Annotated in this window: 50 protein-coding genes, 2 pseudogenes and 1 riboswitch (1 of these 53 cut by a window edge); of the genes and pseudogenes, 33 read left to right on the forward strand and 19 right to left on the reverse strand. The window is 37.3% G+C overall.

Going from position 1 to position 57,671, the window contains the following annotated elements:
* Positions 1 to 39 precede the first annotated feature (39 nt).
* A riboswitch (TPP riboswitch) is annotated at positions 40 to 155 on the forward strand.
* 112 nt (positions 156 to 267) lie between these two features.
* On the forward strand, positions 268 to 2,028 hold the full coding sequence (gene thiC, locus ACUN28_RS02980; RefSeq protein ID WP_016085544.1) for a phosphomethylpyrimidine synthase ThiC: 1,761 nt from the start codon (positions 268 to 270) through the stop codon (positions 2,026 to 2,028).
* Between the two features lie 252 nt (positions 2,029 to 2,280).
* Here thiC and ACUN28_RS02985 read toward each other — a convergent pair whose 3' ends face one another.
* The 3 genes from ACUN28_RS02985 to cydA form a co-directional block, all read right to left on the reverse strand.
* Positions 2,281 to 3,639, reverse strand: coding sequence for an arsenic transporter (locus ACUN28_RS02985; protein ID WP_016085545.1), 1,359 nt, complete (start codon positions 3,637 to 3,639; stop codon positions 2,281 to 2,283).
* A 328-nt stretch (positions 3,640 to 3,967) separates the two neighbouring features.
* The gene (locus ACUN28_RS02990; RefSeq protein WP_098405291.1) at positions 3,968 to 4,993 is read right to left on the reverse strand and encodes a cytochrome d ubiquinol oxidase subunit II; all 1,026 of its coding nucleotides are present in this window, start codon (positions 4,991 to 4,993) and stop codon (positions 3,968 to 3,970) included.
* Positions 4,986 to 6,341 (reverse strand): cytochrome ubiquinol oxidase subunit I, encoded by a 1,356-nt coding sequence (gene cydA, locus ACUN28_RS02995; protein WP_016136041.1) that lies wholly within the window; start codon positions 6,339 to 6,341, stop codon positions 4,986 to 4,988. Before cydA ends, ACUN28_RS02990 begins: the two co-directional genes overlap by 8 nt.
* 254 nt (positions 6,342 to 6,595) lie before the next feature.
* On the opposite strand from cydA, the gene ACUN28_RS03000 reads away from it, so the two are divergent.
* Positions 6,596 to 6,745, forward strand: a complete 150-nt coding sequence (locus ACUN28_RS03000) for a hypothetical protein (protein WP_000283175.1) — start codon at positions 6,596 to 6,598, stop codon at positions 6,743 to 6,745.
* Positions 6,746 to 6,835: 90 nt separating this feature from the next.
* Positions 6,836 to 7,918 (forward strand): hypothetical protein, encoded by a 1,083-nt coding sequence (locus tag ACUN28_RS03005; protein ID WP_016085548.1) that lies wholly within the window; start codon positions 6,836 to 6,838, stop codon positions 7,916 to 7,918.
* 50 nt (positions 7,919 to 7,968) lie between these two features.
* Here the strand turns inward: ACUN28_RS03005 and ACUN28_RS03010 are convergent, their stop codons facing one another.
* Complete coding sequence (locus ACUN28_RS03010; protein ID WP_016085549.1) at positions 7,969 to 8,853, reverse strand: LysR family transcriptional regulator; 885 nt, start codon at positions 8,851 to 8,853, stop codon at positions 7,969 to 7,971.
* A gap of 135 nt (positions 8,854 to 8,988) precedes the next feature.
* Here ACUN28_RS03010 and ACUN28_RS03015 point away from each other — a divergent pair, with 135 nt between their 5' ends.
* Positions 8,989 to 10,989 (forward strand): YhgE/Pip family protein, encoded by a 2,001-nt coding sequence (locus ACUN28_RS03015; RefSeq protein WP_098405292.1) that lies wholly within the window; start codon positions 8,989 to 8,991, stop codon positions 10,987 to 10,989.
* Positions 10,990 to 11,029: 40 nt separating this feature from the next.
* Here ACUN28_RS03015 and ACUN28_RS03020 read toward each other — a convergent pair whose 3' ends face one another.
* The 3 genes from ACUN28_RS03020 to ACUN28_RS03030 all read right to left on the reverse strand — a co-directional run bounded on the left by ACUN28_RS03020 (position 11,030) and on the right by ACUN28_RS03030 (position 13,975).
* Positions 11,030 to 11,410 carry a VOC family protein gene (locus tag ACUN28_RS03020; RefSeq protein WP_016085551.1) on the reverse strand — a complete coding sequence of 127 codons (381 nt, stop codon included), beginning with the start codon at positions 11,408 to 11,410 and terminating at the stop codon, positions 11,030 to 11,032.
* 42 nt (positions 11,411 to 11,452) lie between these two features.
* Positions 11,453 to 12,610 carry an acyltransferase gene (locus ACUN28_RS03025; RefSeq protein ID WP_098405293.1) on the reverse strand — a complete coding sequence of 386 codons (1,158 nt, stop codon included), beginning with the start codon at positions 12,608 to 12,610 and terminating at the stop codon, positions 11,453 to 11,455.
* 147 nt (positions 12,611 to 12,757) lie between these two features.
* Positions 12,758 to 13,975, reverse strand: coding sequence for a dicarboxylate/amino acid:cation symporter (locus ACUN28_RS03030; protein ID WP_016085553.1), 1,218 nt, complete (start codon positions 13,973 to 13,975; stop codon positions 12,758 to 12,760).
* 223 nt (positions 13,976 to 14,198) lie between these two features.
* On the opposite strand from ACUN28_RS03030, the gene ACUN28_RS03035 reads away from it, so the two are divergent.
* From ACUN28_RS03035 to ACUN28_RS03045, 3 genes are read left to right on the forward strand one after another with little or no spacing between them, the layout of a single operon-like run.
* Positions 14,199 to 14,501, forward strand: a complete 303-nt coding sequence (locus ACUN28_RS03035; RefSeq protein ID WP_016079717.1) for a PTS sugar transporter subunit IIB — start codon at positions 14,199 to 14,201, stop codon at positions 14,499 to 14,501.
* 14 nt (positions 14,502 to 14,515) lie between these two features.
* Positions 14,516 to 15,817: a PTS cellobiose transporter subunit IIC gene (celB, locus tag ACUN28_RS03040; RefSeq protein ID WP_098485653.1), complete on the forward strand. Its 1,302-nt coding sequence runs from the start codon at positions 14,516 to 14,518 to the stop codon at positions 15,815 to 15,817.
* Positions 15,818 to 15,826: 9 nt separating this feature from the next.
* Positions 15,827 to 16,144 carry a PTS lactose/cellobiose transporter subunit IIA gene (locus ACUN28_RS03045; RefSeq protein ID WP_016085555.1) on the forward strand — a complete coding sequence of 106 codons (318 nt, stop codon included), beginning with the start codon at positions 15,827 to 15,829 and terminating at the stop codon, positions 16,142 to 16,144.
* Between the two features lie 110 nt (positions 16,145 to 16,254).
* Here ACUN28_RS03045 and speD read toward each other — a convergent pair whose 3' ends face one another.
* Entirely contained in the window at positions 16,255 to 16,626 is a 372-nt protein-coding gene (gene speD / locus ACUN28_RS03050; RefSeq protein ID WP_016085556.1) for an adenosylmethionine decarboxylase, read from the reverse strand.
* Between the two features lie 27 nt (positions 16,627 to 16,653).
* Positions 16,654 to 17,613, reverse strand: a pseudogene (locus ACUN28_RS03055) (polyamine aminopropyltransferase); the annotation flags it as partial.
* Here ACUN28_RS03055 and ACUN28_RS03060 point away from each other — a divergent pair.
* The gene (locus ACUN28_RS03060; protein ID WP_445423349.1) at positions 17,571 to 18,374 is read left to right on the forward strand and encodes a hypothetical protein; all 804 of its coding nucleotides are present in this window, start codon (positions 17,571 to 17,573) and stop codon (positions 18,372 to 18,374) included. The pseudogene ACUN28_RS03055 and the gene ACUN28_RS03060 sit on opposite strands and share 43 nt — an antisense overlap.
* A 35-nt stretch (positions 18,375 to 18,409) precedes the next feature.
* On the opposite strand, the pseudogene ACUN28_RS03065 reads toward ACUN28_RS03060, so the two are convergent.
* A pseudogene (locus ACUN28_RS03065) lies at positions 18,410 to 18,544 on the reverse strand (polyamine aminopropyltransferase); the annotation flags it as partial.
* A gap of 399 nt (positions 18,545 to 18,943) precedes the next feature.
* On the opposite strand from ACUN28_RS03065, the gene ACUN28_RS03070 reads away from it, so the two are divergent.
* The 5 genes from ACUN28_RS03070 to chbG all read left to right on the forward strand — a co-directional run bounded on the left by ACUN28_RS03070 (position 18,944) and on the right by chbG (position 23,162).
* A complete protein-coding gene (locus ACUN28_RS03070; protein ID WP_001023569.1) occupies positions 18,944 to 19,246 on the forward strand; it encodes a PTS sugar transporter subunit IIB in 303 nt (100 codons plus the stop codon).
* Positions 19,247 to 19,262: 16 nt separating this feature from the next.
* A complete protein-coding gene (celB, locus tag ACUN28_RS03075; protein WP_016085558.1) occupies positions 19,263 to 20,570 on the forward strand; it encodes a PTS cellobiose transporter subunit IIC in 1,308 nt (435 codons plus the stop codon).
* 183 nt (positions 20,571 to 20,753) lie between these two features.
* Positions 20,754 to 21,077 carry a PTS lactose/cellobiose transporter subunit IIA gene (locus tag ACUN28_RS03080; protein WP_000989047.1) on the forward strand — a complete coding sequence of 108 codons (324 nt, stop codon included), beginning with the start codon at positions 20,754 to 20,756 and terminating at the stop codon, positions 21,075 to 21,077.
* A gap of 3 nt (positions 21,078 to 21,080) precedes the next feature.
* On the forward strand, positions 21,081 to 22,406 hold the full coding sequence (celF, locus tag ACUN28_RS03085; protein ID WP_000145753.1) for a 6-phospho-beta-glucosidase: 1,326 nt from the start codon (positions 21,081 to 21,083) through the stop codon (positions 22,404 to 22,406).
* Between the two features lie 48 nt (positions 22,407 to 22,454).
* Positions 22,455 to 23,162, forward strand: a complete 708-nt coding sequence (chbG, locus tag ACUN28_RS03090; RefSeq protein ID WP_016085559.1) for a chitin disaccharide deacetylase — start codon at positions 22,455 to 22,457, stop codon at positions 23,160 to 23,162.
* A gap of 35 nt (positions 23,163 to 23,197) precedes the next feature.
* On the opposite strand, the gene ACUN28_RS03095 is transcribed toward chbG, so the two are convergent.
* Complete coding sequence (locus ACUN28_RS03095) at positions 23,198 to 24,379, reverse strand: chromate transporter (protein WP_016085560.1); 1,182 nt, start codon at positions 24,377 to 24,379, stop codon at positions 23,198 to 23,200.
* A 189-nt stretch (positions 24,380 to 24,568) separates the two neighbouring features.
* Between ACUN28_RS03095 and exsM the strand changes: the two genes are divergently transcribed.
* The gene (exsM, locus tag ACUN28_RS03100; RefSeq protein ID WP_016085561.1) at positions 24,569 to 24,982 is read left to right on the forward strand and encodes an exosporium regulatory protein ExsM; all 414 of its coding nucleotides are present in this window, start codon (positions 24,569 to 24,571) and stop codon (positions 24,980 to 24,982) included.
* A 142-nt stretch (positions 24,983 to 25,124) separates the two neighbouring features.
* On the opposite strand, the gene ACUN28_RS03105 is transcribed toward exsM, so the two are convergent.
* The 3 genes from ACUN28_RS03105 to ACUN28_RS03115 all read right to left on the reverse strand — a co-directional run bounded on the left by ACUN28_RS03105 (position 25,125) and on the right by ACUN28_RS03115 (position 29,916).
* Positions 25,125 to 27,800, reverse strand: a complete 2,676-nt coding sequence (locus tag ACUN28_RS03105; protein ID WP_016085562.1) for a PRD domain-containing protein — start codon at positions 27,798 to 27,800, stop codon at positions 25,125 to 25,127.
* Positions 27,801 to 27,904: 104 nt separating this feature from the next.
* Positions 27,905 to 28,642 carry a polysaccharide deacetylase family protein gene (locus ACUN28_RS03110; protein ID WP_016085563.1) on the reverse strand — a complete coding sequence of 246 codons (738 nt, stop codon included), beginning with the start codon at positions 28,640 to 28,642 and terminating at the stop codon, positions 27,905 to 27,907.
* A gap of 200 nt (positions 28,643 to 28,842) precedes the next feature.
* Positions 28,843 to 29,916, reverse strand: a complete 1,074-nt coding sequence (locus ACUN28_RS03115) for a glycosyltransferase family 4 protein (RefSeq protein ID WP_000378314.1) — start codon at positions 29,914 to 29,916, stop codon at positions 28,843 to 28,845.
* A gap of 589 nt (positions 29,917 to 30,505) precedes the next feature.
* Here ACUN28_RS03115 and ACUN28_RS03120 point away from each other — a divergent pair.
* Together ACUN28_RS03120 and wecB are read left to right on the forward strand one after the other, a co-directional pair.
* Positions 30,506 to 31,876 carry a UDP-glucose dehydrogenase family protein gene (locus tag ACUN28_RS03120; protein WP_016085564.1) on the forward strand — a complete coding sequence of 457 codons (1,371 nt, stop codon included), beginning with the start codon at positions 30,506 to 30,508 and terminating at the stop codon, positions 31,874 to 31,876.
* 74 nt (positions 31,877 to 31,950) lie between these two features.
* Positions 31,951 to 33,066, forward strand: a complete 1,116-nt coding sequence (wecB, locus tag ACUN28_RS03125; RefSeq protein WP_016085565.1) for a non-hydrolyzing UDP-N-acetylglucosamine 2-epimerase — start codon at positions 31,951 to 31,953, stop codon at positions 33,064 to 33,066.
* Positions 33,067 to 33,104: 38 nt separating this feature from the next.
* Here wecB and ACUN28_RS03130 read toward each other — a convergent pair whose 3' ends face one another.
* Positions 33,105 to 34,256: an LCP family protein gene (locus tag ACUN28_RS03130; RefSeq protein WP_016136028.1), complete on the reverse strand. Its 1,152-nt coding sequence runs from the start codon at positions 34,254 to 34,256 to the stop codon at positions 33,105 to 33,107.
* A gap of 74 nt (positions 34,257 to 34,330) precedes the next feature.
* The gene (locus ACUN28_RS03135; RefSeq protein ID WP_098405026.1) at positions 34,331 to 34,966 is read right to left on the reverse strand and encodes a YigZ family protein; all 636 of its coding nucleotides are present in this window, start codon (positions 34,964 to 34,966) and stop codon (positions 34,331 to 34,333) included.
* 239 nt (positions 34,967 to 35,205) lie between these two features.
* On the opposite strand from ACUN28_RS03135, the gene ACUN28_RS03140 reads away from it, so the two are divergent.
* From ACUN28_RS03140 to ACUN28_RS03205, 14 genes are all read left to right on the forward strand, one after another.
* Positions 35,206 to 36,048, forward strand: coding sequence for a DegV family protein (locus ACUN28_RS03140; protein WP_016136026.1), 843 nt, complete (start codon positions 35,206 to 35,208; stop codon positions 36,046 to 36,048).
* 173 nt (positions 36,049 to 36,221) lie between these two features.
* On the forward strand, positions 36,222 to 36,536 hold the full coding sequence (locus ACUN28_RS03145) for a winged helix-turn-helix transcriptional regulator (protein WP_016085569.1): 315 nt from the start codon (positions 36,222 to 36,224) through the stop codon (positions 36,534 to 36,536).
* Between the two features lie 146 nt (positions 36,537 to 36,682).
* Positions 36,683 to 38,101, forward strand: coding sequence for a C40 family peptidase (locus ACUN28_RS03150; protein WP_098405027.1), 1,419 nt, complete (start codon positions 36,683 to 36,685; stop codon positions 38,099 to 38,101).
* A 127-nt stretch (positions 38,102 to 38,228) separates the two neighbouring features.
* Complete coding sequence (comFA, locus tag ACUN28_RS03155; protein WP_098405028.1) at positions 38,229 to 39,578, forward strand: ATP-dependent helicase ComFA; 1,350 nt, start codon at positions 38,229 to 38,231, stop codon at positions 39,576 to 39,578.
* On the forward strand, positions 39,578 to 40,282 hold the full coding sequence (locus ACUN28_RS03160) for a ComF family protein (protein ID WP_098405029.1): 705 nt from the start codon (positions 39,578 to 39,580) through the stop codon (positions 40,280 to 40,282). Before comFA ends, ACUN28_RS03160 begins: the two co-directional genes overlap by 1 nt.
* A 126-nt stretch (positions 40,283 to 40,408) precedes the next feature.
* The gene (gene cspC / locus ACUN28_RS03165) at positions 40,409 to 40,606 is read left to right on the forward strand and encodes a cold shock protein CspC (protein ID WP_001990088.1); all 198 of its coding nucleotides are present in this window, start codon (positions 40,409 to 40,411) and stop codon (positions 40,604 to 40,606) included.
* Between the two features lie 322 nt (positions 40,607 to 40,928).
* Positions 40,929 to 41,471 (forward strand): ribosome hibernation-promoting factor, HPF/YfiA family, encoded by a 543-nt coding sequence (hpf, locus tag ACUN28_RS03170; RefSeq protein WP_000671186.1) that lies wholly within the window; start codon positions 40,929 to 40,931, stop codon positions 41,469 to 41,471.
* A 275-nt stretch (positions 41,472 to 41,746) separates the two neighbouring features.
* Positions 41,747 to 44,254 carry a preprotein translocase subunit SecA gene (secA, locus tag ACUN28_RS03175; protein ID WP_098405030.1) on the forward strand — a complete coding sequence of 836 codons (2,508 nt, stop codon included), beginning with the start codon at positions 41,747 to 41,749 and terminating at the stop codon, positions 44,252 to 44,254.
* A gap of 144 nt (positions 44,255 to 44,398) precedes the next feature.
* Positions 44,399 to 45,497, forward strand: a protein-coding gene (gene prfB, locus ACUN28_RS03180; RefSeq protein ID WP_098405031.1) for a peptide chain release factor 2 whose coding sequence is annotated in 2 segments (ribosomal slippage) — positions 44,399 to 44,470 and positions 44,472 to 45,497 — 1,098 coding nt in all. Because the reading frame shifts where the segments join, the coding sequence is not laid out codon by codon here.
* Between the two features lie 562 nt (positions 45,498 to 46,059).
* Positions 46,060 to 46,383: a cytochrome c551 gene (gene cccB, locus ACUN28_RS03185; protein WP_000727965.1), complete on the forward strand. Its 324-nt coding sequence runs from the start codon at positions 46,060 to 46,062 to the stop codon at positions 46,381 to 46,383.
* 318 nt (positions 46,384 to 46,701) lie between these two features.
* Entirely contained in the window at positions 46,702 to 47,388 is a 687-nt protein-coding gene (gene ftsE / locus ACUN28_RS03190; RefSeq protein ID WP_000594325.1) for a cell division ATP-binding protein FtsE, read from the forward strand.
* On the forward strand, positions 47,378 to 48,271 hold the full coding sequence (gene ftsX, locus ACUN28_RS03195) for a permease-like cell division protein FtsX (protein WP_016085575.1): 894 nt from the start codon (positions 47,378 to 47,380) through the stop codon (positions 48,269 to 48,271). The genes ftsE and ftsX overlap by 11 nt, the downstream gene beginning before the upstream one ends.
* A 118-nt stretch (positions 48,272 to 48,389) precedes the next feature.
* Positions 48,390 to 49,826: a S41 family peptidase gene (locus ACUN28_RS03200; protein ID WP_080117803.1), complete on the forward strand. Its 1,437-nt coding sequence runs from the start codon at positions 48,390 to 48,392 to the stop codon at positions 49,824 to 49,826.
* 263 nt (positions 49,827 to 50,089) lie between these two features.
* The gene (locus tag ACUN28_RS03205) at positions 50,090 to 51,274 is read left to right on the forward strand and encodes a PDZ domain-containing protein (RefSeq protein WP_016136021.1); all 1,185 of its coding nucleotides are present in this window, start codon (positions 50,090 to 50,092) and stop codon (positions 51,272 to 51,274) included.
* A gap of 60 nt (positions 51,275 to 51,334) precedes the next feature.
* On the opposite strand, the gene ACUN28_RS03210 is transcribed toward ACUN28_RS03205, so the two are convergent.
* Positions 51,335 to 52,216 carry a LysR family transcriptional regulator gene (locus tag ACUN28_RS03210; protein WP_098405033.1) on the reverse strand — a complete coding sequence of 294 codons (882 nt, stop codon included), beginning with the start codon at positions 52,214 to 52,216 and terminating at the stop codon, positions 51,335 to 51,337.
* 149 nt (positions 52,217 to 52,365) lie between these two features.
* Between ACUN28_RS03210 and ACUN28_RS03215 the strand changes: the two genes are divergently transcribed.
* The 3 genes from ACUN28_RS03215 to ACUN28_RS03225 all read left to right on the forward strand — a co-directional run bounded on the left by ACUN28_RS03215 (position 52,366) and on the right by ACUN28_RS03225 (position 55,583).
* Positions 52,366 to 53,121, forward strand: coding sequence for an arylamine N-acetyltransferase family protein (locus tag ACUN28_RS03215; RefSeq protein WP_016136020.1), 756 nt, complete (start codon positions 52,366 to 52,368; stop codon positions 53,119 to 53,121).
* A 369-nt stretch (positions 53,122 to 53,490) separates the two neighbouring features.
* A complete protein-coding gene (locus ACUN28_RS03220) occupies positions 53,491 to 55,206 on the forward strand; it encodes an ABC transporter ATP-binding protein (protein WP_445423350.1) in 1,716 nt (571 codons plus the stop codon).
* A 65-nt stretch (positions 55,207 to 55,271) separates the two neighbouring features.
* On the forward strand, positions 55,272 to 55,583 hold the full coding sequence (locus ACUN28_RS03225) for a heavy metal-binding domain-containing protein (protein WP_000637523.1): 312 nt from the start codon (positions 55,272 to 55,274) through the stop codon (positions 55,581 to 55,583).
* Between the two features lie 133 nt (positions 55,584 to 55,716).
* Here ACUN28_RS03225 and abc-f read toward each other — a convergent pair whose 3' ends face one another.
* Both abc-f and ACUN28_RS03235 read right to left on the reverse strand, forming a co-directional pair.
* A complete protein-coding gene (gene abc-f, locus ACUN28_RS03230; RefSeq protein ID WP_098405034.1) occupies positions 55,717 to 57,351 on the reverse strand; it encodes a ribosomal protection-like ABC-F family protein in 1,635 nt (544 codons plus the stop codon).
* Positions 57,352 to 57,616: 265 nt separating this feature from the next.
* On the reverse strand, positions 57,617 to 57,671 hold the 3' end of the coding sequence (locus tag ACUN28_RS03235; protein ID WP_088084574.1) for a flavodoxin family protein. Its footprint extends 491 nt past the window's final position; the window shows 55 of its 546 coding nt (coding positions 492-546); the start codon falls outside the window, past its right edge; the stop codon is at positions 57,617 to 57,619.

Raw genomic sequence — 57,671 nt, forward strand, 5'->3', positions numbered from 1 at the left:
ATTATCGTGTATGATGGGAAAGTATTGAAAATTAAATCAGTGATAAACTAGGGGTGCCTAACGTATGCGTAGGCTGAGAGAGAAGCGCGTGAACTTCTTAACCCTTTGGACCTGATCTGGCTCGTACCAGCGTAGGGAAGTTAACGGCTTTACATAATGATGCCTTTATGAGCCAGGTCCTTATTTTTTTATGGACCTGGCTCTTTTTATTTTGGCATACGCTGGCCATATCTCGTCCTTGTCACGTACAGGGGGGCAACAAAGGTTATGAAACAGTCTGTTTCAGCTGAGCAAATTGAATTGAAATCGAGTTTACCAGGAAGTAAGAAAGTGTATGTGGATGGACCACGTGCAGGTATGAAAGTGCCGATGCGCGAGATTGAACAAAGTGAAACGAACGGCATTCCGAATCCGCCAATTCGTGTATATGATACGAGCGGTCCTTATACAGATCCTGCGTATAAAGTGGAGCTAGAAAAAGGAATTCCAACGCCGCGCCACTCTTGGATCCTAGAGCGCGGAGATGTAGAAGCGTACGAAGGGCGCGAAGTGAAACCAGAGGATGACGGTGTGAAGGTGGCTTCGAAACATACACCTGTTTTTCCGCAAATGGATCGCAAACCGCTTAGAGCGAAGCAAGGTGCAAATGTTACGCAAATGCATTATGCGCGTAATGGCATCATTACGTCTGAGATGGAATATGTTGCGATTCGTGAAGGAGTAGAGCCTGAGTTTGTTCGCAAGGAAATTGCGGAAGGCCGTGCGATTTTGCCAGCGAATATTAACCATCCGGAAGCAGAACCGATGATTATCGGACGTAACTTCCACGTGAAGGTCAATGCAAATATCGGAAACTCTGCTGTATCGTCTTCTATTGCAGAAGAAGTGGAGAAGATGACTTGGGCAACTCGCTGGGGTGCAGATACGATTATGGATTTATCTACAGGTAAAAATATTCATACGACACGTGAGTGGATTATTCGTAACGCGCCTGTACCAGTTGGGACTGTACCGATCTATCAAGCGCTGGAAAAAGTAAACGGAATTGCAGAAGATTTAACGTGGGAAGTGTATCGTGATACGTTAATTGAGCAAGCGGAGCAAGGCGTTGATTACTTTACAATTCACGCTGGCGTATTACTTCGTTACATTCCGATTACTGCAAAGCGTACGACAGGTATCGTTTCACGCGGTGGTTCAATTATGGCACAGTGGTGTTTATTCCATCATAAAGAAAACTTCTTATACACTCATTTTGAAGAGATATGTGAAATTATGAAGCAGTATGACGTTTCGTTCTCTCTTGGAGATGGATTACGTCCAGGTTCGATTGCAGATGCAAATGACGAAGCACAATTCTCTGAGCTTGAAACACTTGGTGAATTAACGAAAATTGCTTGGAAACATGATGTGCAAGTGATGATTGAAGGACCTGGGCATGTACCGATGCATTTAATTAAAGAGAATATGGAGAAAGAGCTTGATATTTGTCAGGGCGCGCCGTTCTATACACTGGGACCGTTAACGACAGATATTGCACCAGGTTATGACCATATTACATCAGCGATTGGAGCTGCGATGATTGGCTGGTTTGGAACGGCGATGCTTTGTTATGTGACGCCGAAAGAACATTTAGGTTTACCCAATAAAGATGATGTTCGTACGGGGGTTATTACGTACAAAATCGCTGCGCATGCAGCTGATCTTGCGAAAGGGCACAAAACGGCTCATCAGCGTGATGATGCACTTTCAAAAGCTCGCTTTGAATTCCGTTGGCGCGATCAATTTAATTTATCTTTAGATCCTGAACGTGCGATGGAATATCACGATGAAACATTACCAGCAGAAGGCGCGAAAACGGCTCATTTCTGTTCCATGTGTGGACCGAAGTTTTGTAGTATGAGAATTTCACATGACATTCGTGACTATGCGAAAGAAAATGATTTAGAAACGACAGAAGCAATTGAAAAAGGGATGAAAGAGAAAGCGAAAGAATTTAAAGACACTGGTAGTCATTTATACCAATAACACGTTACACCTCTTTACTTGATTGATCACACTGTAGTACCTAATTTAAATATAGAAGAAGCCCCTTTGCTAAGACGGTAGCAAAAGGGGCTTCTGTCGTTTATCCCGCATTAATGGGCAGTAAGACCCCCACCTCAAAATTCAGTGAAAGCACAGAAGTTAGGTGGGGGATCAACTGCCCATAAAAGCCCGATTGGTTCAACTAATAATCAGTGGGGGATGAAGAAAACCCCCACTGATTAAAGTTTCACTTTATAAGGCGAAGAAGAGGTGTACCCAGTAGTATAAGAGGAATAATGTGACGACTGTTGTGAGAGGAATGACGATAAGAGATACACTTAAATAGTCTTTCCATTTTACTTTAATCTTGTTTTGTTTCAGGATATACATCCAAATGAGGGAAGCTAGCGTACCGATTGGTAATAATAGTGAACCGATGTCACTACCAATAATGTTTGCGAGGTAGATAGTTTTTAATGTGACTGGGTCTAGTCCCATTTCTGTTAATGTGATTGTACCAATCATAAGTGCAGGATGGTTATTGAAGACGTTAGAGAGGAGAGAAACGAGTCCGCCCATTGCAAAGCTAGCGTAGAGTAGATGTTGACTTACAACTGGTTCAAGCCAATTTACAAGCGCCGCTGTTAACCCTGCGTTGTGAAGTCCGTAAATAATGACGTACATAGAGAAGGCGAAAATTAAAATGTGCCACGGTGTCTTTTTCAAAATGTCGACAGGATTTGTTCGTAAGTAGTACCATCTCCAGATGAGAAGAACGAGTGAACCGAGTACTGCAACAATTTCAATTGGGATAGATAAGAAGGATGCGACGAATAGAAGACAGCGCATAAGGAAGACGAAGCCTAATACTTTCAACATAAATCTTGTCCGTTTTTGTTTCGTATTAACAGAATTTTTTCCTTTTAACGGATGGAAGTTTTTTGTGAAGAATATTTCTTCGATATCATATGAAGAAACAGGTAATCTTTCTGGTAGTTTTTTCTTTAAAACTGTGTACATAAGCCATGACATAAACAATAGTCCTAGTGTTGCAGGTACAAACATCATAGCAGTATGCATATAAAGAGTCATATTCACGATATTTAATGCGATTAGGTTTACGATATTACTTACACCAATTGGTGCACTAGATGCAGTAGCGATTAAAGCACCGCTTAATAAATAAGGGATTTGTTGATGTGGTTTTAATTGAAGATTTTTTAGGAGAAGAATTAAAATTGGAGTTGTAATTAAAATACTACCGTCGTTATTAAATAAAAGAGTCATAAGAAAACATAATAATTGAATATACCAGTATAAACGGCGACCGGAGCCTTTTGCTAAATTTGCAAGTTTCGCTGCGGACCAGTGGAAGAAGCCGAAGCTTTCTAATATAACCGCCATAACGATGGTCGCTAATATTGTTATGGAGGCACCGCCAATTTTACTGATAATGTCCATGACGTCTGGCTTTGATACAAGTCCAGTAATCAGGATAATGCCAGCACCAATTGCTGCCGGCCACGCCTCATTTAAGCCACGAGGACGCCAAAAGACAACAATCATTGTTAAGAAGAATACAATAATAGTAATCCATATTTCAATGCTCATATTTTGCCTACCTTTCTATTTCCCTTGAACAAATGTAGCTTGTCTCAAGTTTATATTGATAGTATATTCAGCAAAAAATAAGAAGAACTAGACGTATAATGGAATGAAGTGAATATGTGTTTTTCAAGCTAAAGGACAAGTGTCCCTAATAGTGAAATAACTATCATGAGATGAGTCTATAAATTGTTGGGGCAGTAAGATAGTAAATGAAATTTATATCAACGATTATTGAAATATATCAGCGATTTTTAAAATATATCGATTTACCGCCAAAATATGACAAAAGGAGTCCATCCCAAAATACCTTTTGGAACAGACTCCCACTATATTATTTTTCCTTCAAAAAAGTTCGATCCTTCAAGAATAAATTCCAGAAGAAAATAAATCCTGGTAATAAAATTGCAATTCCAATTGCGTATAGAATAAGCAATGCATAGAATGTTTCTGTCGTTGTAAAGCTTGTAAATACAGTTACATCAGGATAAATAATATATGGTAAATGCGCGACACCATAAGCGTAACTTGCAAATGCATATTGAGCGACAACTGCTAAAACGGCAATGCGAGGGTATCCTAATGAGCCATACTTCTTGTTTGTCCACCAAAGAGAAGAGTACCCGATAACGAATAAAACGATAGAAGCTGTAAACCATGGGAATTGCTTTATTAGTCCTTGCATAAGCCAGTGTGTTTCTGGATCCATTACAACGAGGGCGATAATCGCCGTAACGAGTGTTGCAGGACCAAGGATGATAGCGTTTCTTCTATAAATTCTATACGAATCTTCTGAACCTTGCTCTCTCGCAAAATCAGCAAGAAAGAGAGAGGAAAGAAATAGTTCCGAAGTTAGTCCGAAGAGCATATAACAGTAGATAACCGGGCTAGAAAGAAGTTTTCCGTACAGGAGTACTTCTTTTCCTTCAGTCATTGTAATATAAGCCCCTTCTGTAACGGGTAAAACGGTAATTAATAAGGCTGGAATTAAGAGCCCCGTAATACCTGAAATAACCCGAAGGAGGTACTGATACTTTGGCAAAGAGTAAGCAAATACCATGAATGTACTGCGAATTGCGATGAGTATTAAAATTAACATAACTGGTACGAACATCACTGTCGCAAGGGTGAAAGCAGCTTTCGGAAAGAAACCGAGAAAAGCGACAACGACAAAGACGAGAAATGTATTTGTTACTTCCCAGGTTGGTGATAAGTATCGATTGGCAAGCTTAGCAGCGAGCGTTGGATGCTTTGCGTATACCATGCCCCAAAAACCTGCTCCAAAATCGATGGACCCTAATATACTGTATACGAAAATAAGAGCCCATAAGATGATGATTGCAATACTTTCCTCATGCACGAGAATCGCCTCCTTCTTGATGTAAATCATTCTTTAACGGATGTCTCTTAAAGAATGTCCGTAGTACAAAAACTGTTAAAATGCCGAGTCCAATATATAAAATGATGAATAGAATAAATAAAGGACCGACAAAATCAGCGCGTGTAGAGGCATCGACTGTACGTTGCATACCATAAATGGTCCACGGTTGACGACCACTACAGCTGAAAATCCACCCGAATTCAATACCGAGCATCATAACTGGCCCACATGCGGCAGCTCCCCAAAGAAGCCATTTCGGTAATTCTGCTCCTTTTTTTCGATAAACAAAGTACCAATATAAGAGGGCGATTGCTGCAACTGCAAAAGTAAAGGCAGCAGTGCCGACCATTAAGTTGAATAGTGTATGTGTGTAAAATGGTGGCCATGTTTCTTGTGGGAATTCCTTTAGCCCCTTGACGACAGTGCTAGGGTCTAGTCCCACTAGTAGGCTAAGCATGTTTGGAATTTCTAGTGCATAGTTTAGTTCAAGTGTGTTAGGATCTACAACCCCGCCAATTGATAACGGTGCATGTGACGTCGTTTCGAATAAAGCTTCAGCAGATGCAAGTTTTTCAGGGGAATGTTTATGTAAGGCGATCGCTGATTCGTGTCCCGAAAGCCACATCGTAGCACCTGTAATAAATGTCACGACCAGTCCTAACAGTAGTCCCTTTTTATGATACGCCACTTCACGTTCACTTAAATTCTTCTTTAATAATTTAAATCCAGCGATAGAGGCAATGACAGCTGCTCCAGTTGCATAGGCTGTAATCACAACATGGAATGCGCTTGTGCCAAAACTCGGATTAAAGAAAGCTTTCCACGGATCAACGTTAAAAACTGATCCATCTGGATCCATTGAAAAGCCTGCGGGTGTATTCATCCATGTATTTGCGGATGTAATAAGCACGGCGGATGCCGTGGCACCAATCATGACGAAGAATAACGAAATTAATCTCATGAATGGAGGTAGTTTGTCAGCTGCATATACATAAATGGACATGAACAAAGCCTCTAAAAAGAAGGCGAAAATCTCAATTTGAAAGGGAACAGAAATAACCTGCCCAACAATTTTGGCAAAACCAGGCCAAAGAAGTGAAATTTGCACACCAACAATTGTTCCAGTTGGAATTGCTACACCGAGAAGGATGGCAAACGCCTTTGTCCATCTTTTCGCCATAATGGCGTAGTCGGAATCTTTCTTCCAGTGATAGAGTATTTCACTTATAAAAATCATTAATGAAAGCCCGACACCAAGTGTTGCAAAGATAATGTGGAATGCTAATGAAGAACCAAAAAATGCTCTTGCTAGTGTTACCGTATCCATATGTAAACTCCTCTTCTTTTTTGCCATTATTTTCTGATTGAATTGGAAGATTTATTCAAAAAAACTACCAAAAATATATATGTATTTAAAAAGTGGATATGGTAATATAATGTTTGAATATTCTAAATAGAAAGAAGTTAATATTTGATAATATTTTGTTTGTTTTTTAGTAAGGAATATTTTATAATCTTTTATGCGAACATAAGTTCTGTTTTCGAGTTGAAGAAGTTTATGTGAAATGGAGAGGATGTTTTATGTATCCTGAAGTCATTAAAAAGATGGCATTTTCAAAAGAGCATAGAGATTTATTATTGAAGCTGTATAATAAAGAGATTACGCGTCGTGAATATGATCGCCTCGTGGAATCGCTATATAGACCTTCTAAAGAGGCTTACGAGGGATAAAGTGAGGGAGACAATCTAATAGATTGTCTTTTTTTAATTGACGTATGTTCTGTTAAAATTAAGGTTAGCCTGAATAAGGAGGTGAAAAGATTGCGGAAACGTTTATATATAGGGATTGGGGTTATTCTCTTAATCGCTTTAGGTGGAATTGTATTTTGGTCAGCTTTGCAAGGAAACCGTACAGAACATTTTATTTTAAGACATATGGTGAATGAAAATGGGACGCTTGCTACCTATCGTTTAGGGTATACAAAAGCTGGCACGGGTGAAGCGAAAGGCCGTGAAGCTTTATCAGAATCGGCAGGACTGTGGCTACAATATACATTGGATAAAGACGATCAAGCGTTATTCGATGAACAAGTTAAGGTTATTCAAAATAACTTTGTACATAAGGATCAAATTGTTTTATGGAAAATCTCTGAAAAGGGAGAAATGCAGTCAGCTACAAATGCACTTATAGATGACCTTCGTATTATAGAACAATTATATCGTGCTTATGAAATGTATAAGGAAGAGCGCTATAAAAATCTTGCAGATCAATTGAGTGATGCTGTACTTCGTTACAATAGGAAAGGTAATTATTACGTTGATTATTATGATGCAGATGCAGGCAAACAAAATAATTTTGTAACTACATCATACATAAATCCACACGCATTTTCGTATATGAAAAAGTATGGAAAAGTTTCTGATCAGCAATATCAGGACGTCGTTCAATTTTTAGCGGATTACCCAAGGCATGGCTGGGCGTTCCCAAAAGAGTATAAAGAAGATGGTACATTTACGTACGATAAAGAAGTGAATCTTATTGATCAATCATATGTTGCATATCATCGTAGTTTAGGTGGTCTTTCATCCGATGCTTATATGGAATTTATAAAGAAGAAATTTCAGGAGGATGGAAAGTTATATGGTCGTTACAATTTAGAAACGGGAAAACAAACTGTGAAGTATGAATCGCCAGCCGCTTACGGATTAACGATTTTGTACATACTACAAACAGGCGATACGAAGTTTGCGAAGGAATTGTATGATCATATGTCGACATTCCGAAATGATAACGTATTTAGTAGATATTACGGTGGATACGTAACAGGCGAAAATAATAATACGCATATTTTCGATAACGTACTACCACTGTTAGCTGAAATGGAATTAGAGAAGAGTGAATAATAGAAGGTGCCACCATATGAGGATGGCACCTTTTATTTGTTGATATAATTTTACGTCCTAATATTGGAGAAGTAATGAATCACAAATTTACGAAATTGCTGAGCAGTTTTCGATAAGTAGCGTTTCTTCGACCAACTTAAGCCGATAGTTCGCTCGCAATTTGGTTCAATAATACGTAACTTATTTAGTGCTAAAGTAGAGTTTTTTAATAAAGTTAAACTTGGGACAAAAGCGATGCCGAGGCCTTGCTTAATAAGGTCGCTAATCACGGTTGGTTCATCTACTTCAAAAGCGATATGTGGAGTGAAGCCAGCTTCTTTACAAAATTCATCTGTTAAGTGCCGAAATCCATAACCAGTGTTCATACTAATAAACGGTTCGTCTTTTACTTCATGTAGATAGATACTTTCACGTCCTGATAAACGATGACCTGAAGGGACGACTAAGAAAATTTCTTCTGTAATAAGTGGTTCCCAAATAATCTCCTCGCCTTCGATTGGCACAGAAGAAATGCAAAAGTCGATTTCTATATTATCTAGTTGTCGTTTCATAGAAGGAGTAGATGCGAGAAACTGTTGGAATCGAACGTTAGGATGTTCTAGTAAAAAAGAACCGAGTAGTTCTGGTAATATTCTCGGGATAGAAACTGCCAGTGTAATAGAGCTTTGTTGTAATTCAGCTAAATCTTTAATTTCTCGTTCGCCTTCACTTAATTCATGAAAAATGCGCTCTACTCGTTTTAAAAATACTTTTCCAAAAGAGTTTAATGTAATCTGCCGACCTTGACGATCAAATAATGGGACGCCTAAGTCCTTTTCTAATCTAGCAATTGTTTTGCTGAGCGAAGGTTGCGCGATATGCAATTCTTCCGCGGCTTTTGTCATATGTTCTAATCGTGCGACTGTCTGAAAGTATTTTAATTGAAGAAGTTCCATTTTGACTCTCCTTTCTATAGACCAAAAGGAATGAATTGATAATTAAAGATGTATTATACAGTATGGAAAGTGACGTGTATAGTAAATCTGTTAAACCATTCTAATGGTGTTAAATTAGGAGAAGGAGTATGTTTCATGAAAGGAATTCAACTTATATTTAAAGATTGGAAAGCGATGTGGCACCATAAACATGGGCGTATCGCTTTAATTTTTTTGTTAATCGTTCCTTTAATTTATTCAGGATTCTTTTTAGCTGGATATTGGGATCCATATGGACGGTTAGATAAATTACCGGTTGCGGTTGTGAATTTAGATAAGGGTGCTGCAATGGATGAGAAAACAATTCATGCAGGAGACGATTTTGTTAAAAATTTAAAAGAGAACAAGGAATTAGCTTTTCATTTCGTATCAGCAAAAAATGCTGATGAAGGGTTAAAAGAAGATAAGTATTATATGGTTGTTACGATTCCAGAGGATTTCTCTAAAAAGGTAAGTACGCTTATGGATGAGAAACCAGAGCCGGCACAATTGCAGTACAAAGTAAATCCAGGTAAAAACTTTGTAGCAGCTCAAATTGGAACGACAGCTGTGGAAAATATGAAAACAAAAATCTCAAATAGTATTACGAAATCTTATACAGAAGGTGTCTTTTCAAAGTTTCAAGACTTAGCACAAGGATTGGGTGATGCAAGTAATGGTGCGGAGAAGTTACATGAAGGAACGGTAGATGCAAGAAATGGAGCAAATGAGCTTGCAGGTGGTATTCATCGTTTAAGTGACGGGACATCAAAAGTGAAAGAGGGAAGTGACAAGCTTGCGTCTAGCCAATCAGCCTTAACTGGGGGAGCAAACGAGCTGAGTAAAGGAGCGACATCACTTCATAGTGGTATGGAGTTATTAGCGCAAGGTGAAAAAACATTACAATCAGGAGTTAGTGAATTAAGTGCTGGTACAAATGAATGGGTGAACGGAAGTGAGAAACTTGCTGAAGGGCAAGTGAAAGCGGACAATGCAGCAAATAGTGTAAAACAACAATTAGAAGAGTACGTGAAAAGTCATCCAGAAGTGCAGCAAGATCCTGCTTTTCAAAAAATCGTTGCTACTTCTAATGGATTAGCTAAAGCAACAAACGCTTTAAATGGTGGCCAACAACAATTGACGCAAGGTGCGAAGAAGCTTGCGGATGGTCAGCATAAGATTGAAGAAGGTATGAATACATTCGGAGTTAAGTTAAATGAAGCTACTGCTGGAACGAAAAAGATAGCAGATGGTGCTTCGAATTTAGCAGATGGATTTACGAAGTGGGGAAATGGATTTACATCCCTGCAAGAAGGTGTAAATCATCTTGCAAGTGGCGGAACAGAGCTGAATCACGGGGCTGATCAGTTAACGAACGGACTTGTTAAACTTGACGATGGTGCGAAAGAACTTTCTACGAAATTAGGAGAGGGCGCAGAGAAGATAGCGGATGTTCGCAATGATGATGCACGCAATACGATGTTCTCAGAACCGGTTCAATTAGTAAAGTCAACAGTTTCTGACGTGCCTAACTACGGTTCAGGTATTGCACCATACTTCTTATCACTTGCATTTTATGTTGGCGGAATTATGGCTTCGAATATTTTACCGCTTGGTCGTAGACAGAATATGAAGGTAAGCGGAACGGTACATTTTATTAATAAACTAGGATTAGTATATGTAATTGGACTTATTCAAGCATTACTTGTGGATGTGGTTGTGCTAGGAGTTATGAAATTAGAAGTTGCAAGTGTGTCACTCTTTGTTTTATCAAGTATTGTTATTTCCTTTACGTTCATGACATTTATCCTTATGTTAGTAACGGTATTTGGTCTTGTTGGGAAGTTCGCAGCGGTAACGCTTCTCGTATTACAATTAGCTACGAGCGGGGGGACTTTCCCAGGAGAGTTAAACATAGCTGTTCTTAGCAAAATTGGACAGTTTCTCCCAATGTCTCATTCTCTTAGAGGATTACAAGATGTTATCTCTTTAGGAGATTGGTCGCAATTACAAACGCAAATTTTAATATTGTTATGCTACCTCGTTGTTGCCGGCGGAATTGCTTGGATCACGAGCCATATACAGCATAGGGAAACGAATGCGGAACAAGTTTCTTAAAATGAAAAAAAGCTATCCGATTTTTCCGGATAGCTTTTTCTTATTTCTTTTCCATTACCGCAAAGTAATTGTTTTCATTATCAGCAAAGTTGAATGCTCTACCTGTAGGTAAGTCTACAACTTGTCCAACGGTAACGTTTTTCTCAGAAAGATCTTTATACAATTGATCTAAGTTATTAGAGAAGAACATAAGTGAAGGTGTATTTAAATTTAATTCAGGTTGCATCTTCGCAATTAACGCTTTATCGTGAAGGACGATGCTTGTGCCTGATTCTTTCGTTGGTGCAATTTCAATCCAGCGAAACCCTTGTCCGTTATTTTCTTCCGCAATAATTTGGAATCCTACTGTCTCAGTCCAAAATTGTACCGCTTCATCTTGATTATTTACATATAACATAATTTGTCCAATTTGATTAATCATAGGTGCGTCCTACTTTCTTTTCTTGTATGGAATTCTATTATATCAAAGATATGGTTTGAATACCTTTTCGTGATTTTTCCGAAGTACAACCTTCGCCCATTTCACATTTGTTGTAGGAGAAGGCCCTGTAATCCACGTATGAAGTGGTAGTGTACTGCAAATAACCATTGCTGAAATCGAGATTGTGGCCGTTATTGTAAATAATAATAAGCTATATAATATTGTGTTTTCTTGCAGTGTAAATAAAGAAAGAAATTTTGTACATAGTTGTAAGAAGAAAAAGTGAGCTAAATAAGCACCATATGTGTAATTCCCGATAAATCGTAAAGCTTTATACAAGAAACCGCGTCGCTGTACGATTGTAATAGACAGAACGTAAAGTATGATAATTTCGCATACAATATATAAAAACATAGACGGTTTTAAATAAGTCGAAACGGTTAAATGAATAGAGTTTGCTCCGTAAAAACTAAATAACTCATAGTTGATGAATAAAAATAAGATGAAAAATAATATTGTGATAAGCGGGATATGTTTCATGACAAATGTACGCCACGTTTTTAGTGCGACAGCAGCGATTCCTCCCATGACGAAATAGAACGAGTAGAAGAAGAAGGAACGATCTGTATAATGTAAAATGGTTGAGCTAGTCAATTTCTCTCCATTAAAAATGTAGTGCGAAGAATACCACATTAAGAGGAAATATAGACAAGCAAAGATGGTCATATATTTATATATGTCTTTTTTATTTTCTGTCCGTTTTTGAAACCAATAAAACAGTGTGCACAGCAAAGGGAACAATAAATGAATTTGGAACATCATAATCACGTACCAAAGATGAGGCGCGGCTGTTCCGAGTAATAAACTTTTTATTCCGCTTTGTAGTGTAATCATATCGTTTGTTGTTAATAAGTAAAGAATAGACCAGAAGAAATAAGGAATGAGTAAATGTGCGGCTTTTTCATAAATATATTCTGTGTAGGCTAGTTGTTTTGTATATTGCCGAATTAAGTGAAAGCCGACGATAAATATGAATGCAGGTGCTGAAAATTTTGCAAGGTTAAATAGCATGCCCATAATGAGGGATTGCTCAAGTAAGACATTTCCTTGATTCATTGTATATAATAAGGAACTTTGCAAAACGACAGCAAGGAATGCAATGCTTTGCAAAACTTTAAATTCTGGTGCGCTTTGTGTCATCGTGTCCATCTCCTTTTCCATACATGATTATAGTACGGAGAATGGATAATGGATGTGGAATATTTGTGAAGATTATAACAAATTTGTGGCGGAATGGATTAACAACAAGAAAGAGGATGCTCGTTAGAAGCATCCTCTTTCTATTTATTAAGCAAATTTGTTTTTAATCCAGTTCTTACCTTCTACAAGGCGAGCTGTCATTACGGCACAAGCGTTATCTGCTGTTACGTTTAACATCGTTGCAGGAGGGTCAATGATTGTACTAATTGCTGCGATAATTGGCAATGCTTCTGGCGGGAAGCCGTATAGAGAAACGATTAACATTTCACCAATCATACCGCCGCCTGGAATAGCGCCCATTACTGTTCCGACTAATAGAGAAACAACAAGTGCGATTGCTAATGTCTTCGGTCCTTCAAATTCCATGTTGAAAATACCGAATAAGAAAGCAATTTTTAATACGCCGCCTAGAACAGAGCCGTCTTTATGAAGTGTAGATCCAAGAAGGACAACTGTTTCACGAACGTCAGAAGAAATACCCATTTTCTTCGTTGCTTCTAAGTTCGCTGGAATACTTGCGGCACTACTACAAGTTGCAAGAGATGTAACTGTAGGAGAGACCATGTTCTTCCAAAATAATTGTACACCTTGCTTGCGACCTGCAAGGTATGCATAGAACGTAAAGAATACAAAGAAGTAAATTAGAGACGCTGGATAGTATACCATCGCTGCTCGGAAGTAAGTTCCAAGAAGTTGTGGTCCGAATTCACCAACTAATGCTGCGAAGTAAGCAGCAAGTCCGATTGGAGCGTAGTACATAATGAAAGATACAACTTTCATTGAAATTTCTGCACCAGCTTGTAAGAATGTAGCGAATGGTTTTCCTTTTTCACCAACTGCTGAAGTTGCCACTCCCATTAAGATAGAGAAGAAAATAAGAGCTAACATATTTTCACGAGATAGTAACTTCGAGAAGTCAGATACTGTTAGAATACCGACGATTTGATCTGCAACACTAACTGCTTTTTCAGCTTTGTCAGGTTGTGTTAGTTCTAATACAACACCTTGTGCTGGCGGGAATACTTTCACGACAATAATCATAAAAATAGCAGCTAAAATACTCGTAAATAAGAAAGTTCCAGCCATACTAGACATAATTTTACCGAAACGTTTTAATCCATCCATATTAGCAATAGATGACGCGATGCTAAAGAACACTAACGGTACAACAATCGTAAACATTAAGTTTAAGAAAATGTCACCAAGCGGCTTTAAAGCAACTGCATCGGCACCCATGAAATAACCAATGAAACCACCAATTAGGATAGAAGATAATAAAATAAGCGGAAAGCGATATGCCTTCATAAATATATCCTCCTATCAATTAAAAAAATCATACTGAATTATTATAGCGAGTTAGAGTCCTCTTTACTAGGAAAATACCGATTGATGGAATAGCGTGAAAACCGAGAAATTTTTGTTTTTAAGCTCGGCATACAGCAGGAAATCTAGACATATATATTTGTAACCTAGTGGTGGCAAGCGATGCACCGTAACTTAGGTTTGGAAAAAGGGGGAGGGAAAAGGGATGAATATTTTGCTTTGCTGTGCAGCGGGAATGTCTTCCAGTTTGATTGTAACAAAAATGGAGAAAGCAGCAGAGGCAAGAGGGATAGAGGTAAAGATTTGGGCAGTATCCGGTTCTGAAGTGAATAGTCATATTGATAAAGCTGATGTACTTTTACTTGGACCGCAAGTACGTTATTTATTACCGAAAATGAAAGAATTATGTAAGGAGAAAGGGATACCTGTTGATGTCATTCAATCCGTCCATTACGGGCTTTGCAATGGAGAAGCTATCTTGCAAGCAGCTTTGTCAATGAAACCATGAGGAGAGTGGGATAGATGATACGGTTTTTAGAGAAATATGTAATGCCAGTAGCAGGGAAGGTTGCAGAGCAGAGGCATTTACAAGCAATTCGTGATGGAATTATTTTGACGATGCCTTTCTTAATTATTGGATCATTTTTCCTTATCATTAGTGCTTTACCAATACCAGGGTACAATGATTTTATGGCAGGTTTGTTTGGGGAGAATTGGCAGAGGGCTTTGGGGTATCCAGTTAGTGCAACTTTTAATATAATGGCTTTAATAGCTGTTTTTGGAATCGCTTACAGACTTGGGGAATATTATAAAGTGGACGCTTTAGCATCCGGGGCATTGTCGCTTGTGACGTTTTTACTTGCGACGCCATTTCAAGTCGCATATATTATACCAAGTACAAAAGAGAGTGTACTTGTAGAAGGTGCTATCCCAGCAGCATTAATGGGAAGCCAAGGGTTGTTTGTAGCAATGATTATTGCACTTATATCTACTGAACTTTATCGGTTTATTGTACAAAAAAAGATAATTATAAAGATGCCAGAGACAGTTCCACCAGCTGTGACGCGTTCATTTGCGGCACTTGTTCCGGGATTCATTGTGGTAACGGTTATTTGGATTTTACGCTTAATTATAGAAAATACTTCTTTTGGCAGTATCCATAATATTGTAGGGCAAATTTTACAAGAACCACTTAGTGTACTTGGTGCTAGTCTTTGGGGCGCAATATTAGCAGTTATTCTCGTTCATGTTCTTTGGTCGTGTGGAATTCATGGTGCTACTATTGTTGGTGGTGTAATGAGCCCTGTTTGGTTGTCGTTAATGGATCAAAATCGAGTTGCTTTTCAAGCAGGGCAAGATGTACCAAATACGATTACCGCACAGTTTTTTGATTTATGGATTTATATGGGCGGTTCCGGTGCAACACTTGCTTTAGTTGTAGGAATGTTACTATTTGCGCGAAGTCAGCAATTAAAAAGTTTAGGGAGATTGTCAATTGCGCCTGGCATATTTAATATTAATGAGATGGTAACTTTTGGTATGCCGATTGTAATGAACCCAATTTTATTAATTCCATTTATATTGGTTCCAGTTGTGTTAACAATTGTTTCCTACTTTGCAATGGAATGGGGATTAGTTGCTCGCCCGAGTGGAGCTGCTGTGCCTTGGACGACACCAATTCTATTTAGTGGATATTTAGGATCGGGCGGGAAAATTTCAGGTGTTGTTTTACAACTTGTTAACTTTGCGCTTGCATTCTTCATTTATTTACCGTTCTTAAAAATATGGGATAAACAAAAAGTGGCGGAAGAAAAGGGGGAGTAAAGAACTAAAATGGATACGATAGAAACGAAGGCTTTTCATTTAATTTTGCATGGGGGAAATGCGAGAAGTTGTTCAATGGAAGCAATTGATTGCGCAAAGCGTGGAGAATTTACAGAAGCAGAAGCGAAATTACAAGAAGCGTTAGAGGAATTAAAAGAGGCGCACCGTGTACAAACGGATCTCATACAGAAAGAAGCTGGTGGTGAAAAGACCGAAGTTACCCTTCTGATGGTGCACGCGCAAGATCATTTAATGAATGCGATTACGGTGAAGGAATTAGCGAGTGAATTTGTAGAATTATATAGGAAGATGTCAGTGGCTGAATGAACCTTGCGTATGCAAGGTTTTTTTATGTATATGTCTGTACCATCAGTGGAATGTTCGTTCCACTGATGGTATTTACAATCCTCCTTTTTACAAATGAGTAAGATTAATATTTAATCGACAGTAACAATTTCTCCTGTACCACGAATTAGTTTTTTTATATGCATCTCATTTGGTTTTAATAAACTTACGATATAATCAATTGCTATTTGCGGTTCAACGGTCGTACCGCAAGTATAACAGTCGATGGCTGCAAAGTTTTTTTCTGGATAAGTGTGAATAGAAAGGTGGCTTTCTGATAGTAAAACTAAAACAGTAACACCATGCGGATCGAATTCTTTTGTACTTACGTTTAAAACATGGGCACCAGAGCGATCGGCAGCGTTAACTAAATGATATTCTAAAAAGTGAATATCATCTAATAGGGAAAAATCCACTCCCCATAAATCTACTATTATATGCTTACCGAAAGTAGAATATTCCATAAAGTGGCACTCCTTACTATAGTATCGTCAAAACTCCATTTCCGTTTTGTAACATTGATGTAGGATAAGATTGGATTCTGAGTTTAGAAGAGCGAGATTACGTTGTTCTAAATGTTCTTCTTTAAATTGAAATAAAGGAGCAAGAAGAGAAGGCAATGTTCGAGGAGTTGGTACTACGTATAATTGTTCAATTTGATTGAGTACATGTGAGGAGTTAGCAGCAATATGAAATCCCCAGTCAGTTCCGAAAGAAGGAACAATGATATGATAGCTTTTTGCAGTTAATCCGGCATTTTCAATTGTATTACCGATACTCCAATATACAAGAGGTGCATCAGCAGGTGAATTAGATTGGCAGACGAAAGCACCATCTTCTGTTAAGAACGTAGCTATACGAGCAAAAAGTTCGCTTGTATATAAAGTACTTAAAACTTCTGTTGCTGGATCAGGAAAATCAATAATAATTACATCGTATAAGGATGAAGGAGAATTTAGAAATTCTTTCGCATCGCATGCGTGCACATTCACACGATTATCAAAAAAAGCATTTTTGTTTAAGGATACTATTTCTGGAACATTACGTGCCATATTAATCATTGCCTCGTCTAAATCAACAAGGTCTACATGTAGCACAGTTTCATATTTCAAAACTTCCCGTAAAGCAAGCCCATCGCCGCCACCTAATATGAGGACACGTTTTGGATCAATAACTTTAGACATGATTGGATGTACAAGCGCTTCATGATAAATTTGCTCATCAATGGAACTAAATTGTAGTTGGTTGTCCAAATATAAACGAACATCGCTTACTTGTAGCAAATTAATATTTTGATAATTACTTTTTTCTTCAAATAAATTTGTATGCTCACCAGCTTGTATTTCTTTTAGGGAAATTTCATCCCATATATCTAAGTTATGTGAATTTGTTTCTATTGTAGGCTCAAATGGTGTTTGCTTGTCTTGTTTATCTTGCTTGTCTTGTTTATCTTATTATATATATATTATATATATATATATATATATATATATATATATATATATATTTTTCTCATATATATACACACACACACACAGAGAGGGAGGGGAGGAGGGGAGGGGAGGAGGGGAAGGAGAAGAAGAGGGCAGAAGGAGAAGAAGAGGAGAAGAAGAGGGAGGAAGAAGGAGAGGAGAGAAGGACAGAGGGAGGGAGGAGAGAAGGAGGAGAAGAAGAGAAGGACAGAGAAGGAGGAGAGGAGAGAAGAGAGGAGGAGAGAAGAGGACAGGGGAAGGAGGGGAGGAGAGGAGAAGAAGAGGGGAAGGAAGGAGAAGAAAGGAGAAGAAAGGAGAAGAAAGAGAAGAAAGAGAAGAAAGGACAGAGGGGAAGGAGAAGAAAGGACAAGAGGACAGAGAGGGGAAGAAAGGACAGAGGGGAAGAAAGAGAAGGAGAAGGAGGGGAAGGAAAGAAGAAAGAAGAGAGAAAGAAAGAGAAGAGAAAGAAAGAGAAGAAGAAGAGAAGAAAGAAGAAGAAAGAGAAGAAAGAAGAAGAAAGAGAAGAAGAGAAGAAGAAAGAAAGAGAAGAAAGAAGAGAAGAAAGAGAAGAAAGAGAAGAAAGAGAAGAAAGAGAAGAAAGAAGAAGAAAGAAGAAAGAGAAGAAAGAGAAGAAAGAAGAAGAGAGGAGAAGAAGGGGAAGAAAGAGAAGAAAGAAAGAAAGGGAAGGAAGGAGAGAGAGAGAGGAAGGAAGGAAGGAAGGAAGGAGGAAGGAAGGCTAGTTTTTATTTATTTATCATATTTATTTATTATTTACATACTTGTCCTGCTTATTTTCTATTTCCTGCTGTTCTAATTCAAATTTGTCAGAGTCTAATTCAGAAAGCTTGTTTTTTTTATAGTTTGTTATTCTATAAATCTTTATTTTGCTTTGTTTTCTATGTTTTGGCATAGGAATCCCCTTTCGAATTGTGTTATTTTATTCTATTCTATGTAATTTAGTAGAGTTTGCTTGGACAATAAATAGAAGAGTGTGTTCAAGAGGGGGTTATTTTTTAATAGGTTTTCACACTGAAAAAAACTTTTTAGTGTTTTTTGTTTTAAACACAACTAGACAACTAAACACTAATCTATTTTCATACAGTTATGTGTTAAAAGCGTGTTGTTTTATAACACACTGTGTGTTTTTTGAGTGACACACTAATTGAAAGCGTTAACACACAAAGGGAACAGTCGAAAAAGTGCTGATTTTAGTGGTTTTGAAAAGTTGGCACGCTAATTGCATTAATAAATAGCGTAAAGAAAAATAAATAAACATAAACTTTTTATACTACACAAGGGGGATTTTCAAATGAATATTTTATTATGTTGCTCAGCAGGGATGTCTACAAGTTTACTAGTTACAAAAATGGAAGCGGCTGCAAAAGCTCGCGGTCTAGAAGGAAAGATTTGGGCTGTATCTGGGGATGCAGTAAAAACGAATATCGATCAAGCAGATGTGTTATTACTAGGACCGCAAGTTCGTTACATGCTTTCTTCAATGAAAACGCTTGCTGATGAGAGAAACGTTGGAATCGACGTTATCAATCCAATGCACTACGGCATGATGAATGGAGAAGCAGTTTTAGATCACGCATTAACACTTAAAAAATAATTAGGGGGGAAGCGAAATGCAAAAGTTTATTGCATTCATGGAGAAATATATTGTTCCTGTCGCTGGTAAAATCGGATCGCAACGTCACTTAGCTGCGATCCGTGATGGATTTATTGCAGTTATGCCACTTATTTTAGTTGGTGCACTGGCATCACTAATTAATGGTTTTCCGTCTGACGCTTTCCAAGATTTCATGAAAGGTTTGTTTGGTGAAACGTGGAAACAAGTTGGCGGTGGAATGTGGACTGGTTCTTTCGCAATTCTAGCACTAATCATAGCATTTACAACAAGTTATAACTTAGCAAAATCTTACGGCGTTGATGGCTTGTCAGCAGGTATTATTTCATTTGGTGCGTTAATTATTCTTACGCCAACAACACCGAAAGAAGGCGGATTGAACTTAGCTTGGACAGGTGCACAAGGGTTATTCGTAGCAATTATCGTGGCACTCCTTGTTACTGAGGTATTCCGTTTCTTTGTACAAAGAAACATTACTTTTAAAATGCCTGATGGAGTACCACCAGCAGTTTTAAGATCTTTCGCAGCTATAGTTCCAGCATTTGTTATCTTAACAGTAGTTGCAGGTATTCAATTAGCAGTGAAATTATCTGGTACAAGTGTTCATGAATTTATTTTTAATACGATTCAATCACCACTGCAAAGTTTAGCAGGGACATTACCAAGTGCAATTGTCATTGTACTCCTTGTTCATCTTCTTTGGTTCTTCGGTTTACATGGTCCAAATATCGTTGGTGGTATTATTGAGCCATTATACTTACCGGCATTAGAGAAAAACATGAATTTATTCAAAGGTGGTACATCTGCATTTGATGTTCCAAACATTGTTACAAAACCATTCTTTGATACTTTCGTATATCTTGGTGGTTCTGGTGCAACATTAGCGTTCTTAGTCGTTGTATTACTTGTAGCGAAAAGTGCGCAATTACGCGGTGTATCTCGTTTATCAATTGGTCCTGGTGCATTCAACATTAACGAACCAGTAATCTTTGGTACACCAATTATTTTAAATCCAATTTTATTCTTACCGTTTATCATAACACCAATTGTATTAGTAATTACTTCTTATACAGCTATATCTATTGGTTGGGTACCAAAAACAGTTGTGATGATCCCATGGGCAACACCACCAATTATTAGTGGTTATCTTGTAACAGGTGGACATCTTTCAGGTGCAATTCTACAGTTATTCAACTTTGTAATTGCGATGGCAATCTACTATCCATTCGTAGTATTATGCGACCGTTCTGTTGTTCGTACTGAAAAAGCAGCAGCGCAAGGAAATAACAACTCTGTACCTATGTAACATAAAGATTGTTCTCACAGACAGAATTGTCTGTGAGAACAATTACCTTTATATCATGTTCAAAAAGATGAGACTCATCTACAAGAACACCAAACTATCATTCATAAAATAATAATTTAATAGACATGTTCAAACTGAAGGGGTATTTCAATCGGTTGAACCATAATAGAGAGGGCGGTAATTATGATGACTACAGCAGAACAAATTCCATTCCAATTAATTTTAAATAGTGGTAATGCACGAAGCTTTGCGATGGAGGCACTTCAATTTGCCAAACAGGGGAAAATGGCAGAAGCTGATGAAGCGATGGCAAAGGCGAAAGAAGCGATTAATGAAGCGCATCATTTTCAAACGGAGCTCATACAATCAGAAGCAAGAGGAGAAAAAACAGAGATTAGTGTTCTTTTAATTCACGCACAAGATCATTTAATGAATGCGATTACAGTAAAAGAATTAGCAGCAGAGTTTATCGATCTTTATAAAAAGCTTGAAGCGAAAGGGGAATAAAGCATGACTGGAATTAAAATTGCTACAATCGGCGGTGGATCTAGTTATACACCAGAGTTAATTGAAGGATTTATTAAACGTTATGATGAGCTTCCTGTTCGTGAAATTTGGTTAGTAGATATTGAGGCAGGAAAAGAAAAGTTAGAAATCGTTGGTAACTTAGCGAAACGTATGGTGAAAAAATCAGGTTTACCAATCGAGGTTCATTTGACACTTGATCGCCGCGAGGCATTAAAGGATGCTGACTTCGTAACAACGCAGCTTCGCGTAGGTTTATTAGAAGCTCGTGCAAAAGATGAAGCAATCCCATTAAAATATGATGTAATCGGTCAGGAAACGAATGGTCCTGGTGGTTTATTCAAAGCGTTGAGAACGATTCCTGTTATTTTAGATATTTGTAAGGATATGGAGGAGCTTTGTCCGAATGCATGGTTAATTAACTTTGCAAACCCAGCTGGTATGGTAACAGAAGCTGTTCTTCGTTATACAAATATCCAAAGAGTAGTTGGTCTATGTAACGTTCCAATCGGAATTCGCATGGGTCTTGCGAGATTACTTGAAGTAGATGCAAGTCGTGTACATGTTGACTTCGCAGGTTTAAACCATATGGTATACGGACTAGACGTATATTTAGATGGCGTAAGTGTAATGGATCGTGTGTTAGAGCTTGTAACAGATCCAGAAAAGCAAATTACGATGGAAAATATCGCTGCGCTTAACTGGGAGCCAGACTTTATTCGTGGCCTTCGTGCAATCCCTTGTCCATACCATCGTTACTACTATAAAACACGTGAAATGTTAGAAGAAGAGAAAGAAGCTTCAATTGAAAAAGGTACACGTGCAGAAGTAGTAAAACAATTAGAAGATGATTTATTCGAGTTATATAAAGACCCGAATTTAGATATTAAACCACCACAATTAGAAAAACGTGGCGGCGCTTATTATAGTGACGCAGCATGTAGTTTAATTACGTCTATTTACAATAATAAAGGTGATATCCAGCCTGTTAATACACGAAACAACGGAACAATTGCAAGCTTGCCACATGATTCTGCTGTTGAAGTGAACTGTATTATTACGAAAGAAGGTCCAAAACCAATTGCAGTTGGAGATCTTCCAGTACCAGTTCGCGGTTTAGTACAGCAAATTAAATCATTTGAGCGCACAACAATTGAAGCTGCTGTTACAGGGGATTATCATAAAGCGCTGCTTGCTATGACAATTAATCCACTTGTACCATCAGATAAAGTGGCAAAACAAATTTTAGATGAAATGTTGGAAGCACATAAAGAACATCTTCCGCAGTTCTTCAAAAAGGTAGAGAAATAAAGCGGCGCTATTTAGCCCGCTTTTTTTATTCTATTAGGAGGTATGACGATGATTAAGTTAATTGTAAATGCAGATGATTTCGGTCTTACTGAGGGTACAAATTATGGCATTATTGATGGACATATAAATGGACTTGTAAATTCAACGACGATGATGATGAATATGCCAGGAACAGAGCATGCGGTACGCTTAGCGAAAGAGTATAAAACGTTAGGGGTAGGAGTACATCTCGTATTAACGGCAGGGAAACCGCTTCTTGGAGACGTACCATCACTTGTAAGTAGCGATGGATTGTTTCATAAACAAAGTGTCGTATGGGAAGGGAAGGTAAACCCAGAAGAAGTCGAGCGAGAATGGACTGCTCAAATTGAGAAATTCCTATCTTACGGATTAACACCAACTCATTTAGATAGTCATCATCATGTGCACAGCTTACCGGTTTTGCACGATGTTCTGGAGAGATTAGCGGCTACATATAATGTTCCGATTCGTCGTTGTGAGAAAGAGCGAGCAGTACGCCCATTTTCTGACGTGTTTTACAGTGATTTTTACGCAGATGGTGTGACGGAAGATTACTTCGTGAAGTTAAAAGGAAGAGTACAAGGTGAACAAACGGTAGAAATTATGGTTCATCCAGCTTATATTGATCCAGAGCTTGTGAAGCGTTCTTCTTACGTAATGGATCGTGTGAAGGAATTGCGTATTTTAACAGAGAGTGAGTTGCCTGAAGGAATAGAGCTTGTGAAGTTTTCATAGAAAAACGACGGCTATAGAATGCCGTCGTTTTTTATTTACAAAATGGATAAAATATATCCGCCAAAGGCTCCAAGTATAACGATAACCCAAGGTGGTGTTTTCCAAAAAGCGAGCAAGCAAAATAGAAGAGATGCAAAAACAAAATCTACAGCGTTCATAATTGTGCTTGTCCAAATAGGGTCATAAAAAGCTGCTAGTAAAATACCGACAACGGCTGCATTGACTCCAAGTAGTGCGCCTTGTATGTAAGATATTTTTCTCACACTGTTCCAAAATGGTAAAACACCAATAACGAGTAAGAAAGCAGGAAGAAAGATCGCAATTGTTGCGAGTATTGCCCCAAGTGTCCCGTTTAACACAGCTCCTATATAAGAAGCGAATGTAAATAGTGGGCCTGGTACGGCTTGTGTTAATCCGTATCCAGCTAGAAATTGTTCTTTCGTCATCATTCCGTTTTGTACGAACTCACCTTCAAGAAGGGGCAGCACGACGTGTCCGCCTCCAAATACAAGTGCACCAGAGCGATAGAAACTATCAAATAAAGCGATGTAATAAGAGAACGGTCTTAATATTGGTAGCAGTAGTAATAGTCCGAAGAATAAGACGAGACAAGAAACTGCTATCTTTTTTGAAATAGGTACTTTTATATGTTGAGATTGGCTAATTGGTTGGTTGCGATATAAAAACCAGCCGATAAAGCCAGATACTATAATGAGAATGACTTGTGTCCAACTATTTGGCCATAGTAAGGCGATTGCAGCAGTTATAATAGCAATCGTCGCACGATTTCGGTCTGGCGTTAATTTTTGCGCCATTCCCCATATTGCATGAGCGACAATAGCGACTGCTACAAGTTTTAGTCCATGAATCCAGCCAGCACTTCCAAGATCGAATTGATTAAGGAATGAGGCGAAGAAAACTAAAACAAGCACAGACGGTAAGGTGAATCCAATCCATGAAATAATAGCTCCTAATACCCCGCCCCTTAATAATCCAATCCCCATACCGACTTGACTGCTAGCAGGGCCAGGAAGGAATTGACATAGTGCTACTAAATCTCCATAGCTTCGTTCATCCATCCATTTTCTTTTTTGTATGTATTCGTGGTGGAAATAGCCGAGATGGGCGACAGGACCACCAAATGAAGTAAGCCCTAATTTAAATGAGACGAGAAAAATCTCTAACAATGTGTGAAAAGTGTATTTGTTGTTTTTCAAAGGAACCCCCTATAATGTTTTTTCTATGTGCATTATACAAGAGACTGTAAATCTAAAGGAACAATTTCAATGTAAAGATTTTGTGAATCTTTTCTTTGTACTTAAAATTGAAAAAGTCATAAATGATTATGTATAAACCATAAAGTAGTAGAAGTAGTGCTGGGAAATTTATATAAGGAGAATGCCCCTATGACAACACATTTCTTTGCGAGATTAACAGGTAAGAGGGAAATACCTCCCGTAAATACAGAAGCTTATGGCGTAACAGAGTTTATATTTAGTGAGGATTTAAAGAAATTGCAATATCGGGTCATATTGAAAAACATAGAAAAAGTTACATCCTGCCAAATTCATTTAGGGAAAGCGGATCAGATTGGTCCAGTTGTTTTAAATTTGTTTGGTCCGCTAAAGCAAGGTATTAGTGTAAATGAAGGGATCGTGACCGGTGTAGTTAATGTGGGGAATTTTGAAGGGCCTTTACAGGGGAGAGCGTTTGATAGCTTACTTCAAGAAATCATTCAGGCGAATGTATATGTAAATGTTTATACGAAGTCCAATAAGAAGGGCGAAATAAGAGGGCGGATTAGGAAAGTAAAGAAGTAGCAAAAAAGGCTGTCCATATTTTGGAACAGCCTTTTTTTGCTATACGGTGCAAATTTTAGCGATTATTTTCGGTAAATCGATATATTTGAAAAATCGCTGATATAATCCGAGTTATGGTCGATATATTAAAAAACTGCCTGGATTAATTTTTCACAGGTTGATTTTTAATAAAGAAGTCCATGACATAAAATACTTCGTCATCAGGTATTTGTATTTCAAATGTATTTTCAATCGGTTGTAATGCTTTTTTCACTTTCATATACATCCAATACTCATCTTGTCTTCGTTTCTCTTTATCTGGATGAGGGAGGAGACTTTCTCCTTTTTGAAGACGGTCAACCATACAGCTCATATGCAGAATCACACCCATTAAGCTGTCAGGAGTTAGCTGTAAGGAAATTAATTCTTGAATTGTATTTAATGCGTAACGAATTGTTTTAATAAGTAATGCTCCGTCGTTACGCTGCATTTGTTGTTCAAGAATATCAGCCATTTTTGCATATGTTTCTTCATACGTAATTAATTCTTGAATTGGCTGAATCGCTGTGTAGTTTACGATATCTTGAAAATGATATGTTAAGCATGGAACTTGCACATCGAAATTCGTGACGATACAAATGATATTCCGCTCTTTTTTGATGTTCTCAATCATTTTCGTTAAATCTTTTTCATGGACGATACTAATCGGAATAATTTCAATTAATTCTTTATCAAATCGCAAATAGTTCTCTAACATTTTTTGGATAGCTAAAGCACTGCCTTCACCAGTTAAACAAGCTGTTAAAATAACAGATTTCATTGGTGATAGTGGCTTTTTCTTTTCTTCTTGTACGTTTAAGTAAAACGGTGTTAAGTTCTTCACTGTTTCATATAATGCATCTAGCGAGTAGCCAAGCTGAGCTTTTCGAGCTGCTTCTAGTGCGTGTGGAGTGCTTGTCATGGAAAGAACACGTACCGGAATTTTGAACTCAGTTTCTAATATATCGCCAATATAAGCGAGTGATCCCATATCAACGAGTAAGAGAAGTCCATGTACATTTTGGAGTGTTTTCATATACACTTTCACACGTTCTAAGAAATCTTTCGGCGATTCATGTAACGGCATATCGATACCGGTTACTTCCTCAATGCCAAGAAGTTCGTTTGCGACGTTTGCCATTTCTGTTGCGATGCCGTTGCCGTGCGCTAATATTAATACTTTTACTTCTGTTTGTGAGGCAGGAATTGGATCAACAACGAAGAACATTGTTAAAAAGCCCGCTTCATCAATAGGCATTGTTATTTGTAATTCGTCCTCTAGTAGCTGAATGCATTGCATAGCTACGGAAAAAGCGTCTTTATATTTCGTACGAATTTGATTTAATTGTGGGTGATGAATTTGTTTTCCAGCTTGCAAACGTTGTAGAGTTGTCTGTACATGTAAACTTAAAGCGAGAAATACTTTTTCATCAAACGTCTTAGATAAATGTTTTTCAGCGAGTTCCGCAATTTTTTCACATACGGAAACGATATTACGATCCACAATTTTAAAAACATTTTCATGACTTGTTTTTTGGGACATTTGGTTAAAATATTGTACAAAAAAGCTTTGAATATCATTTTCTATTAGTAATTCTAATTCTTCCTCTTCAATACCGCGAGCTTGAAGTTCTTCATATTTATAATCAATATAATCGTAAATAGAAGACCGTTTTTCATTTTCTGTTTTATGATTACTCCAACCTTCATCACCTGTAAATATAAATGTTTCATTTGGTATTTGGTATAGATGACGGCTCTTTCTTTCAATGAATAGCCCTTCTTTCATATACCAGGGTAAATCTGTACTTGAAACATAGACGGAATCACGTTTCTTCGTCACAAAGTCAGAGTAGGCTTTCGCGCAGGCAATTTGTACATCCGTTTTTAATTGACCGATGTTATTGGGACAATTGTAAAAGACGAAAGCACGCATTGCATTTGGACTAACGTGAATTTCTTTTCGCAGGCGTATTGCTTCACTCGTGAAAAATAGTTGTAGTAAAGCAAAGCGTTCTTTATGTGTACGCTCACGAAGTGGTGGAAGTGTGACAGTCATCGGTATACGTCTTGTAAATGTTTTTAATAAAAATGAATTTGGCTCTTCTGTTGTTGCAGTAATGATTAACACTTGTGCTTTACGCTCGTTTTCTGTTTCTCCAAGGCGGCGGTATACCCCGCGGTCGATAAATGTGAAAAGCATTTCTTGTCCCTCTGGAGGAAGGCGATGTACTTCATCTAAGAAAAGGATTCCTTCATGTGCTTTTTCAATTAACCCTTTTTGATCACTGGCTCCTGTATAAGCTCCTTTTTTAATCCCAAATAATTGCCCCAGTAGTAGCTGTGGATTATTTGCGTAATCAGCACAGTTAAAGACGATAAATGGTGCATTTTTAGGAAGCTGTTCAACTTCAATTGCATATTCGTGCATTAAAGAAGCGAACATAGATTTTCCGACTCCTGTTTCTCCGAGCAGTAAAGTATGCATACCGTTTGGAGGATAGAGAATAGAAGCTTTCGCTTTTTCGATTGCGATTTTAAGGCTTGTATTTTCAATTGCAAATGTATCTAATGAAGTTATTTCTTTTGAATGCGTTTCCAACGAAGCGTTCGTTTCTATATAAAAACGAACAGGACGCGTATTTGTTTTTAATAAACGTTTATCCTTTACAAGTTTGTTTAAGTCGCTGCTTACATTGGCGCGATCTAGTTGTAGAAGGGTAGCAAGTTCTGATGCAGTTACACCTTCTGTATAAACTCCTTCTTGTATTGCGTTAAAAATGAGATCTATTCGTTTCATTTCTATTCACCTCGAAACTTCATCACTATTTAAAATTTTACACAAAAATGGGAAGGGTGGGAAGAGAAAAATAAAACAGCTTTAGCAAATAGGCACTAAAGCTGTTACAATCTTGTGTCTTTCCAAAAATTCACTTCGAGGTGGGAAGATGGATTATAGGGAAGAAGTTTGTATCCTTGTGACTGCAAATAATCAATTACGTTTGGCAGTATTTGTACGGTTACACTTGAATCATGCATTAAAATCACTTCGACTTGTTCATCGCTTTGATTACGTACTCTTTCTAGTATGGCAGAAGGATTGTCATAGCTTTTCCAATCATATGTATCGATTGTCCAATCCCACATTTTATACTGTGCTGATACGAGTGCATCACGGTAATTCTTTTTTAAGTAAGGCATACTACCATACGGGACGCGAACGAGATGTGTATTTAATTTTGTAACTTGCTGAACAATGTTTTGTGTTTGTTCCATTTCTGTAATTAAAGCGGATGGATCACCAGTGTAAAGGCGTTTTACATCGTGTGACATACTGTGAAGTCCGATATAATGTCCGTCTTTAATTAATCGTTGCATTGTCTTTTTATAATGTGGTACTTTTCCACCAATAACAAAGAAAGTTGCTTTTCCGTTCTTTTCTTTTAAGATGTTTAAAATTTGCGTAGTATATTTGTTTGGTCCGTCATCAAATGTTAAGTACGCGATTTTTTGGGTAGGAGAGGTAGTTTCGGTATTTGGATGATGTTCAGCAGGGATAATTGTAGTTGCTCCCGCATGAGATGACGCGTACATAGTAATCGTTAAAAGTAAAATAATGTATTGCAATACTCGCTTGATCATAACATTCACCCTCAGTTTGACAATCAAGATGTAAAAAAGAAAATGTACTCTTTTTCTTTTTATGTATATCTTTCTCCAATAGAGGAACTCTCAAACAATCTATATTTTGGAAATGTAAAGTAATGAATAAAAAATAGCATCCTCTTATAAGAAAGAGGATGCTATTTGAATATTTCATAATTGTAAAGGCTATACTACAATTAGTCTTCGCGTTTTTTCACTTTTTTATAAAAGGAAATAAGTGGTTTGTAACGTTCATGTACAAGCCCGATTACTTCAGCAATAATTTCTGTAAAGAAGATTAAAACGAAAAGAAGAATAATGGATAACCATAATGTCGCACTAGAGAAAATGATTGCATTTACACTAAAGAAAATACCGAATGCGTATATAATTAGTACCGTTTTTCGATGAGAAAAGCCCATTGCAAGTAAACGGTGATGTAAATGCGATTTATCTGGTGCTGAAATAGGTTTTTTATTTACGATACGACGGATAATTGCAAATGTCGTATCAAATACAGGTACGCCTAAAATGATAACTGGAACGATAAAGCTGAATAACGTTACACTTTTGTATAATCCAAGTAACGATATAACAGAAATACAGTATCCTAAAAATAGTGCGCCTGTATCTCCCATGAAAATTTTTGCTGGATGGAAGTTGTAGAATAAAAATCCAATTGTACTTGCTAATGTAATTAATGCTAGTGGTAAGATAATAGCGGCTCCAGTGCCCCATGGGCTAGTGAAGGCCATATATGCTAGCGTTGCAAGTACGATAGATGAAATACCAGCAGATAATCCATCTAAGCCATCAATTAAGTTGATTGCATTTGTAATACCTACAATCCAAAATACTGTAATTGGGTAAGCAAGCCATCCAAGTTCAGTATCCCCGAGGATTGGAATATATAATACTTGCACTAATAATCCACTTTTTACAATCATCATGGCAACTAATAGTTGTCCACCGAATTTTACCTTCGCAGATAACTCGTACATATCATCTAAAATACCGATGATTACAATGATAATTGCACCTAGCGTTATCGATAACATTCTTTGTTCATATAAACCGCCGACAACAAATCCTACAGCTACACCAATAAATATCGCTAACCCGCCAAGACGAGGCATAATCTTTTGGTGCACTTTACGAGCGTTTGGCTTATCTGTTGCTCCTATTTTAAAAGCTAACTTAATAACTAAAGGAGTAACGACGAGTACAGTGATGAAAGATGCCAAAATGGCATAAATCACTTGTGAGTCCATTAATACCCCACCCTTTTATAGTCTAACGTAATTTTTTTAAATATATTTATCTGAAAATTATGATGTTTATTTACAGGCTCATAACATATGGTATCACAAAAAGATTAGAATTCAATCTTTTTTTGTTTTTACGGTAAATGGAAGCAGATAGAATATATGACAATTGTATACAGAATGTTGAATCATTTGAGAAGGTTAATCGTATTGGGCTTTGGAATATGACATTTTCTCTTTTTCTTTGATAGTGAATACTTTTATTTCAATATTATAAGTGTTACACGTAGAAATGAGTAAGTTCCGTGTTAAAATGTGGGAATTTATCCTGCATGAACGGGCAGTAAGGTTCGCACCTCAAAATTCAGTTGGAAAAAAGAAGTTAGATGGGGATCTTAATTCCTGTAAAATCCCGATTGGTTTAACTAATAATCAGTGGGGAATGGATGCCCTCACTGAATAGCGTTACACTTTATATTCGTGCATTTAATTTTACAAAAACTTAAAAAAGAATGAAAAAAGTAATTCATATAATAAAGAAGTAAAGGAGTTTTCTCATTTTTAATGTGAGAGGGGGAAGCACAGGGAGAATTCTATGTATTCGTATATTTTCTATTGTATATTCCTGTGCGAAAAGGAAATGAAAATTACGATAATAGGTACCGGATACGTTGGGTTGATTACAGGAGTAGGGTTGGCGATATTAGGACATTCGGTTACATGTTTTGATATAAATGATGAGAAAATTGAACGGATAAGGCGAGGGGATCTGCCCATTTATGAAGCGGGCTTATATGAATTAATAAATGATGTATGTGAGAATAATCGTTTAACTTTTACAACAAGTAAAGAAGAAGCATTTAACGATGCGGAGTTTATATTTATTGCAGTTGGAACACCTTCTTTATTAGATGGGACAGCGGATTTAACATATATTCAAAGTGCATGTGTTGATATTGGAACATATGCGACTAACGACATTATTGTTGTTACAAAAAGTACTGTTCCTGTAGGGACGAATGGTGCTATTAGAGGATGGATTGAGGAGAAGTTACAGGGGAGACATGAATTACATATTGTATCGAATCCCGAATTTTTACGGGAGGGTTCAGGTATTTACGATTTTTTTCAAGGAGATCGTATTGTAATTGGAGCGGATCATGAGGAAGCGGCACGAAAAGTAGAGGATTTGTATAGTGAATTACGCTTAAAAACATATGTTACAGATATAAAAAGTGCAGAGATGATTAAATATGCATCGAATGCTTTTTTAGCGACAAAAATTAGTTTTATCAATGAAATTTCAAATATATGTGAGAAGGTAGGAGCCAATGTATTAGACGTTGCACAAGGGATGGGAATGGATAAGAGAATTGGTGCGTCTTTTTTAAATGCGGGCATTGGTTACGGGGGATCGTGTTTTCCGAAAGATACGAAAGCCCTTGTGCAAATTGCAGGGAATGTGGCGCATGATTTTCGTTTGTTAAAGGCAGTCATTGAAGTGAATAATAAACAACAGTTGTTATTGATTGAGAAAGCGAAGAAAGTAATAAATATGAACAAGAAGCGGATTGCGGTGCTGGGAGCAGCGTTTAAACCGAATACTGATGATGTAAGAGACGCACCGTCCCTTATTATGATACAAGAATTAATTCATATAGGTGCGGATGTAGTTCTATATGACCCGAAGGCGATTCAAAATATGAAAAATATCTTTGGGGAGACTATACAATATAGCGAATGTATAGATGAATCGATTAGAGGAGCGAGTGCGGCTTTTATCATGACAGAATGGGAGGCTATCCGAGCTTATCCGTTAGAGAAGTACGCACAACTTATGAGAGAACCTATTTTATTCGATGGTAGAAATTGTTATACTAATGAGGATGTCAAGAAGCGAGGGATAGATTATTATTCTGTTGGAAGAGAAAGTATTTGTAAGAGGGACTTTTCCGTTATTCGTTAAAAAGGCATATATTCATGTATATTCTTATATGTCATAATAGAAATTGTAACTAGTGAAAGAAAAGAGGCAATGAAATGACTGAACGTTTAAAAGTAATGACAATTTTCGGGACACGTCCAGAAGCAATTAAAATGGCACCTCTTGTATTAGAGTTGCAAAAGCATTCAGACAAAATTGAATCGATTGTGACTGTAACAGCGCAACATCGTCAAATGTTAGACCAAGTATTAAGTATCTTTGGAATTACGCCAGATTTCGATTTGAATATTATGAAAGATCGCCAAACTTTAATTGATATTACAACGCGTGGTTTAGAAGGTTTGGATAAAGTAATGAAAGAAGCAAAGCCAGATATTGTACTTGTACATGGTGATACAACGACAACATTTATTGCAAGTTTAGCTGCTTTCTATAATCAAATTCCAGTAGGTCATGTTGAGGCAGGACTTCGTACATGGGATAAATATTCTCCATACCCAGAAGAAATGAATCGCCAATTAACAGGCGTAATGGCAGATCTTCATTTCTCACCTACAGCAAAATCAGCAACGAACTTACAGAAAGAAAATAAAGATGAGTCACGCATTTTCATCACAGGAAATACAGCGATCGACGCACTAAAAACGACTGTAAAAGAAACATATAGTCATCCTGTACTAGAGAAGCTTGGAAATGATCGTCTTGTACTTATGACAGCTCACCGTCGTGAAAACTTAGGAGAGCCAATGCGTAATATGTTCCGTGCAATTAAACGTCTTGTTGATAAGCATGAAGACGTGCAAGTTGTGTATCCTGTTCATATGAACCCTGTTGTTCGTGAAACAGCGAATGATATTTTAGGTGATCATGGCCGCATTCATTTAATTGAGCCGCTAGATGTAATTGATTTCCACAATGTGGCTGCTCGTTCATACTTAATGTTAACTGATTCTGGTGGTGTACAAGAGGAAGCGCCGTCACTTGGTGTACCGGTTCTTGTTCTTCGTGATACAACAGAGCGACCAGAAGGTATTGAAGCAGGTACATTGAAATTAGCAGGAACAGACGAAGAGACAATCTTTGGTCTTGCTGATGAATTGTTATCAAACAAAGAAGCTCATGATAAGATGTCAAAAGCATCTAACCCCTACGGTGATGGCCTTGCATCAGAGCGTATTGTAGAAGCAATTTTACAACACTTTAACAAGTAAATAAAAAGAGCCAAATCATATACGATTTGGCTCTTTTTTTATTGCTGATTTCTCATAATCCACTCTGCATGAGCATTCGTAGAAGGAGGGGGGGCAGTTGGTGTTTTGTTCTGATTTTGGTTCTGGTTCTGGTTCTGATTCGTTTCTTTCTTCGCTTTTTCGTTAGAGTTAGAATTTGAAGAAGGATTTGATTCGGTTTTTGTTGTTGGATTTTCTTGAGTGTTTGCTGTTTCTCCTAATTCTTTTTTTATTTCGTTACGTACTGTCTCTACGCCGATTGGATCTGGAAGGAAGTAATAAATACCACCTATTTTTTTGTCTTCTCCTTCAAGTTTGAAAGTTTGCATTGTAGAAGGATCAAACCCAGAAAGTTTATTGTAAAGAGCAAGTCCGTCTGAAATAGGGATGTCAGTTTTTATATATTTTCCAACGACTGTTGTTAAATCTTTAATTTTAAATACGGTAGAGGTGGAATTTAGTTTTTGAGCAACAGCGGCTAGTAATTGCCTTTGCCTAGCAGCTCGACCATAATCGCCATTTGGATCCTGCTTTCGCATACGAACGTAAGCAAGGGCTTCTTCACCATTTAATTCTTGTTGTCCTTGCTTAAATTCGATTTTTTTGTAGTAATCCACGTCTGAACGCTCCCAAAAATCGAATGGGACATCAACAGTAACACCGCCAACAGCATCAACAATACCTTTAAAGCCTTGGAAATCAATTTTAAGATAATGGTCTACAGGCACTTTTAGAAAACCTTCGACAGTTTTGATTGCCATTTCTTCTCCGCCGTAAGCATGCGCAGCGTTAATTTTGTCCTCTTTATTCTTTCCGACAATTGGAACGCGACTATCACGAGGGATACTCATAAGCGAAATCTTTTTCGTTTTCGGATTGACTGTCGCAAACATTAATGAATCTGTACGACCATTTTGACCGTCTGTTGCATAATCTTCTATACCCATAATAAGGAGTGTAAAAGGCTCCTTTGTAATTTCTACATCTTCGGTTCTCAAATCCGATTTTTCACGAGTAAAACCACTATACATCCCCATGAGAGAAGAGTAGGAATTTAATATATAAAGTCCTACACTGCCAAATAAAAATAAGAAAATAAGGAAGTAGAAAAACTTTCTTCTTCGTTTCTTTTTTATTCTGCTATTTTGGAGATGATAATAACGTTCTTCCATATATAATCTCCTTAGTTCATTTGTAGGGAAGTGATTCACTACATTAATCTTTAAAGGTGATGATGTAGTTATTCTTAGATAACATCTTGTTCTAAGTACAACATATCTCCTTCTGTAATTGTACATTTCCCATTTGTTAATTCAATCATCCAATCTGTGAATGCTTGTTTTCCGACTTCTTCTACATACGTATCAAATGTGACATTTTCTAGATAATGTATATCTTTAATGGCATATTTTGAATTACGTAATTCATTTTCAATTTTGCCAAGTAATGTGTAATCAATTTCGGTCTGCATAACACGCATTAGTTGCCGCTGAACAACACCAACATGATTAATGCCTTCACTTGTACATTTTCCATATGCGCGAATTAATCCACCTGCGCCAAGTTTGATACCACCAAAATAGCGTGTAACAACGACGACGGTATCTTTTAGACCTCGCTTTTTTAATACCTCAAGCATAGGTACACCAGCTGTACCGCTAGGCTCACCATCATCATTTGCTTTTTGGATTTGATCTTGTTCACCAATCAAATATGCAGAACAATTATGTGTGGCATTCCAGTTTTGTTTTTTTATTTTTTGTATAAATTCTTGAGCTTCTTCTTCTGTTGTAGCTCTGCTAACATAACAGATAAATCTTGATTTTTGAATGACAATTTCGTTTTCACCGTAGTCTTTGATTGTTAAATATTGTAATAACACTCTTATACGCCCCTATCTATCAAAATGACTAGTACTTTACATTTTAAAAGCGAGCGTTTTTATATTCAAACATTTTTTATAATTGCGCTAAATATTTTGGTGAGTATTTCGTCTTTTTGTTGTAATTTGTCGATATGGTGAGTATAATTTCAAATTGGCATTTTCATGTATGGATGCACCATTTTTAGTTTTCGTGTAAAATTAGGAAATAAAAACTTTTTTATAAGGCAGGTACGCAAATGAAAATAGCTATTGTTACTGATAGTACAGCATATATACCGAAGCATATTCGTGATGAACTCAATATATATATGATTCCATTAAACGTTGTGTTTGGAACGGAATCTTATCAAGAAGAAGCTGAAATTTCAGCAGATGATTTTTATGTAAAAGTACGTGAGCAAGAAGAACTTCCGAAAACTTCTCAGCCAGCAATTGGAAAGTTTGTTGAGCTATATGAAGAATTATCTAAGGATTATGATGCAGTTATTAGTATTCATCTTTCAAGTGGAATTAGTGGTACATATCAAACAGCAACGGCAGCTGGACAGATGGTAGAGGGTATTGATGTATATACGTACGACTCTGAAATTAGTTGTGAAGTGCAAGGATTCTATGTGCGTGAAGGTGCACAGCTAGCAAGCGAAGGAAAGGATCCAAAAGAGATTATCGCCCGTTTTGATGAAATGAAGAAAACGATGGATGCGTATTTTGTAGTAGATGATTTACACCATTTACAACGTGGAGGACGATTAAATAGTGCGCAAGCTTTCATCGGTAGTCTGTTACAAGTAAAGCCGGTTTTATATTTTAGAGATAAAGTCATTATTCCGTTTGAAAAGATTCGTACGCGTAAAAAAGCGTTAAAACGTATCATCGAAATTTTTGATGAGCAAGCAAGTAAAGGTGTACCTATGGAAGCTGTTATCATTCATGCACAACGTGAAGAAGAAGCGAATGAATGGAAGAAAGAATTGGAAGCAAAATATCCTCATGTTACAATCCGCACAGGTTATTTTGGTGCTGTAATTGGAACGCATTTAGGTGAAGGTGCACTAGGTCTTGGATGGTATACGAAGTAATAAAGATATAAAAAGCTCTCTTTTGGAAGAGGGTTTTTTTACGGATATTTTACGTGTAGTTGACAAGTTAATATTTGGAAATGGTAAAATGTACGTAAAATAAAATAATGAGGAAAGTTTTATAACTTACTTTTTACAAGAGACTATATTATAATGGAAGAGAGGTGAAACATATGGAGCATAATTCTTGTTTATGTCCAAAGTTTGAGTCAGCTTTTACTTTGCTTAGTAAAAAATGGACTGGCTTAATTATTAAATCTTTGCTTGAAGAGTCAAAACGTTTTAGAGAAATTGCAGATATCATACCCAATATGAGCGATCGTATGTTGTCAGAGCGTTTAAAGGAATTGGAAAGCGAAGGCATTGTAGTTCGTAGTGTTTATCCAGAAGTACCAGTTCGAATCGAGTACGGCTTAACTGACAAAGGGAAAGCATTAGAAAGTGTTATGGATGAAGTCCAAAATTGGGCTGAGAAATGGATGAAATAACGTTTTGATTTCATTCGTATTAGCATATTTAACAAAACGTGAGGGAGACCTTACGTTTTTTTTTTGCTTATAAAAAGCCTTTAAAATTCTACACATACATACAAAAATACGCATATTTTACGATACAGTTACATATAATATTACATTTGTTTTACAAAAGCGTAACATTAGCAAAAAAAATCCCGAATTATGGTATAAATTTTATAGGTTATATACGGAAAAAGAAAAAAGAAAGCGGTGTAAAAAATAAAATGAAAAAGCTAAAAATGGCATCTTGCGCATTAGTTGCAGGGTTAATGTTTTCAGGACTAACACCAAATGTATTTGCAGAAGATAAAATTTCTGACGTGAAATCACAAATTAATACACAAAATGACACTTTACATAAACAACAACAAGAACGTGATGAATTACAAAAACAAATGAATGACTTAAACAAAACAATTCAAGGTTTGGATAAGTCTGTTCAACAGAATGCTTCGAAACTTGATGAAACAACGAAAAAAGTTGCGGATACTGAGCGATTAATTGAAACAAAAAATAAAGATATTGCAGAATTACAAACGAAAATTGCAAAGCGTGAAGAGTTATTAAGAAAACGTTTAGTTGCACTTCAAGAGCAACCAAATACGAACGTTGTAACAGAAGTTCTTGTAAACTCTAAAAACATTGCAGATTTAGTTGATCGTTTAAATTCTGTTTCTAAAATTCTTGCGTCTGACGAAGATATCATGAAAACTCAACAAGAAGATCAAACGAACGTGAAAAAAGATGTTGAAACGGTAAAAACAAAGCAAAAAGAATTAAAAGAAGCACAGGCTCAAATTGAAACTGCTAAGAAAGAACTTGACACTGAAAAAGCGAAAAAAGAAACTGCAGTAAATGATTTAAGCGGAAAAATGGATACAGTTGTAAATACGATGACAAGTACGGAAAGCCAATTAAAAGAGCTTGAACAACAGGCATTAAAATTACAACAAATTGCTGAAAAAGAAGCGCAAGAAAAAGCTGCACAAGAAGTTGCTGCTCAAAAGCAGGCAGAGCAAGCAGCTCAACCAGCGCAGGCTCCAGCTCAACCAGCACAAACACAGGCTCAAACAGCAGCTCCAGCAAACAATGATGGACAAGCTAAAAAAGAAGAGCCTAAGAAAAAAGAAGAGAAAAAAGAAACACCAGCTCCAGAAGTACCAGCTGATAATGGTGGCGGAAGACAAGATGTTGTCTCAAAAGCTAAAGGTTTAGTAGGTCTGAAATATGTATGGGGTAGTGCATCAATTTCGAATGGTGGATTTGATTGCAGTGGTTTAATCTCTTATGTTTACGGTTTAGGTCGTCAAGATACTAGAGGTTTATGGAACTCTGTACAAAAGATTAGCCCATCTGAAGCAAAACCAGGAGATCTTATCTTCTTACAAGGTACTTACAGAGCAGGCGTATCTCACGTTGGTATTTATATTGGTGGCGGTCAAATGATTCATGCTGCTGATGAATCAACAGGTGTTACTTACGGTAGCGTAAATAGCTCTTATAACCAAAAACATTTCTTAGGTTACGGAAGATTATAGGATTATAATTTAATAAAAAAACGTGTATAAAGTCGATAGCTTACTATTTTATAAGTGGGTTATCGGCTTTTTTGAGTTTTTACGAGATTATAAGAAAAGTTTATAGTAGTGCTGGAGGTGGTTGCTGATGCTTGCTGGAAAACAGTTGCTATTAGAAGAACTCTCTTCAGACGTGCGGGATACATTACATGATTTGAAAAAGAAGAAAGAGGTCGTATGTGTACAAGGTGTTAAAAAGAAGGCTTCTAAATATGTGTGTCAGCGCTGCGGAAATATAGAGCAGCGACTATTTGCATCATTTTTATGTAAAAGGTGCAGTAAAGTATGTACGTATTGCCGGAAGTGTATAACGATGGGGAGAGTTAGTGAATGTGTTGTACTCGTTCGCGGGATTAATGAAAGAAAAGGAGAAAAGGAGTTAAATCCGTTACAGTGGAAAGGGGCTTTGTCTACTGGTCAGGAGCTGGCTGCACAAGGAGTGATAGAGGCTGTTAAGAAAAAAGAATCGTTTTTTATTTGGGCTGTGTGCGGGGCTGGAAAAACAGAAATGTTATTTTACGGTATGGAAGAGGCATTGCGAAAGGGAGAAAGAGTTTGTATCGCAACACCAAGAACAGACGTTGTGCTGGAACTAGCACCGAGATTACAAGAGGTGTTTCCAAATATACATGTAGCAGCCTTATACGGAGGAAGTGTAGACCGAGACAAAGATGCAGCGTTAGTCGTTGCAACTACGCATCAATTGTTACGTTACTATCAAGCGTTTCATGTCATGATTGTAGATGAGATAGATGCTTTCCCGTATCATGCAGATCAAATGTTACAGTATGCAGTACAACAAGCGATGAAAGAGAAAGCAGCGCGTATTTATTTAACAGCAACTCCCGATGAAAAGTGGAAGCGTAATTTCAGAAGTGGGAAACAAAAAGGTATCATTGTCTCTGGACGATACCATCGTCATCCGTTGCCAGTCCCTCTATTTTGCTGGTGCGGAAATTGGAAGAAAGGCCTCCATCATAAAAGAATTCCTCGAGTTTTACTACAATGGTTAAACATGTACTTAAACAAAAAGTATCCCATTTTTTTATTTGTTCCCCATGTACGATATATAGAAGAAATGAGCTTGTTATTGAAATCATTGGATCATAGAGTGGATGGTGTACATGCAGAAGATCCAATGAGAAAAGAAAAAGTGGCATCTTTCAGAAAGGGAGAAATTCCGTTATTAGTTACAACGACAATTTTAGAGAGAGGAGTAACTGTGAAGAACTTACAAGTGGCGGTGTTAGGCGCGGAAGAAGAAATATTTTCGGAAAGTGCGCTCGTACAAATTGCAGGCCGAGCAGGTCGTAGTTTTGAAGAACCTTATGGTGAGGTTATTTATTTTCATTACGGCAAGACAGAGGCGATGGTAAGAGCGAAAAAACATATTCAAAGTATGAACAAAGATGCGAAAGAACAAGGATTGATCGATTGATGCATTGTCTACTTTGTGATGAATATATTTTGGAAACAGTTAGTTGGTGTACCTTCTTTGTAAACCCTCATAAAAAATATATATGTAATAGGTGTGAACGGAAACTTTCCTATATTATAGGAGAAATTTGCATGGAGTGTGGGCGACCTTTAGAGGACTTGCCTTCCGAATATAAAGAAAATGATATTTGTGTGGATTGCGTAAGGTGGATAAATGAGGAGAAGTATCGTCCTTTTAAAAATCGTTCTTTGCACGTATACGATGGTGAGATGAAAGAAATAGTAGCACAGTTTAAGTTTCGGGGGGATGCGGAGTTAGTTCATATTTTTCATCGATCCTTTCGGGAGCTATTTCAAAAGCATTTTGCGAGTGTTTCAAGTGTTATTGCTGTTCCACTTAGTAGGGAACGGGAATATGAACGTGGTTTTAATCAGGCAGAGTTATTAGCAGCTTGTTTACCTGTCAAAATTTCTTATCCATCATTACGGAGAAGGGAAACAGAAAAGCAAAGTAAGAAGACACGTAAGGAAAGGATTTCGGGAAGTAATCCTTTTTATTTTCAGGGAGAAGAGATGTTTCATGGTCAACACATCTTACTGGTTGATGATGTATATACGACAGGAATTACAGTTAGACAAATTGGAAGTCTTTTATACGATAGAGGAGCAAGGGAAGTTTCTAGTTTGACGCTCTGTAGAAGTTGATCTATAACTGTCGAAAGGGATAATAAAAAGACGATAAGTCTTCTTTGACTTCGTAAGTTGTCATTCGTTATAGTCAAATTATGGGGCGAATGCCCTGATTTTTAGAGTGAAGGGAATGGAATGAATATGCAAGGAAGAGTGAAATGGTTCAATGCAGAAAAGGGATTTGGGTTTATTGAGCGTGAAGATGGTGATGATGTGTTTGTTCATTTTTCTGCTATTCAACAAGATGGATATAAGTCATTAGAAGAAGGGCAACAAGTTGAGTTTGACATTGTAGATGGAGCACGTGGACCACAAGCAGCTAATGTTGTAAAACTGTAGGGATATTGTTTTTGGGAAGAGAAAGCTGCGTTTGTGGCAACGTTATATATATGTAGTAGAACCTCTTGTTTTTTGCAAGGGGTTTTTGTTATGAATCAAGTTGTCAAAAAGTTGTTTCTTTTCTGTAACGAATTGTCCACAGTTATATTCGTTATTCACGATGTGAATAGGATAAAATAAAGATAGAAACGATGCATCTTTTCATTTCAACAAAAAACGATAAAAAAATCGCAATTCCACTAATTTTTTTAAAAAAGTTAGAAGGAGTTTTTAAGCCAGTGTCGAAATTATAGTACATAGGCTTGAAAGGAGGAATTCATCTATGAAATTCAACATTCGTGGTGAAAATATTGAAGTAACTCCAGCATTAAAGGAATATGTAGAGAAAAAACTAAGTAAGTTAGAGCGTTATTTTGATACATTCCCAGAGATTAAAGTTAATTTAAAAGTATACTCTGACAAGCAACGTGTCGAGGTAACAATCCCATTTACTGATTTATTACTTCGTGCAGAAGAAACTAATAGCGATATGTACGCTGCTATCGATTTAGTAGTTGATAAAATTGAGCGACAAATTCGTAAACATAAAACAAAGGTAAATCGTAAGTTACGTGAGAAAGGTTCTATGAAAACGAACTTTATCCTTCCAGAAGCAGTAGCTGTTCTAGATGAGGTAGAAGAGGATGAACTAGAACTTGTACGTACAAAACGATTCGATTTAAAACCGATGGACGTTGAAGAAGCGATCCTACAAATGGATATGCTAGGGCATAATTTCTTCGTCTTCACAAATGCTGATACAAATGAAACTAATGTTGTATATGGCCGTAAAGATGGGAAATATGGTTTAATCGAAACTAAATAATAATTCAGAAGCGCAGCCGAAATGGCTGCGCTTTTTTTGCTGGAAATAGATTTTTTTAAAAAATTTTCTTAATTTAGAACGAGACATCTTGCCGATTGTTGTCATAGTTATAAGACAAGTGTTACAATTATCATTAGGTATATACATTTTAGTTTTTTTAATTAGGAGAAAAATTGGCATAACATACATTTGATTTTTATAACGACTGATTGAAATAGAGAAAAAGAAAAAACAATCAGAAGTTTTATTTTAATAAAAAGAGGAGCGTATTTCCTATGATCGGTATTTTAAAAAAGGTGTTTGATGTAAATCAACGCCAAATTAAACGTATGCAGAAGACAGTTGAGCAAATTGATGCATTAGAGCCATCTATTAAGCCATTAACTGATGAACAATTAAAAGGGAAGACGCTTGAATTTAAAGAACGTCTAACAAAAGGTGAGACAGTAGATGATCTACTACCTGAAGCTTTTGCGGTTGTTCGTGAAGCTGCGACTCGTGTTCTTGGAATGCGTCCGTATGGCGTACAGTTAATGGGTGGTATTGCCTTACATGAAGGGAATATCTCTGAGATGAAAACGGGTGAAGGTAAAACATTAACATCTACATTACCTGTATATTTAAATGCCTTAACAGGAAAAGGTGTTCACGTTGTTACAGTCAATGAATACTTAGCACAACGTGATGCAAGCGAAATGGGACAACTTCATGAGTTCCTAGGCTTAACAGTAGGAATTAACTTAAACAGTATGTCACGCGAAGAAAAACAAGAGGCTTATGCTGCTGATATTACGTATAGCACAAATAATGAGCTGGGATTCGATTACTTACGTGACAACATGGTTTTATATAAAGAGCAGTGCGTTCAACGCCCGCTTCACTTTGCTATTATCGATGAAGTCGATTCTATCTTAGTCGATGAAGCGCGTACGCCGCTTATTATTTCTGGACAAGCGCAAAAATCAACAGAGCTATACATGTTTGCAAATGCATTCGTTCGTACATTAGAAAATGAAAAAGAATACTCATTTGATGTGAAGACGAAAAATGTAATGTTAACAGAAGATGGTATTACGAAAGCGGAGAAAGCTTTCCATATTGAAAACTTATTCGATTTAAAACATGTAGCACTTCTTCACCATATTAACCAGGCACTTCGTGCGCACGTTGTTATGCACCGTGATACTGATTATGTTGTACAAGAAGGCGAAATCGTAATTGTAGACCAATTTACTGGTCGTCTTATGAAAGGTCGTCGTTATAGCGAAGGTTTACACCAAGCTATCGAGGCAAAAGAAGGCGTAGAAATTCAAAATGAAAGTATGACGCTTGCGACAATTACGTTCCAGAACTACTTCCGTATGTACGAAAAGTTATCTGGTATGACTGGTACAGCGAAAACAGAGGAAGAAGAATTCCGTAACATTTACAATATGAATGTTATCGTAATTCCAACAAACAAACCGATTGTTCGTGATGACCGTGCTGATTTAATCTTCAAATCAATGGAAGGTAAATTTAATGCTGTTGTTGAGGATATTGTAAATCGTCATAAACAAGGACAACCTGTTCTTGTCGGTACAGTTGCAATTGAAACGTCAGAGCTTATTTCAAAAATGTTAACACGTAAGGGTGTACGTCATAACATCTTAAATGCGAAAAACCATGCGCGTGAAGCAGATATCATTGCAGAAGCTGGTATTAAGGGCGCTGTAACGATTGCGACGAACATGGCGGGCCGTGGTACGGATATTAAGCTCGGAGAAGATATTAAAAACGTTGGTTTAGCCGTTATCGGTACAGAGCGTCACGAAAGTCGTCGTATTGATAATCAGCTACGTGGTCGTTCTGGTCGTCAGGGAGACCCTGGTGTTACGCAATTCTACTTATCAATGGAAGATGAACTAATGCGCCGCTTCGGTTCTGATAATATGAAATCAATGATGGATCGCCTTGGTATGGATGATTCACAGCCAATCGAAAGTAAAATGGTTTCTCGTGCAGTTGAATCTGCGCAAAAACGTGTAGAAGGAAATAACTATGATGCACGTAAGCAGTTATTACAATACGATGATGTACTTCGTCAGCAACGTGAAGTTATTTACAAACAGCGTCAAGAAGTAATGGAATCGGACAACTTACGCGATATTATTGAAGGTATGATGAAATCTACAGTAGAACGTGCTGTTGCGCTTCATACACAAGAGGAAATGGAAGAAGATTGGAACATTAAAGGTCTTGTTGACTACTTAAATACAAACCTTCTGCAAGAAGGAGATGTAAAAGAAGAAGAATTACGTCGCCTTGCTCCAGAGGAAATGAGCGAGCCAATTATCGCGAAATTAATAGAGCGTTACAACGACAAAGAAAAGCTTATGCTAGAAGAGCAAATGCGTGAGTTCGAAAAAGTTGTTGTATTCCGTGTTGTAGATACGAAATGGACAGAGCATATTGATGCGATGGATCACCTTCGTGAAGGTATTCATTTACGTGCTTACGGTCAAATTGATCCACTTCGTGAGTATCAAATGGAAGGATTCGCAATGTTCGAATCGATGATTGCGTCTATTGAAGAGGAAATTTCTCGTTACATTATGAAGGCTGAAATTGAACAAAACTTAGAGCGTCAAGAAGTTGTTCAAGGCGAAGCTGTTCATCCATCTAGTGATGGCGAAGAGGCGAAGAAAAAACCAGTTGTAAAAGGTGACCAAGTAGGACGCAACGATCTATGTAAATGTGGCAGCGGTAAAAAATATAAAAACTGCTGTGGTATCGGAAAGTAATACAGGGCGGTAGCCCAGACTGCTTTGCAAAATTTTACATCAAAAATGTATAATTAAGAAGGATTAAGCTCTCTCCGTCATAAGCGGAGAGAGTTTCCCTTGTTTTCATACGAAAGTAACAGCAATTACATAGAGGTGAAGGAAATGGAATTAGTAGAAATTAGACAAGAATTAGAGAAAATGGCTAAGAGATTAGCGGCTTTTAGGGGGTCTCTTTGACCTTCCTACTAAGGAAAAACAAATTGCAGAATTAGAAGAAAAAATGATGGCCGCAGGATTTTGGGATGACCAACAAGGCGCACAAGTTGTAATTAATGAAGCAAATGCACTGAAAGATATGGTTGGAAAGTTTCGTCAGTTAGATGAGACATTCGAAAATTTGGAAATAACCCATGAGCTTTTAAAAGAAGAATATGATGAAGATTTACATGAGGAGCTTGAATCAGAAGTAAAAGGTTTAATTCAAGAAATGAATGACTATGAACTTCAGTTATTATTAAGCGATCCTTATGATAAGAATAATGCGATTTTAGAATTACACCCAGGTGCTGGTGGAACAGAGTCACAAGACTGGGGTTCTATGTTATTACGTATGTACACACGTTGGGCTGAAAAACGTGGGTTTAAAGTAGAGACTGTTGACTACTTACCAGGTGACGAAGCTGGTATTAAGAGTGTTACTTTATTAATTAAAGGTCATAATGCTTACGGTTATTTAAAGGCAGAGAAAGGTGTACATCGTCTTGTACGTATTTCGCCATTCGATTCTTCAGGCCGCCGTCATACATCGTTCGTATCTTGTGAAGTTGTACCTGAGTTCAATGATGAAGTTGAAATCGAAATACGTTCAGAAGACTTAAAAATTGATACGTACCGTGCAAGTGGTGCGGGTGGACAGCATATTAATACGACAGACTCAGCAGTTCGTATTACACATACACCAACAAACACAGTTGTAACATGTCAGTCAGAGCGTTCACAAATTAAAAACCGTGAGCACGCGATGAAGATGTTAAAAGCGAAATTATACCAAAAGAAATTAGAAGAGCAACAAGCGGAGTTAGATGAAATTCGTGGTGAACAAAAAGAAATCGGATGGGGTAGCCAAATTCGTTCTTACGTATTCCACCCGTATTCTCTTGTGAAAGACCACCGTACAAATACAGAGGTTGGTAACGTGCAAGCAGTTATGGATGGAGAAATTGATCCATTTATTGATGCTTACTTACGTTCTCGCATCTAATAAAGTGAAACTTTAATCAGAGGGAGTTTTGTTCATCCCCACTGATTATCAGCCCGCACTCAACCTAACTTCTTTGCTCTCGCTGAATTTTGAGGCGGGGTCTTACTGCTCACAAATAGCGGGATAAGCGAAAGAAAGCCAACAAAGTTGTCGGCGTATGCTGAGGATAATAGAGGATATAAAGAATTTGATTTTATTTCTATAGATGAAGTAAAGAGGAAGAGAAGTTGGAAACGACAACTTCTCTTTTTGATGGGATTATATGTAGCATACAATGTTGTATATTGTTTTGTAAAAAGTAGAGAATAGTAAAACAGAGCGGCAATAGAGTAAGACTTGAGCAGAACTTTTCTGATTTCCTGTTCAAAAAGAATTCTTTATAGAAGCTTTTACGTTGTTCACAGAATTGAAACAACTTATGAAAGCTTTATATTATCAGGGTTCTTACTGTATTTTTGAAGAATATGAAATATACCTTAGTTTTTCTATATAAAGATAATGCTTATAATGAAAATGAGTGTGTTAGGAATGAAAAGAATATCAACAATGGGGAGCGATAGAAGTGAAAAAGAAATTGTTGGCTATTGCGCTAGGGACATCAGTAGTTTTTGCTTTAGGAGCATGTGGAAATAAAGAAGAGAGTAAGCCTTCGAAACAATCTGCAAGCACAGATAGCGCAGAGCAAATTTATCAAAAAAGTTGTATTGGTTGTCATGCTAAAGATTTATCAGGAGCAACTGGACCGGATTTACGAAAAGTAGGACAGAAATATGATGCAGCAGAGATTGAAAAGATTATTGAAAAAGGTCGCGGTTCCATGTCACCAGGAATCATTCAAGGTGAGGATGCGAAAAAAGTAGCTGAGTGGTTAGCTGAACATAAATAAAAAAGGTAAAGTGGACGAGTTGGTTATATAATCTTATCCCAAAATGATTTTGGGTAAGAACTATGACGACTCGTTTCCTTTTTTTTGGAGTGTAACATAACTGTAACAAAATTGTATCCGAACTGGAAACCGTTTGATGTTACAATGAGGTTTGTAGAATTTTGCTGAAATATATTACATAGTAGTATTGCTTATAAAAAGATTGTAAGTAGACTACCTTCAACAAGAGTGGCCAAGCGAGAATAAAAGGTTCTGTTTTATTTTCAAATGTACAGAAAAGTATTTCGAAAAAAATCATTAAGTATTGGGTGATAAATAATGATAAAAATGACGAATGTTTATAAGGAGTACCCGAATGGTATGAAAGCCATTGCTGGTCTCACAGTTAACATTAAACAAGGTGAGTTTGTATACGTAGTTGGACCGAGTGGAGCCGGGAAATCTACATTTATTAAAATGATGTATCGTGAAGAAAAGCCATCTACAGGATCGATTAATGTAAATGGACTTGTTATTGAAACATTAGCAGAAAGAGATGTTCCCTATTTCCGTCGTCAATTAGGCGTAATTTTCCAAGATTTTAAATTGCTACCTAAGTTAACGGTATATGAGAATGTTGCGTTTGCTTTAGAAGTAATTGAAGAAGAAAAAGAAGCCATTCGTGAGCGTGTAACAGAAGTTTTAGGTCTTGTAGGTCTTGAGGATCGTGCAGACGCACTACCAAGTGAACTTTCGGGCGGAGAGCAGCAACGTGTTGCGATTGCGAGAGCGATTGTTAATAGACCAAAGGTTGTAATTGCCGATGAACCAACAGGTAACTTAGATATTGAAACAGCTCTTGATATTATGAAGATCTTTACGCGTATTAACGAGCGTGGTACAACGATTGTTATGGCGACACATAACTCAGATATCGTAAATACAATTCGTCATCGTGTAATCGCGATTGAAGGCGGAAAAATTGTTCGAGATGAGATTGAGGGAGGATACGGATATGAAGGCTAAGACCCTTAGTCGACATTTGCGAGAAGGTGTAAAGAATCTATCACGTAACGGATGGATGACGTTTGCTTCTGTTAGTGCAGTAACAGTTACATTATTACTTGTAGGTGTCTTTTTAACAGCGATTATGAATATGAACCATTTTGCGACGAAAGTAGAGCAAGATGTAGAGATTCGTGTACACATTGATCCAGCAGCAAAAGAAGCGGATCAAAAGAAATTAGAAGAGGATATGAGTAAGGTTGCAAAAGTAGACTCTATTAAATATTCATCTAAAGAAGAAGAGCTAAAACGCTTAATTAAAAGCTTAGGTGATAGCGGAAAAACGTTTGAGTTATTTGAACAAGATAACCCACTTAAAAACGTATTCATTGTAAAAGCAAAAGAACCAACAGATACAGCAACAATTGCGAAAAAGATTGAAAAAATGCAGTTTGTAAGTAACGTTCAATACGGTAAAGGTCAAGTTGAAAAATTATTTGATACTGTAAAAACAGGACGTAATATCGGGATTGCGCTAATTGCTGGTCTTTTATTCACAGCGATGTTCTTAATCTCTAATACAATTAAAATTACAATTTATGCTCGTAGTACAGAAATCGAAATTATGAAACTGGTAGGTGCAACAAACTGGTTTATTCGTTGGCCGTTCTTATTAGAGGGATTATTCCTAGGAGTATTAGGATCAATTATTCCAATTGGCCTAATTCTAGTTACGTATAATTCACTACAAAGTGTGTTTAACGAAAAACTTGGCGGAACAATTTTCGAACTTCTACCATACAGTCCTTTCGTATTCCAATTAGCTGGTTTACTAGTGTTAATCGGGGCTTTAATCGGTATGTGGGGAAGTGTAATGTCAATTCGTCGCTTCTTAAAAGTATAAAAAGTTGCAAACATAATTCGTACAAGCTTATCATATAGTAGAAATAGGTAAAGGCATCACACACTGTGTGATGCCTTTTGCTACACCACCTGTGTGTTTTGGAAAGGGGAATTCCGCATTGAAACGTAGAGTTGCAATTATTGGAATGGTTGTTGCATTTTTAATTGGTGCTGGCGGAATGTTTGCAGGTATGTCTTTATTTGGGGTTAACCCAGCAGAGGTAACGCAAACAATTTCGAGTGGAAACGCTAGCACCGCGCAAGGGAATTTGGCAAAAATTAATGAGGCGTATGCACTAATTGATTCACGTTATGTGGAAGACGTGAAGGATGACAAGTTAGTCGAAGGTGCAATACAAGGCATGTTGTCTACGCTGAAGGACCCTTATTCCACGTATATGGATAAAGAAACGGCTAAACAGTTTAGTGAATCGCTTGATCCTGAGCTAGAGGGGATCGGGGCTGAGGTGAACAAAACGGACGGTAAGCTTATTATCGTATCTCCAATTAAAGGCTCACCGGCAGAAAAGATTGGAATTAAACCGAATGACCAAATTTTATCTGTAGATGGAAATAGTGTGAAAGATTTATCACGTGAAGAAGCAGTATTAAAGATTCGTGGTAAAAAAGGAACGACTGTCGCGATTGAAATTAAGCGTGCAGGAGTAGCTGATCCGATTGTATTTAAAATTAAGCGTGAAAAAATTCCAATCTTCACAGTGTTTAGTTCTGTGAAACAAGAGAGCGGAAAAGATATCGGTTATATGCAAATCACTTCTTTTGCTGAAAATACGGCGAAAGAATTTAAGGATCAGTTAAAAGAGTTAGAGAAGAAAAACATAAAAGGCTTAGTTATTGACGTGCGTGGTAATCCTGGTGGCTACTTAAATAGTGTAGAAGAGATACTAGGGGAAATTATGACGGATAAAAAGCCGATGCTACAAGTAGAACAACGAAATGGTGAGAAGAAGAAATTCTCTACGGAACTGAAAAAGAGAAAGCCATATCCAATTTCAGTATTAATTGATAACGGAAGTGCTTCTGCTTCAGAGATTTTAGCGGGTGCGCTAAAAGAGGGAGAAGGATACGATTTAATTGGTGAAAAAACATTTGGTAAAGGTACTGTTCAGCAAGCCGTTCCATTTAAAGATGGCAGTAACATTAAATTAACGATGTTTAAATGGCTAACACCGGATGGAAACTGGATTCATAAAAAAGGAATTGCGCCAACAGTAGAAGTGAAGCAACCAGATTATTATCATGCGACACCAATTCAAATTGAAAAGACACTTTCATACAATTCAAATGATGTCCAAGTAAAACACGCGCAAGAAATGCTTAAGAGTTTAGGATATGTACCAGGACGTGAAGATGGATACTTTAGTAAAGAGACAGAATCAGCGCTGAAAGCATTCCAAAATGCGAATGAGATGGAAGCGACAGGACAGCTGGATAAAAAGACAGCTGAGGCGATTCAAACTAAAATTATTGAAAAAATTCGTTCTGGAGAAAACGATCTACAATTACAGTCAGCATTAAAGTTAATAGTGAAATAAAGTGAAACTTTAATCAGTGGGGGTTTTCTTCATCCCCCACTGATTATTAGTTGAACCAATCGGACTTTTATGGGCAGTTGAGACCCCCCACCTAAATTCTTTGCTTTCGCTGAATTTTGAGGTGGGGGTCTTACTCCCCATTAAAGCGGGATAAAAAGAAATACAGTCAGTTTGCTGCCTGTATTTTTTTGTGTTAAACAAACGTTTGTCCAGTTATGATAATATAAAAAGAAAGAATGATATAAATGGTGGTGATTGGGTTCGTGGAGGCATGGATTTTTGAAATAATGCGGGCAGTTGGACGTTTTTTCTTACACCCTGCTGTCTATGTATTTTTAATAAGTAGTATCTTCGTTGGATACTTACGTATGTTACGAGAACGAAAGGATTTTTCCTTTAAAGTTTATGATATTTGGTTTGAACTGCGAACATCTCTATTTGCGGGAGTTGGATACGGATTACTCGTATCTATTATTACAATTGGACTTGGCCTTGTTGTTTCCAAAGCGAGCTTATGGGTCATCTTATTTTGGACGTTATTATTTGGATTAACTGCTATGTACCGATATTTATCAGCAGCTTATACATTTAGTATCGCAATTGTATGCGTTCTATTATCTTCTAAGCTACCAGTTTCCTTCTTACAGCTTGGAGAAGGGGAAGAGAGTACGATTGTATCTCTTGCTATTTTACTAGGCGTCATGCTTGTTGTAGAGGGCTTGTTGATTTCTAAAAATGCAGTAGGATATTCTACGCCGAAGATTCGTAAGGGTAAGCGTGGGCTAAAGATTGGTTTACACGAATCAAAGCGTTTATGGATCGTGCCTATTTTTATTCTTGTACCAGGTGATGCAGTAACGCAGTTTATTTCATGGTGGCCTGTCGTTTCAATCGGTTCAGATACCTATTCTCTATTCCTCGTTCCATTTTTAATTGGATTTATGAGAAAGATTAGAAGTTATGAGCCAACAGAAGCTTTATTATTTACAGGAAGACGTGTCTACGGATTAGCAGGAATTGTACTTGTTTTAGGAATCGCAAGTTATTGGTGGCACGTACTTGCCATTATCGCAATGGGAGTCGCAATGCTTGGGCGTTTCACAATTTCCATGCAAGAAAAAATTGCGGATGAGACAAGACCGGCGTACTTCGCTGCACGTAATGATGGGCTTGTTGTATTAGATACAATCCCGAATACAATTGGGGCAGAGCTGCATTTACTGCCTGGAGAAGTAATTACGAAAGTAAATGGAGTCATTCCAGGAAGCGCTGAGGAATTTTATGATGCGCTTCAAACGAAGACGACGGGGGCATTTTGTAAATTAGAAGTATTAGATACAAATGGTGAGCTTCGTCTTGCTCAAACGGCATTATACGCTGGGGGACATCATGAATTAGGTATTGTATTTGTTCAGCAGGAGCATGAGTGGGATTCGGAAGCTATGTAATAATAAAATGAAAGAAGAGGTTATATAACATTGTAGTTATATAGCCTCTTCTTTTTTGATTTACGGTTTTACTTGAGCGTAATGTTGCACAACAAACTCACGAAACGTTTGTGCAGCAAGTGATAAGTAGTGTTTTTCATTCCATACTAAATGAGGCGTCCATTGGCAAACGGGCTCTTCAATATGGAGAAGCGTTAGCGGGGGCAATTCCTTTTTTGCTGCGATTGGTAAAAAAGCAACGCCAAGTCCAGTGCGTACTAAGCCGCTTATTGCTGCAGGTTCATCTCCTTCACATACAATGTTAGGCGTAAACCCAGCTTGTCTGCAGAAATTGTCTGTAATCTCACGGAAGCTATACCCTGGTTTTAGGGAGATAAAAGGATCATTTGCTACTTCACTTAGCTTGATACGATCGCGATCTTTGAGTCGATGTGTACTTGGTACAGCTAGTACGATCTCTTCGGTCATTAATGGAAGACTATAGACTCCTAGTCGATCAATAGGTGAAGGTGTGAGACAAAAGTCGATTTCGCTTTTTTCAAGAAGCTGAATTTTTAATTCTTCTGTAGATGCTTGTGTTATGCGGAAGTTAATGTGTGGATATAGGGCTAGGAAAGGTGCTAGCAATTCAGAGACCCGATTTAAAGTTGTAGTAGCTACTACAACACTTCCTTGTTCTAATCCAGCCATATCTGTAACTTGTCGTTTGCCTACTTCGAGTGCCTCAAGGGCTGTATCCACTTGCTTGAGAAAAGCCTTTCCGAAAGTGTTTAGACGGATTTTTCGTCCGATTCGATCAAATAAGGGAACCCCTAACTCTTCTTCTAATCGAGAGATAGTAACGCTTAAAGCTGGTTGGGAGATATGAAGTTCTTGTGCCGCTTTTGTTATATGTTCCGTCCGAGCGACTGTCTTAAAATACTTGAGCTGCAGCAATTCCATAAATTATGTTCACCTTCTCTTATATACTCGAAGTTATTAATATGATAGTTATTTTATATTTTTGTTTATCAATAATCAATTTTATAATAGGAGTGTGAAAAGAAATACTATAAGAATTTATATATAGATAAAAATGAGGTGGATGATTTTTGGATATTCAAAAATATTTAGAGCATATTCAATCTGAAAAAAGAGAGGTAAGTTTCTCTTACTTATCTCATCTTCAAAAGCAACATGTACTCAACGTTCACTTTGAGAATCTTGATATTCTTGCAAGAAAACCTCTATCTTTGCGTGAAGAAGATTTATATCAAAAAATTGTTCATGCGAAGAAGGGTGGCGTGTGCTACGAGTTAAACGGAATATTTTATTTTCTGCTAAAAGAATTAGGATTTGATTCCTATCTTATGGCAGGAACTGTATATGTAAGAGAAGGAATTTGGGCTCTTGAAAATGCTCATTTATTCATAATCGCACCAATTGATAATAAAGAGTATTTGGTGGATGTAGGCATGGGCGGTAATTCACCGAGAATTCCTGTTCCGTTGAATGGAGAGGAAGTTGTGGATAGTGATGGTCTTTACCGAGTAAATAAAGACGAGACAACATCATTTTATTATTTGCAAAAAAAGACGGATGATGATTGGGAGATGCTATATCGATTTGAACAGCCGTCTCATAAATGGAACTTGGAAAACATTCATCCAATTTGTGTCTTAACTGAAACAGCTCCAGAATCAATGTTCAATAAGGTGTATTTCCTTTCACGAGTTACAGAAAATGGGCGCATCACCTTGTTAGGAGACACACTGATTATTGTTGATGGAAAAGAAAAAACAAAAGAAAAGCTAGAAAAACATGAGATTGAAGAAACTGTTCGTCGTTATTTTCAAATCCAAGTGTAGTGAGGGGATTTTAGGGTGGGTTAATATGTAAATTTAGATCTACAAGTTAAACCGTTTATTGCACAGTTGGAAGTTACGGGATAAGAACAGAGAAGCGAAAGATTTATCGGGAGTATGATGAGTTTTGAACTATTTAAAGGATGTATTTGTGAAAAAATAAAAGGAACGAAACTTATCAGTAGAGCACTTTGGATTGAATACGATCCGTAACATATAGAAATGAAGCCTAATTTCTCATGGATATAAATGAGGAGTTAGGCTTTTTAAATTTATCCACTTTTTTAGTTTCATAGACGGATAACTTGAATAATTATTTGATAATGGTTATCATTTAGGGAGTCTTTTAATTTTGGAAAATGGAGGTAAGATATGCTACGTAAATTTTTTTCTTACTATAAACCGTATAAAGGTTTATTTATACTCGACTTTTCTTGCGCGGTTGTCGCAGGATTACTAGAACTTGGCTTCCCGCTTATCGTAAATCAATTTATTGATAAGTTATTGCCAGGAAAAAACTGGACGCTTATTTTATGGGCTTGTTTCGGTTTACTAGCAGTTTATATATTAAATGCAGGTTTACAATATGTCGTTACATACTGGGGACATATGCTTGGCGTTAACATTGAGACGGATATGAGGCAGAAATTATTTGATCACATTCAAAAGCTATCATTCAGATTTTTTGATAATAATAAAACAGGTCATTTAATTTCACGTCTTACAAACGATTTAATGGAAATCGGGGAAATTGCTCACCATGGGCCAGAAGATTTATTTATCGCTGTTATGACTTTAGTTGGGGCATTCTCATTTATGATGATGATCAACTGGAAGTTAGCGCTATTAACGTTCTTCGTCATTCCATTCCTACTATGGTTGGCACTTTACTTCAACAAAAAAATGACAGGTACGTTTAGACGTTTATTCTCAGATGTTGCGGATTTCAATGCATGTATTGAGAACAACGTTGGTGGTATTCGCGTTGTACAAGCATTCGGAAATGAAAAGTTTGAGAAAGAACAATTTGCTGTGAACAACGCTCGTTTCCGTACAACGAAATTAATGGCGTATAAAATTATGGCGTTAAATTCATCGATTAGTTATATGCTCATGCGTCTCGTAACGCTCTTCGTCTTAATATGCGGTACATGGTTTGTTCTGCAAGGCGAATTAACGTACGGTGGATTTATCGGATTCGTTCTATTAACGAATATTTTCTTCCGTCCAATTGAAAAAATTAATGCGGTAATCGAAAGCTATCCGAAAGGGATTGCTGGTTTTAAGAGATATGTAGAGCTTCTTGAAACAGAGCCTGACATTGTAGACTCTAAAGATGCGATAGAAGTAAAACATGTACATGGTGATATTCAATATAACAACATTACGTTCGGATATGAAAACAAAGAACCGATATTAAATGAGATTAGTTTGAAAATCCATGCAGGTGAAACGGTTGCTTTCGTTGGACCGTCAGGGGCAGGGAAAACAACACTATGTAGTTTATTACCACGATTTTACGAGCAATCATCTGGATCGATTCAAATTGATGGTATTGATACGAAAGATATGACGTTATCTTCACTTCGTAAGCAAATTGGAATTGTGCAGCAAGATGTGTTCTTATTCTCAGGAACGATTCGTGAAAATATCGCTTACGGAAACTTAAAGGCGTCAGAAGCTGAAATTTGGCAGGCGGTAAAGAGAGCTCAATTAGAAGATTTAATTTACTCACAACCAGACGGTTTAGATACTGTTATCGGTGAGCGCGGTGTGAAACTTTCAGGCGGACAGAAACAACGTCTAGCTATTGCTCGTATGTTCTTGAAAAACCCGCCAATTTTAATACTAGATGAAGCGACTTCCGCATTAGATACAGAGACGGAACTTGCGATTCAAAAATCGCTTGCAGAATTAGCAGTTGGCCGTACAACGTTAGTTATCGCTCACAGACTTGCAACGATTAAAAATGCAGATCGTATCGTCGTTGTAAATAAAGACGGTATTGCAGAGCAAGGTTCACATGATGAATTAATTGAGCAAGGCGGAGGATACAGTAGGTTATACGAAGCTCAGTTTAGTTCGTAAATATAATTTGTACTGAATTAGTGCACCATAAGTAGGTGAAAATCTCATATGGGAGGCTATAAAGTATGATTGTAACAACAACGTCTACAATTCAAGGCAAAGAAATTATTGAGTATATCGATATCGTCAATGGAGAAGCGATTATGGGCGCGAATATCGTTCGTGACCTTTTCGCCTCTGTCCGTGACGTTGTCGGCGGTCGTGCAGGCGCTTATGAAAGTAAATTAAAAGAAGCGCGCGACATCGCAATGGAAGAAATGAAAACTTTCGCAAGACAAAAAAATGCGAATGCAATTGTGGGTATCGACGTGGATTACGAAGTAGTTCGCGAAGGAATGCTAATGGTTGCAGTGAGCGGGACTGCTGTTCGTATATAAAGTGAAAAGCCGTGCGGGTGCACGGCTTTTTGTTGTTATTACGTCTAACACGATAGATAGGACGATATTCTATGTCGAAGCCTCGATATTTCTTGGGAAATGCGGAAGGTCCCGTCGATATATAGGGAAGATACTAGAGTGCTTCTTTACATTTTCGGATTTGGACTAATAATGTTTCATATTTTTGTTCGAGAGATGTGATGTCATCGTGATGATTTGGTATGGAAATTCGGCTGATGATTTCTGTTAATTTTGTTTGTAATCGTAATAATTCTTGTTCAGTAACGTTTACAGAAGCATCGGTTGTTCTTTTTGTGTATTGCTCGTAATTACCGTGGAAGACTCTTGGTTCACTCTCATCTACTTGTAGAATATGGTCTGCAACAGAGCGAATAAAGGCACGGTCATGGCTAATGAAAAGTATTGTGCCAGGGTATTCTTGTAACATGATTTCTAATTCTTCTTGCGTCGCTAAGTCCAAATAGTTTGTCGGTTCATCGAGCAGAAGCATATTATAGTTTCCTAAAAATACTTTTGCGAGTGCAACCTTCATTCGTTCACCGCCGCTTAGAACGTGAACAGGTTTATGAACATCTTCACGGCGGAATAGGAGTCGTGCAAGTATTGTGCGAGCGAATGCTTCTGTATAGTTTGTTTCTTCTAGAACGTTTTCTAAAATGGTTTTATCTGTTTTTAAAATTGATAGTGTTTGTTCGAAGTATCCGATTTTACAGCTTTTCGATAGCTGTATGCCACGCTCGTTTGCGAGAAGCATGTTGAACAAAGTTGTTTTGCCGCTTCCATTTGCCCCTAAAACGGCAAGCTTTGCACCAGGAGCAATCGTTCCATTCATATTTGTAAATAGTGTGCGGTCGTCTATTTTCTTTGTTACTTTATTGAACTGTACTGCCACTTTACTATGAATGGGTGTATGGTATTGCACGTCAAACTGGGCCTGAGAAAGATCCTTTGGCTTTTCCTTCTTTTCTAGTTTTTCGAGACGTGTTTCTAATGCTTTCGCTGCTTTGCTAACCTTTTCTTGCCCATGAGCCCCGCTTAACTTATACAGTTTAGATTCAGATGAACTGAAACGTGTTGGGATTTTTGTCATGTTAGAAGCACGTTGCTTTCTTTGTAGAATGGACTGCTCTAAACGATTTTTTTCTTGTACATATTGCTCATATTCTGCTTGTTTTTGTGTTCGCTCACGTTCTTTTTGTTTTCGATAGTTTGAATAGTTTCCTTTATATTCTTGAATCATCCCGTCTTCAATTTCAATAATTTTTGTACATATATTATCTAAAAATTCACGATCATGCGATATTAAAACAAGAGCCCCTTTATAAGATAAAAGTGCCTTTTCTAATTGCTCTGTACCGATCATATCTAAGTGGCTTGTTGGTTCGTCAGCGAATAAAATGCCTGCCTCTTGCTCGAGAGCATGGGCAATCTTTAGACGCATTCGTTCACCGCCGCTCATTGAATTTGAGACGTTTGAAATATTCCATTTTCCTTTTGCAGGAGAAGAAGCGACCTCTGGTAATTCCTCGCTAATTTGAGGAATGATGCTGATAGAGCTATGATGAGTTACTATGCCTTTATCAGCTTCTATTTCTTTACTTAATATTTGTAATAACGTAGATTTACCAGCTCCGTTGACTCCGACAATTCCTATACGATCCCGTGCTTGAATTTCCAGTGATGGTAACGTAAATAGTGTGCGATCACCAAAGCCCTTTTCAATATTACGTGCGAATAAAATAGTCATAAAAAAACCTCCCTAGTTTCACTAGAGAGGATAAACGTCGCCCTTGCATGTAAAAAATCGTACATAAATAAACGATTTTTTACATGATCGTTTCGAAAGAAAGTATCGACAAATGGACAGACTAATCCCCTGCTAGTTTTCATCATTTTTGTTCACTATTTGTGATGGATGAAATAAATAAGAGAATTAGAACTTCATTGGTCAAAGTACCTTCCTTTCATAATATTACTTTTATTGTATGCGCATACAAAAGGGTTTGTCAAACTTATTTCTGTTTACTATTTTTGAATTTATTATTATACAATTGTGCTTTTGCTAGC

This window comes from Bacillus sp. WC2507, assembly GCF_052656125.1.

Coding starts and splice junctions, on each gene's coding strand:
- cspC (WP_001990088.1), top strand. CDS start 40,409: ATGCAAGGAAGAGTGAAATGGTTCAATGCAGAAAAGGGATTTGGGTTT.
- ACUN28_RS03030 (WP_016085553.1), bottom strand. CDS start 13,975: ATGAAGGCATATCGCTTTCCGCTTATTTTATTATCTTCTATCCTAATT.
- celB (WP_016085558.1), top strand. CDS start 19,263: ATGCAAAAGTTTATTGCATTCATGGAGAAATATATTGTTCCTGTCGCT.
- ACUN28_RS03010 (WP_016085549.1), bottom strand. CDS start 8,853: ATGGAACTTCTTCAATTAAAATACTTTCAGACAGTCGCACGATTAGAA.
- ACUN28_RS03220 (WP_445423350.1), top strand. CDS start 53,491: ATGCTACGTAAATTTTTTTCTTACTATAAACCGTATAAAGGTTTATTT.
- chbG (WP_016085559.1), top strand. CDS start 22,455: ATGATTAAGTTAATTGTAAATGCAGATGATTTCGGTCTTACTGAGGGT.
- ACUN28_RS03210 (WP_098405033.1), bottom strand. CDS start 52,216: ATGGAATTGCTGCAGCTCAAGTATTTTAAGACAGTCGCTCGGACGGAA.
- ACUN28_RS03140 (WP_016136026.1), top strand. CDS start 35,206: ATGAAAATAGCTATTGTTACTGATAGTACAGCATATATACCGAAGCAT.
- ACUN28_RS03130 (WP_016136028.1), bottom strand. CDS start 34,256: ATGGAAGAACGTTATTATCATCTCCAAAATAGCAGAATAAAAAAGAAA.
- ACUN28_RS03000 (WP_000283175.1), top strand. CDS start 6,596: ATGTATCCTGAAGTCATTAAAAAGATGGCATTTTCAAAAGAGCATAGA.
- cydA (WP_016136041.1), bottom strand. CDS start 6,341: ATGGATACGGTAACACTAGCAAGAGCATTTTTTGGTTCTTCATTAGCA.
- thiC (WP_016085544.1), top strand. CDS start 268: ATGAAACAGTCTGTTTCAGCTGAGCAAATTGAATTGAAATCGAGTTTA.
- ACUN28_RS03020 (WP_016085551.1), bottom strand. CDS start 11,410: ATGATTAATCAAATTGGACAAATTATGTTATATGTAAATAATCAAGAT.
- celB (WP_098485653.1), top strand. CDS start 14,516: ATGATACGGTTTTTAGAGAAATATGTAATGCCAGTAGCAGGGAAGGTT.
- ACUN28_RS03035 (WP_016079717.1), top strand. CDS start 14,199: ATGAATATTTTGCTTTGCTGTGCAGCGGGAATGTCTTCCAGTTTGATT.
- ACUN28_RS03015 (WP_098405292.1), top strand. CDS start 8,989: ATGAAAGGAATTCAACTTATATTTAAAGATTGGAAAGCGATGTGGCAC.
- ACUN28_RS03045 (WP_016085555.1), top strand. CDS start 15,827: ATGGATACGATAGAAACGAAGGCTTTTCATTTAATTTTGCATGGGGGA.
- ACUN28_RS03070 (WP_001023569.1), top strand. CDS start 18,944: ATGAATATTTTATTATGTTGCTCAGCAGGGATGTCTACAAGTTTACTA.
- ACUN28_RS03115 (WP_000378314.1), bottom strand. CDS start 29,916: ATGGACTCACAAGTGATTTATGCCATTTTGGCATCTTTCATCACTGTA.
- abc-f (WP_098405034.1), bottom strand. CDS start 57,351: ATGACTATTTTATTCGCACGTAATATTGAAAAGGGCTTTGGTGATCGC.
- ACUN28_RS03080 (WP_000989047.1), top strand. CDS start 20,754: ATGATGACTACAGCAGAACAAATTCCATTCCAATTAATTTTAAATAGT.
- ACUN28_RS03160 (WP_098405029.1), top strand. CDS start 39,578: ATGCATTGTCTACTTTGTGATGAATATATTTTGGAAACAGTTAGTTGG.
- comFA (WP_098405028.1), top strand. CDS start 38,229: ATGCTTGCTGGAAAACAGTTGCTATTAGAAGAACTCTCTTCAGACGTG.
- celF (WP_000145753.1), top strand. CDS start 21,081: ATGACTGGAATTAAAATTGCTACAATCGGCGGTGGATCTAGTTATACA.
- ftsE (WP_000594325.1), top strand. CDS start 46,702: ATGATAAAAATGACGAATGTTTATAAGGAGTACCCGAATGGTATGAAA.
- ACUN28_RS03110 (WP_016085563.1), bottom strand. CDS start 28,642: ATGATCAAGCGAGTATTGCAATACATTATTTTACTTTTAACGATTACT.
- ACUN28_RS03145 (WP_016085569.1), top strand. CDS start 36,222: ATGGAGCATAATTCTTGTTTATGTCCAAAGTTTGAGTCAGCTTTTACT.
- ACUN28_RS03120 (WP_016085564.1), top strand. CDS start 30,506: ATGTATTCGTATATTTTCTATTGTATATTCCTGTGCGAAAAGGAAATG.
- exsM (WP_016085561.1), top strand. CDS start 24,569: ATGACAACACATTTCTTTGCGAGATTAACAGGTAAGAGGGAAATACCT.
- speD (WP_016085556.1), bottom strand. CDS start 16,626: ATGGAATATTCTACTTTCGGTAAGCATATAATAGTAGATTTATGGGGA.
- secA (WP_098405030.1), top strand. CDS start 41,747: ATGATCGGTATTTTAAAAAAGGTGTTTGATGTAAATCAACGCCAAATT.
- ftsX (WP_016085575.1), top strand. CDS start 47,378: ATGAAGGCTAAGACCCTTAGTCGACATTTGCGAGAAGGTGTAAAGAAT.
- hpf (WP_000671186.1), top strand. CDS start 40,929: ATGAAATTCAACATTCGTGGTGAAAATATTGAAGTAACTCCAGCATTA.
- ACUN28_RS03060 (WP_445423349.1), top strand. CDS start 17,571: ATGGTGTTTGCTTGTCTTGTTTATCTTGCTTGTCTTGTTTATCTTATT.
- ACUN28_RS03025 (WP_098405293.1), bottom strand. CDS start 12,610: ATGACACAAAGCGCACCAGAATTTAAAGTTTTGCAAAGCATTGCATTC.
- ACUN28_RS02985 (WP_016085545.1), bottom strand. CDS start 3,639: ATGAGCATTGAAATATGGATTACTATTATTGTATTCTTCTTAACAATG.
- ACUN28_RS03105 (WP_016085562.1), bottom strand. CDS start 27,800: ATGAAACGAATAGATCTCATTTTTAACGCAATACAAGAAGGAGTTTAT.
- wecB (WP_016085565.1), top strand. CDS start 31,951: ATGACTGAACGTTTAAAAGTAATGACAATTTTCGGGACACGTCCAGAA.
- ACUN28_RS03225 (WP_000637523.1), top strand. CDS start 55,272: ATGATTGTAACAACAACGTCTACAATTCAAGGCAAAGAAATTATTGAG.